General features: G+C 36.3%; 54 protein-coding genes and 1 tRNA gene (2 of these 55 only partly in view). 36 read left to right on the top strand and 19 right to left on the bottom strand.

Annotated features, from left to right (window positions below; genetic code table 11):
* Together AYC65_RS15890 and AYC65_RS15885 are read left to right on the top strand one after the other, a co-directional pair.
* Positions 1 to 1,333, top strand: partial view of a sensor histidine kinase gene (locus tag AYC65_RS15890; RefSeq protein ID WP_034867996.1) — the 3' portion only. 125 nt of this gene lie to the left of the window's left edge; the window shows 1,333 of its 1,458 coding nt (coding positions 126-1,458); its start codon lies beyond the left edge, outside the window; the stop codon is at positions 1,331 to 1,333.
* Positions 1,333 to 2,022: a tRNA1(Val) (adenine(37)-N6)-methyltransferase gene (locus tag AYC65_RS15885; RefSeq protein WP_034867993.1), complete on the top strand. Its 690-nt coding sequence runs from the start codon at positions 1,333 to 1,335 to the stop codon at positions 2,020 to 2,022. The genes AYC65_RS15890 and AYC65_RS15885 overlap by 1 nt, the downstream gene beginning before the upstream one ends.
* Positions 2,023 to 2,078: 56 nt before the next feature.
* Here AYC65_RS15885 and AYC65_RS15880 read toward each other — a convergent pair whose 3' ends face one another.
* Both AYC65_RS15880 and rpmH read right to left on the bottom strand, forming a co-directional pair.
* Positions 2,079 to 2,789 (bottom strand): cell division ATP-binding protein FtsE, encoded by a 711-nt coding sequence (locus AYC65_RS15880; RefSeq protein ID WP_009094372.1) that lies wholly within the window; start codon positions 2,787 to 2,789, stop codon positions 2,079 to 2,081.
* 171 nt (positions 2,790 to 2,960) lie between these two features.
* Positions 2,961 to 3,116, bottom strand: a complete 156-nt coding sequence (gene rpmH / locus AYC65_RS15875) for a 50S ribosomal protein L34 (RefSeq protein ID WP_009085498.1) — start codon at positions 3,114 to 3,116, stop codon at positions 2,961 to 2,963.
* A gap of 150 nt (positions 3,117 to 3,266) precedes the next feature.
* Here rpmH and AYC65_RS15870 point away from each other — a divergent pair, with 150 nt between their 5' ends.
* A complete protein-coding gene (locus tag AYC65_RS15870) occupies positions 3,267 to 4,271 on the top strand; it encodes a DHH family phosphoesterase (protein ID WP_034867991.1) in 1,005 nt (334 codons plus the stop codon).
* 116 nt (positions 4,272 to 4,387) lie between these two features.
* A complete protein-coding gene (locus tag AYC65_RS15865) occupies positions 4,388 to 7,492 on the top strand; it encodes a TonB-dependent receptor (RefSeq protein ID WP_034867988.1) in 3,105 nt (1,034 codons plus the stop codon).
* A 68-nt stretch (positions 7,493 to 7,560) separates the two neighbouring features.
* Here AYC65_RS15865 and AYC65_RS15860 read toward each other — a convergent pair whose 3' ends face one another.
* The 4 genes from AYC65_RS15860 to tilS all read right to left on the bottom strand — a co-directional run bounded on the left by AYC65_RS15860 (position 7,561) and on the right by tilS (position 12,578).
* Complete coding sequence (locus AYC65_RS15860) at positions 7,561 to 8,328, bottom strand: hypothetical protein (RefSeq protein ID WP_034867985.1); 768 nt, start codon at positions 8,326 to 8,328, stop codon at positions 7,561 to 7,563.
* A 10-nt stretch (positions 8,329 to 8,338) separates the two neighbouring features.
* On the bottom strand, positions 8,339 to 9,094 hold the full coding sequence (locus tag AYC65_RS15855; protein WP_034867982.1) for an alpha/beta fold hydrolase: 756 nt from the start codon (positions 9,092 to 9,094) through the stop codon (positions 8,339 to 8,341).
* 134 nt (positions 9,095 to 9,228) lie between these two features.
* The gene (locus AYC65_RS15850) at positions 9,229 to 11,280 is read right to left on the bottom strand and encodes a protein-disulfide reductase DsbD family protein (RefSeq protein WP_034867980.1); all 2,052 of its coding nucleotides are present in this window, start codon (positions 11,278 to 11,280) and stop codon (positions 9,229 to 9,231) included.
* The gene (gene tilS / locus AYC65_RS15845) at positions 11,277 to 12,578 is read right to left on the bottom strand and encodes a tRNA lysidine(34) synthetase TilS (protein WP_034867977.1); all 1,302 of its coding nucleotides are present in this window, start codon (positions 12,576 to 12,578) and stop codon (positions 11,277 to 11,279) included. The genes AYC65_RS15850 and tilS overlap by 4 nt, the downstream gene beginning before the upstream one ends.
* Before the next feature lie 134 nt (positions 12,579 to 12,712).
* Here tilS and AYC65_RS15840 point away from each other — a divergent pair, with 134 nt between their 5' ends.
* From AYC65_RS15840 to AYC65_RS15750, 19 genes are all read left to right on the top strand, one after another.
* Positions 12,713 to 13,360, top strand: coding sequence for an O-methyltransferase (locus AYC65_RS15840; RefSeq protein ID WP_034868107.1), 648 nt, complete (start codon positions 12,713 to 12,715; stop codon positions 13,358 to 13,360).
* A complete protein-coding gene (locus AYC65_RS15835; RefSeq protein ID WP_034867974.1) occupies positions 13,360 to 14,079 on the top strand; it encodes a C40 family peptidase in 720 nt (239 codons plus the stop codon). The genes AYC65_RS15840 and AYC65_RS15835 overlap by 1 nt, the downstream gene beginning before the upstream one ends.
* Before the next feature lie 17 nt (positions 14,080 to 14,096).
* Positions 14,097 to 14,447: a nuclear transport factor 2 family protein gene (locus AYC65_RS15830; RefSeq protein ID WP_034867971.1), complete on the top strand. Its 351-nt coding sequence runs from the start codon at positions 14,097 to 14,099 to the stop codon at positions 14,445 to 14,447.
* A gap of 25 nt (positions 14,448 to 14,472) precedes the next feature.
* Positions 14,473 to 15,711 carry a 3-deoxy-D-manno-octulosonic acid transferase gene (locus AYC65_RS15825; RefSeq protein WP_034867968.1) on the top strand — a complete coding sequence of 413 codons (1,239 nt, stop codon included), beginning with the start codon at positions 14,473 to 14,475 and terminating at the stop codon, positions 15,709 to 15,711.
* A gap of 89 nt (positions 15,712 to 15,800) precedes the next feature.
* On the top strand, positions 15,801 to 16,253 hold the full coding sequence (locus AYC65_RS15820; protein ID WP_234300357.1) for a lipocalin-like domain-containing protein: 453 nt from the start codon (positions 15,801 to 15,803) through the stop codon (positions 16,251 to 16,253).
* 117 nt (positions 16,254 to 16,370) lie between these two features.
* Positions 16,371 to 19,190, top strand: coding sequence for a leucine--tRNA ligase (leuS, locus tag AYC65_RS15815; RefSeq protein WP_034867963.1), 2,820 nt, complete (start codon positions 16,371 to 16,373; stop codon positions 19,188 to 19,190).
* Positions 19,191 to 19,510: 320 nt separating this feature from the next.
* Entirely contained in the window at positions 19,511 to 20,383 is an 873-nt protein-coding gene (locus AYC65_RS15810; RefSeq protein ID WP_009085523.1) for a MotA/TolQ/ExbB proton channel family protein, read from the top strand.
* Between the two features lie 56 nt (positions 20,384 to 20,439).
* On the top strand, positions 20,440 to 21,036 hold the full coding sequence (locus AYC65_RS15805; RefSeq protein WP_034867960.1) for an ExbD/TolR family protein: 597 nt from the start codon (positions 20,440 to 20,442) through the stop codon (positions 21,034 to 21,036).
* A 12-nt stretch (positions 21,037 to 21,048) separates the two neighbouring features.
* Positions 21,049 to 21,591, top strand: a complete 543-nt coding sequence (locus tag AYC65_RS15800) for an ExbD/TolR family protein (protein WP_034867958.1) — start codon at positions 21,049 to 21,051, stop codon at positions 21,589 to 21,591.
* Between the two features lie 29 nt (positions 21,592 to 21,620).
* The gene (locus AYC65_RS15795; RefSeq protein ID WP_034867954.1) at positions 21,621 to 22,457 is read left to right on the top strand and encodes an energy transducer TonB; all 837 of its coding nucleotides are present in this window, start codon (positions 21,621 to 21,623) and stop codon (positions 22,455 to 22,457) included.
* A gap of 64 nt (positions 22,458 to 22,521) precedes the next feature.
* Entirely contained in the window at positions 22,522 to 22,716 is a 195-nt protein-coding gene (locus tag AYC65_RS15790) for a hypothetical protein (protein WP_034867952.1), read from the top strand.
* Positions 22,706 to 23,566, top strand: coding sequence for a PstS family phosphate ABC transporter substrate-binding protein (locus tag AYC65_RS15785; RefSeq protein ID WP_034867949.1), 861 nt, complete (start codon positions 22,706 to 22,708; stop codon positions 23,564 to 23,566). Before AYC65_RS15790 ends, AYC65_RS15785 begins: the two co-directional genes overlap by 11 nt.
* Positions 23,567 to 23,658: 92 nt before the next feature.
* On the top strand, positions 23,659 to 25,308 hold the full coding sequence (locus tag AYC65_RS15780; protein ID WP_034867946.1) for a tetratricopeptide repeat protein: 1,650 nt from the start codon (positions 23,659 to 23,661) through the stop codon (positions 25,306 to 25,308).
* A gap of 73 nt (positions 25,309 to 25,381) precedes the next feature.
* On the top strand, positions 25,382 to 26,110 hold the full coding sequence (gene bshB1 / locus AYC65_RS15775) for a bacillithiol biosynthesis deacetylase BshB1 (protein WP_034867943.1): 729 nt from the start codon (positions 25,382 to 25,384) through the stop codon (positions 26,108 to 26,110).
* Positions 26,111 to 26,149: 39 nt separating this feature from the next.
* A tRNA-His gene (locus AYC65_RS15770) sits at positions 26,150 to 26,223 on the top strand.
* A gap of 138 nt (positions 26,224 to 26,361) precedes the next feature.
* Positions 26,362 to 27,036 carry a response regulator transcription factor gene (locus tag AYC65_RS15765; protein ID WP_034867940.1) on the top strand — a complete coding sequence of 225 codons (675 nt, stop codon included), beginning with the start codon at positions 26,362 to 26,364 and terminating at the stop codon, positions 27,034 to 27,036.
* A gap of 1 nt (position 27,037) precedes the next feature.
* Positions 27,038 to 28,393, top strand: a complete 1,356-nt coding sequence (locus AYC65_RS15760; RefSeq protein WP_034867938.1) for a sensor histidine kinase — start codon at positions 27,038 to 27,040, stop codon at positions 28,391 to 28,393.
* 112 nt (positions 28,394 to 28,505) lie between these two features.
* The gene (locus AYC65_RS15755) at positions 28,506 to 31,553 is read left to right on the top strand and encodes a SusC/RagA family TonB-linked outer membrane protein (RefSeq protein ID WP_034867937.1); all 3,048 of its coding nucleotides are present in this window, start codon (positions 28,506 to 28,508) and stop codon (positions 31,551 to 31,553) included.
* Positions 31,554 to 31,563: 10 nt separating this feature from the next.
* On the top strand, positions 31,564 to 32,928 hold the full coding sequence (locus AYC65_RS15750; protein ID WP_034867934.1) for a RagB/SusD family nutrient uptake outer membrane protein: 1,365 nt from the start codon (positions 31,564 to 31,566) through the stop codon (positions 32,926 to 32,928).
* 84 nt (positions 32,929 to 33,012) lie between these two features.
* On the opposite strand, the gene AYC65_RS15745 is transcribed toward AYC65_RS15750, so the two are convergent.
* Together AYC65_RS15745 and AYC65_RS15740 are read right to left on the bottom strand one after the other, a co-directional pair.
* Positions 33,013 to 33,354, bottom strand: coding sequence for a DUF3276 family protein (locus AYC65_RS15745; protein ID WP_009085547.1), 342 nt, complete (start codon positions 33,352 to 33,354; stop codon positions 33,013 to 33,015).
* Positions 33,355 to 33,462: 108 nt separating this feature from the next.
* Positions 33,463 to 35,151 (bottom strand): ABC transporter ATP-binding protein, encoded by a 1,689-nt coding sequence (locus AYC65_RS15740; protein ID WP_034867932.1) that lies wholly within the window; start codon positions 35,149 to 35,151, stop codon positions 33,463 to 33,465.
* Between the two features lie 108 nt (positions 35,152 to 35,259).
* On the opposite strand from AYC65_RS15740, the gene AYC65_RS15735 reads away from it, so the two are divergent.
* Genes AYC65_RS15735 through yajC form a run of 3 tightly spaced genes read left to right on the top strand, consistent with a single transcriptional unit; the run spans position 35,260 to position 37,122 of the window.
* Positions 35,260 to 36,165: a transcription antitermination factor NusB gene (locus AYC65_RS15735; protein ID WP_034867929.1), complete on the top strand. Its 906-nt coding sequence runs from the start codon at positions 35,260 to 35,262 to the stop codon at positions 36,163 to 36,165.
* 20 nt (positions 36,166 to 36,185) lie between these two features.
* On the top strand, positions 36,186 to 36,683 hold the full coding sequence (locus tag AYC65_RS15730) for a DUF1573 domain-containing protein (protein WP_034867926.1): 498 nt from the start codon (positions 36,186 to 36,188) through the stop codon (positions 36,681 to 36,683).
* Positions 36,684 to 36,711: 28 nt separating this feature from the next.
* Positions 36,712 to 37,122 carry a preprotein translocase subunit YajC gene (yajC, locus tag AYC65_RS15725; RefSeq protein WP_034867925.1) on the top strand — a complete coding sequence of 137 codons (411 nt, stop codon included), beginning with the start codon at positions 36,712 to 36,714 and terminating at the stop codon, positions 37,120 to 37,122.
* A gap of 60 nt (positions 37,123 to 37,182) precedes the next feature.
* Here the strand turns inward: yajC and AYC65_RS15720 are convergent, their stop codons facing one another.
* From AYC65_RS15720 to AYC65_RS15685, 8 genes are all read right to left on the bottom strand, one after another.
* Positions 37,183 to 38,118, bottom strand: a complete 936-nt coding sequence (locus AYC65_RS15720; RefSeq protein WP_034867922.1) for a dihydroorotate oxidase — start codon at positions 38,116 to 38,118, stop codon at positions 37,183 to 37,185.
* A gap of 63 nt (positions 38,119 to 38,181) precedes the next feature.
* On the bottom strand, positions 38,182 to 39,936 hold the full coding sequence (gene aspS, locus AYC65_RS15715; protein ID WP_034867920.1) for an aspartate--tRNA ligase: 1,755 nt from the start codon (positions 39,934 to 39,936) through the stop codon (positions 38,182 to 38,184).
* Positions 39,937 to 40,065: 129 nt separating this feature from the next.
* Positions 40,066 to 41,592, bottom strand: a complete 1,527-nt coding sequence (locus tag AYC65_RS15710) for a S41 family peptidase (protein ID WP_034867919.1) — start codon at positions 41,590 to 41,592, stop codon at positions 40,066 to 40,068.
* A gap of 17 nt (positions 41,593 to 41,609) precedes the next feature.
* A complete protein-coding gene (locus tag AYC65_RS15705) occupies positions 41,610 to 41,816 on the bottom strand; it encodes a helix-turn-helix domain-containing protein (RefSeq protein ID WP_034867917.1) in 207 nt (68 codons plus the stop codon).
* Positions 41,817 to 41,819: 3 nt separating this feature from the next.
* A complete protein-coding gene (locus AYC65_RS15700) occupies positions 41,820 to 42,395 on the bottom strand; it encodes a DUF2975 domain-containing protein (RefSeq protein WP_034867916.1) in 576 nt (191 codons plus the stop codon).
* Between the two features lie 20 nt (positions 42,396 to 42,415).
* Complete coding sequence (locus AYC65_RS15695) at positions 42,416 to 43,012, bottom strand: DUF2975 domain-containing protein (protein WP_034867915.1); 597 nt, start codon at positions 43,010 to 43,012, stop codon at positions 42,416 to 42,418.
* A gap of 136 nt (positions 43,013 to 43,148) precedes the next feature.
* Complete coding sequence (locus AYC65_RS15690; RefSeq protein WP_257788227.1) at positions 43,149 to 43,769, bottom strand: DUF937 domain-containing protein; 621 nt, start codon at positions 43,767 to 43,769, stop codon at positions 43,149 to 43,151.
* A gap of 32 nt (positions 43,770 to 43,801) precedes the next feature.
* On the bottom strand, positions 43,802 to 44,314 hold the full coding sequence (locus AYC65_RS15685; RefSeq protein WP_034867910.1) for a DUF2480 family protein: 513 nt from the start codon (positions 44,312 to 44,314) through the stop codon (positions 43,802 to 43,804).
* Between the two features lie 140 nt (positions 44,315 to 44,454).
* Between AYC65_RS15685 and lpxB the strand changes: the two genes are divergently transcribed.
* From lpxB to AYC65_RS15635, 10 genes are all read left to right on the top strand, one after another.
* Complete coding sequence (lpxB, locus tag AYC65_RS15680) at positions 44,455 to 45,555, top strand: lipid-A-disaccharide synthase (protein ID WP_034867908.1); 1,101 nt, start codon at positions 44,455 to 44,457, stop codon at positions 45,553 to 45,555.
* Between the two features lie 95 nt (positions 45,556 to 45,650).
* Positions 45,651 to 47,423, top strand: a complete 1,773-nt coding sequence (locus AYC65_RS15675; RefSeq protein WP_034867906.1) for a ComEC/Rec2 family competence protein — start codon at positions 45,651 to 45,653, stop codon at positions 47,421 to 47,423.
* A gap of 109 nt (positions 47,424 to 47,532) precedes the next feature.
* A complete protein-coding gene (locus AYC65_RS15670; RefSeq protein WP_034867904.1) occupies positions 47,533 to 48,195 on the top strand; it encodes a succinate dehydrogenase cytochrome b subunit in 663 nt (220 codons plus the stop codon).
* Positions 48,196 to 48,210: 15 nt separating this feature from the next.
* Positions 48,211 to 50,220, top strand: coding sequence for a fumarate reductase/succinate dehydrogenase flavoprotein subunit (locus tag AYC65_RS15665; RefSeq protein ID WP_034867902.1), 2,010 nt, complete (start codon positions 48,211 to 48,213; stop codon positions 50,218 to 50,220).
* Positions 50,221 to 50,243: 23 nt separating this feature from the next.
* Positions 50,244 to 51,017, top strand: a complete 774-nt coding sequence (locus tag AYC65_RS15660) for a succinate dehydrogenase/fumarate reductase iron-sulfur subunit (RefSeq protein ID WP_034867900.1) — start codon at positions 50,244 to 50,246, stop codon at positions 51,015 to 51,017.
* A 174-nt stretch (positions 51,018 to 51,191) separates the two neighbouring features.
* Positions 51,192 to 51,410 (top strand): hypothetical protein, encoded by a 219-nt coding sequence (locus AYC65_RS15655; protein ID WP_034867898.1) that lies wholly within the window; start codon positions 51,192 to 51,194, stop codon positions 51,408 to 51,410.
* Positions 51,411 to 51,741: 331 nt separating this feature from the next.
* Positions 51,742 to 53,253: a TlpA family protein disulfide reductase gene (locus AYC65_RS15650; RefSeq protein ID WP_034867896.1), complete on the top strand. Its 1,512-nt coding sequence runs from the start codon at positions 51,742 to 51,744 to the stop codon at positions 53,251 to 53,253.
* Between the two features lie 6 nt (positions 53,254 to 53,259).
* On the top strand, positions 53,260 to 54,672 hold the full coding sequence (rlmD, locus tag AYC65_RS15645) for a 23S rRNA (uracil(1939)-C(5))-methyltransferase RlmD (RefSeq protein WP_034867894.1): 1,413 nt from the start codon (positions 53,260 to 53,262) through the stop codon (positions 54,670 to 54,672).
* Entirely contained in the window at positions 54,669 to 55,157 is a 489-nt protein-coding gene (locus AYC65_RS15640; RefSeq protein ID WP_034867891.1) for a DUF6452 family protein, read from the top strand. Before rlmD ends, AYC65_RS15640 begins: the two co-directional genes overlap by 4 nt.
* Positions 55,123 to 55,797 carry a DUF6048 family protein gene (locus tag AYC65_RS15635; protein ID WP_034867888.1) on the top strand — a complete coding sequence of 225 codons (675 nt, stop codon included), beginning with the start codon at positions 55,123 to 55,125 and terminating at the stop codon, positions 55,795 to 55,797. The genes AYC65_RS15640 and AYC65_RS15635 overlap by 35 nt, the downstream gene beginning before the upstream one ends.
* Before the next feature lie 199 nt (positions 55,798 to 55,996).
* Here the strand turns inward: AYC65_RS15635 and coaE are convergent, their stop codons facing one another.
* The 3 genes from coaE to AYC65_RS15620 form a co-directional block, all read right to left on the bottom strand.
* On the bottom strand, positions 55,997 to 56,599 hold the full coding sequence (gene coaE / locus AYC65_RS15630) for a dephospho-CoA kinase (RefSeq protein ID WP_034867885.1): 603 nt from the start codon (positions 56,597 to 56,599) through the stop codon (positions 55,997 to 55,999).
* 5 nt (positions 56,600 to 56,604) lie between these two features.
* Positions 56,605 to 57,471, bottom strand: coding sequence for an MBL fold metallo-hydrolase (locus AYC65_RS15625; protein WP_034867882.1), 867 nt, complete (start codon positions 57,469 to 57,471; stop codon positions 56,605 to 56,607).
* A gap of 61 nt (positions 57,472 to 57,532) precedes the next feature.
* Positions 57,533 to 57,671 carry the end of an FMN-binding negative transcriptional regulator gene (locus AYC65_RS15620; protein WP_034867880.1) on the bottom strand. The gene runs 491 nt beyond the window's last position, so only the last 139 of its 630 coding nucleotides appear in the window; its start codon lies off the right edge, out of view — the gene reads right to left on this strand; it ends in the stop codon at positions 57,533 to 57,535.

Below are 57,671 nucleotides of genomic sequence, written 5' to 3'. Positions count from 1 at the left end.
GGTTCAGAATGAAACCTCGCTTCAGAATAAATCTTTGGCACTTACTACAGCATTAGATTATGCAATTGTCCATTCACATGTTACTAAAGAAAATATTGCAGCCGAACTTCGTTACAAGCTGATGGAGATTTCAGATATCAATGGACTATTAGATATTATATTATACGACAGTAAAGGAAATTTTCTGGTTTCTAACAGGGATGCGGCACTCATAAAACAGAAAAGGATTCCTGCGGAAGTGCTTAGTAAAATTTTGCATAGTGAAGGCGGAGCGCTGGATTTCAGGTTTTATGACGATAAAAGTAATGCTACAATTACATCTTCATACAGAATCCTTAGAGATGATCCGAGTCTGGAGTCCGAGCCTTTGGCAATTGCTTATTTTCCATCCTATTATTTTAACAATCAATATGTAGATATATTCAATAAGCACCTTCAGTTTATTGTTTTAGTTAATGTGTTTGCGGTGTTGCTGAGTATATTTATCAGTTGGAGAATTTCAAAAAATATTACCAAGACCATTACATCTATTTCGTCTAAGATAAGTGATGAAGGAAGAGATCTTAAGCCTATAAAGTATTCCAGTCGGGATGAGCTAAGTGTATTGGTTAGAGCTTATAACAGAATGATTTATCAGCTTCGGGAGCAGACACAGCTCAAAGCTCAGGTTGAAAGAGAAAAGGCATGGCGGGAAATGGCCAAGCAGGTTGCACATGAGGTGAAGAATCCTTTGACTCCTATGAAGTTAACTATTCAGAATTTCGAGAGAAAATTTGATCCTCAGGATCCTGAAATAGAAAATAAGGTACATAAGATGAGCAAGGTTGTGGTAGAGCAGATTGATCTGATTGCAGAAGTTGCAAGTGCGTTTTCTGAATTTGCCAAGCTGCCTGAAAAAGAAGATACTATTCTTAATATTAACGAGGAGATAAAGAAGATCGTAGATATATTCGACAAGAACGATATTTTTATACACTCAAATAAAGATAATATCATGCTGAAATTTGATAAAATCTATATCAGCCGTATTATGACTAACCTTATTACCAATGCACAACAGGCAGGGGTTTACGGAAGAAGACCTATTATTAATATCGATCTGGAGCAATTTAATAAGAAAGTAACCATTAAGGTAGAAGATAACGGAAGCGGAATTGAAAAAGAAAAACTTGAACAGATTTTTGAACCTAATTTTACAACTAAAAGTAGTGGGATGGGGCTTGGGCTTACAATGGTCCGTAAGATGATTGATGAATACAGGGGGACTATATCTGTGAAATCTGAATTCGGAAAAGGAACACAGTTTACCATTAGCTTACCTGTCGGGATTTAATGAAGCCATTCGTTTTTAAACAATTTGAAATTCTTCAGGATAAAGAAGTTTTTCGTGTGGGTACTGATGGGGTTGTACTTGGAGCCCTGTGTAATGGTGAAGGAACTGTCCGTGCTTTAGAGGTTGGCTGCGGAACCGGACTCATTTCTCTTATGCTGGCGCAGCGATTTCCTTCAGTTGTATTTGATGCTTTAGATATCAATGCTAAAGCGGTAGAAATTGCAGGACAGAATTTTAGCCATTCTCCTTTTGCTGACAGGCTAAATGTTATTGAAATCAATTATAATGACTTTGTATCTGCTGATAAATATGATCTTATTGTAAGTAATCCGCCTTATTTTGAATCGGATTCTTCTAAAGATCTTATTGCGAGACACCAGGTGTTGTTGTCCTTTCAACAGCTCATATGTAAAAGTGCTGTGCTTATTTCAGATTCTGGAATTTTATCTGTTATTATTCCGGGTGATGATGCTGAAAGTTTTATAACTATTGCTGAAGATAACGACTTATATCTTATTCGTAAAATTGATATTTATGGAATAAAAGGTGGAAAGTTGAAAAGAAATATTCTGGAGTTTTCCAGAAAACCATTAGAATTGGTTTTGGAAGAACTTGTTCTGGAAAAAGAAAAAAGAATTTATTCGGATGAGTACAGAGAGTTGACGAAAGACTTTCATCCGATGTTTTAAAAAAAATCCCGCTTAATATTACTAAGCGGGATTTTACATTATTTATATCATTTATCTTATTCGAAAAGTTCTGCAGTATTCATTACTGTTACCTTACCGTCTTCACAACGGATTGCTTCGGCCGGATAGTTCTGAATCATGTGATAATCATGTGTAGCCATTAGTACAGCGCAGTTACGCTCTTTTGAGATATTGGTTAATAAAAGCATAATCTCATTAGATGTTTCCGGGTCAAGATTTCCGGTAGGCTCATCTGCAAGGATTAGTTCCGGATGGTTAAGCAATGCTCTGGCAATTGCGATACGCTGTTGTTCTCCTCCTGACAGCTCATGTGGCATTTTGTGCTTCTTGGTCTTCATGCCTACACTATTTAGTACTTCGTCTATACGGTCAGTGATTAATCTTTTATCTTTCCAGCCGGTTGCCTGAAGTACGAAAATCAAGTTTTTCTCAATAGTTCTGTCAGTAAGTAACTGGAAATCCTGGAATACAATACCCAGTTTTCTTCTTAAAGGCGGGATATCAGAAGTTCTTAATTTAGATAAATCGAAACCTACAACCTCACCAATACCTTGTCTTAGTGGAAGATCTCCGTAAAGAACCTTTAAAAGTGAACTTTTACCGGAACCTGTTTTTCCAATAAGGTAGCAGAATCTTCCTTTCTTAATGTTAAGGTTAACATCTGAAAGTACAGTGAAGTTTTTCTGAATTATTTTGGCGTTTTGAAGAATGATGACATCATCACCATGCTCGTGTTTATGTGGCATATCTTTACTTTTAACAATTGAAATCAGCAACTGGTACTGATTTTAAAGGCTAAAAATACAAAAAACTTTTTTAGAATAAATGAGTTTTTGTATAAATCAGAGTATAAACAAATAAAAATGCCTGAAGTACAGAATACCTCAAGCATTTTAAAATCTATAATAATACAGAAATTATCTCTTAGCTCTAGACGCGCTAACAGTCAATCTCTTTCTGCCTTTAGCTCTTCTTGCAGCCAAAACTCTTCTACCATTTGGCGTTGACATTCTTTCTCTGAAACCGTGTTTGTTTCTTTTCTTTCTTTCTGATGGCTGGAATGTTCTTTTCATTACCTAAGTATATTTATAGTTAGTAATATTTCTATTGTATATTTTCAGACTGCAAATTTATGTATTTTTTATTAACCTGCAAAAATATTTTTATTTTTTATTAGAGAATGCAGTTAATATCTTTGCAGGATTATATTTTAAAGACCGTCTATGTTTTCAAACCAGGAACTTTCCGAAATAAAAAAACTACTTCAACCTGATAAAGAGATTGTTATTGTCACTCATTATAACCCGGATGGAGATGCTATTGGTTCTAGTCTTGGGCTGAAACATGCACTGAAAAATCTTGGGATTGACGCTACAGTAGTCGTTCCAAATGACTTTCCAAAGTTTTTAAAATGGATGCCGGAAGCCAAGCAGGTTATGGTGTCAGAATTCAAAAGAAAAAAAGTTGCAGAGATATTTCATAATGCCGACGTAATTTTTTGTTTAGACTTCAATACGCTTTCCAGAATCGGATTTATTGGTGAATGGATTGCCAGATCATCTGCTGCAAAAATTCTTATTGACCACCATCAGATGCCCGAGGAATTCGATTATGTATATTCGGATACTTCAATTCCGGCGACCTGTCAGATGGTTTATCATTTTTTAGAAGCTTTAGGGTTAGAAGAGTGTATTTCTGAAGACAGTGCAAGATGCCTTTATACAGGTATAATGACAGATACAGGAGGTTTCCGTTTCCGTTCCACAAGCGCAACAACTCACAGAATTGTTGCCAATCTTATAGAGAAGGGTGCGGATCCTGCTCAGATTACTTCGGATACCTGGGATACCAACACCGTAAGCCGTTTGCACTTGCTCTCTTTAGTTTTGAGCAGAATAGAAGTTGTAAAAGACGGAACGGTTGCAATTTTGTGGCTAAAGCGTGAAGAAATGGAACGTTTTGGTTTTGAAAAAGGAGCAACAGAAGGTTTTGTAAATTATGGACTAAGTGTATTAGGAGTAAAGATGTCTGCTTTCTTTATGGAAGATATTCAGGATGACTTTATTAAAATATCTTTCCGCTCCAAAGACGATTTGGATGTAAACCTGTTTTCCAGAAGTTATTTTAGCGGTGGAGGCCATATTAATGCCGCCGGAGGACGCTCCGAATTATCTATAGAAGATACTTTGGAACGTTTTAGAAATATCATCGAAAAAGAAGATTTCTAAATCTTGTTAAAGATACGTTAAAGAGCAACTGTGATAAGTTAATGATTCCTTAAAATTAGCTTATCATTCCCGCAAAATATGTGAGGTACTTTTGTCCGGATTATATACAAGTACCTATGAAACGTATTAACGTAGCTCTTGCATTTATGCTGCTAAGTTTTGGAAGCATGAGTGTCTATGCGCAAACAACACAAGCTTCAATTCTGGGGCGGGTAACGAGTCAGAGTAATGCACCGCAGACAAAAGCAACAGTAAAGATTCTTAATGAGTCTACTGGCTTTACCACAGAGACAGTAACTAACTCCAACGGCGAATATATATTTAAAGAAATTCCTTTAGGAGGTCCTTACAGGGTTTTTGTAAACGGACATGAAAAAAAAGAAGGTTACAACGTTAATTTCGGTGATCAGCTTACTGTAAATATTAATCTTGCAGATTCCGATGAAAAAAATATCAGAGAAGTTGTCATTACCGGGAACCTGAAAAATAAAGTGGGTAATCTTGGTTCAGCTACTGCAATTACTGCCAAAAATATAAGTGTACTACCTGTTAACGGTAGAAATTTTACTAACCTTACAGAACTTTCTCCATTAAGTGGTAAAAATGGAAACCTATCGGGGCAGTTAGGTTCTTCAACAAATTATACAATTGACGGAATGACAGCTAAAAACCCTACTTCAGCAGGAGCAACAACCAGCAGAAGTGGTGCGCCATATTCTATTTCTATTGAGGCTGTCCGTGAATTTAAAATTACAACAAACCAATACGATGTTACACTAGGTAGAAGCGGAGGAGGAACGATAAGCGCTGTTACCAAATCGGGTACCAATACATTTACCGGAAGCGTATTCGAATATCAGAGAGCAGGATGGCTTACCAGTGGTTATGATATCAGAGGAAACAGAGTGAAAAATGATTACTCAACTTATCAGTTTGGTTTTTCATTAGGAGGTCCGATTATTAAAAATAAATTGCATTTCTTCATGGCTTGGGACCATCAGTTAGACAGCAGGCCCCTTATTATTGCCGATGTGCAAACCAGAGAAGATGCACTTCGTTTCAATGTGACAAATGAGACGTTAAATAAAGTTCTGGAAATTGGAAGAAATAAATACGGTGTAGGGAATACACCTCAGTTTGGAACGTTTGACAGAACAAGGAATTCAGATGCCGGTTTTCTTCGTTTAGACTGGCAAATTAGTCCAAAACATTTATTAACGTTAAGAAATAACTTTACGTACGACTTTAATAAGAATGGACTTGCAGATAATACCAACATTAACTTCTATGAATCCTATGGTAATGACAAGAACTGGGATAATAGTTTATTGTTGACGCTAAGGTCTAATTTTAGTCCTTCAATAACCAATGAACTAAAGTTCCAGCATTTATATACATTCCAGAATAGTTACCAGAATGATGAACTTGGGCGTACAGTTCCCCGCGGTATTGTAGAGCGTGTAAACTCTGTAATAGAAGGACAGAAAAATCCTCTTCAGACCAATATTCAGTTTGGAGGGCATAGATTTGGACAGGAATCTTTTAAAAATAATGTATTCCAGTTGGTCAACAACCTTTATTATAATACGGACAAAGTAAAGTATACGTTTGGTGTGGACTTGATGTATACACGTGCTAAATCTGTGTATGGAAGTGAGGTGAATGGTAGATTCCATTTCGATGGGATAGACAATTTCCAGAATATGACCCCTTATAGATTCTACAGGGAAGTACCGTTGTTGGATGATCCGTCTGTAAAGTCCAGTATCTGGAATTTAGGATTCTATGGTCAGATGATGGCGAAGATTGCGACAGGGCTTAATTTCACAGCCGGGTTAAGATTTGATTATGGAGGTTATCCTAAAACTGAACTTAATCAGAAGTTGTATGATGAAATGGGTATCAGAACAGATAACAAAATTAAATCTTTCGTTATTCAGCCAAGAGTTCAATTTGACTGGGATATCAATGAAAATCATAAAGATTTCATCAAGCTTGGTGGTGGTGTGTTCTCATCAGATATCAACAATTATATGTTGATTAATAACCTGTACTTCGATGGAAGACATTCTGCAACAGTAGATGTTGACCCAAGAACTATCTCAGGTTTTACACCAGACTTTATAAACTATAGAAAGGATTATTCAACAGTTCCTTCATTAGCACAATATCAGTTACCAACAATTAATTATACAGGGAAAGATGCTAAAATCCCTATTGTATACAAAGCCAATATTTCCTATAGCCACTTCTTTACCGAAAGATTCCGTGTAGGACTTGCCGCTTATGCTGCATTCGGAAGAAATAACTATTTCTACTATGACAGAAATATGGTAGATAAGCCATTCTTTACATTGTCAAATGAAGATAACAGAGGTGTTTTTGTACCTGTTAGTAGTATTAACACATCGAACGGGAACTCTAACTGGTTGGACGGACGTATTAATAAAAACTTTGGAAGGGTAATGGAGCTTGTTAGTGATGGTAAAGTAAACCAGTATTCCGTGGTTTTTGATACCAGCTTCAAATATTTCAAAGATGGAGAAATTACAGCAAGTTACACATGGGCGGATATTAAAGACAATACCTCTTATAATGGTAACGTAGCAAACTCTGCAATTCTTTCTACAATGGTAAGCAGTGATCCGAGAGACCTTAGAATGGGCTATTCGGACAACCAGTTCAGACATAAAGTTGTAGTGTATGGTAACTCTCCTACTTTTGAAGGATTTGTTATAGGGATTAGATATGCCGGAATTGGGGGAACCAGATTTTCGATGACTGCAGGAGGAAATATCAACGGAGACTTTGTAAACAGCAATGATCTTGCTTATGTATTCCCTAACCTTACATCTTCTTTATTAAGTGATCCGGAAGTAGGGAAAGCACTTAAAAACTATATTAGCGAGTACAACGGTAAAATAGCTGAGAGAAATGGCGGGATAAATAGTTTCTATGGAGTCTGGGATCTTAGAATAGCGAAGAAACTTAAATTTGAAAAAGTAGGAAATCTTGAATTCTCTGTAGATATATTCAATGTTGCAAACTTACTAAACAAAGAGTGGGGCGTAAACAAATCTTATGGAAATACAAGTTTGTATAAGATTACAGGATTTGATCCAAATACAAAGCAATTCACATATGCTTTGAATACAAAAGGTCTTCCTCCGTTATCAGGGAATCCATACCAGATTCAGATTGGAGTGAGATATTCTTTCTAAAAGTTTTTTATAATTCATATTTATTAGTTCAGAAAAGAGACCGGAAAATTCCGGTCTCTTTTTGTTATTTAAGGTTCGTCGCAATCAGTTTTTAGTTTGGTAAATATTTTATCAAAACTGGTGAAAGTTTTTCCATCGTCGTCTATAGCCGGTCTAAAGCTATTGTTCGCACAATTATGGAATCCTATTCCAAGAAGATCAATCAACGCATAATCATCCTTCTGTGGCGTTTTTAATTTGTTGTTGAATTCTTCGATTACTCTTTTTGGATCATAATTGAGTTTGCTTTGTGCTTCAATATGAATTTTCCACGCGTCATACATCTTTTGCTTGTCAGGAGAGGTTATAGCATCAACATAACTTTTACAGGTCTCGTAAAACTTACTCTTTTTTAGTACAGAAGGATCTGAGTATGCCAGAAGAAGAGTTTTGTTCAGAAGATATTCACCTTCGAAGGCCCGAATTGTTTCTTCACGCAGCTTTTTCCATATAGGAGTATCTATTATCTTTAGACTATATAAGTCTTTTTTCTTTTCCTGATACTGCTGTTCCAGTTGCTCCAGATACTTTACTTTGTTTTTGCGAACGTCTTCCAGGTCCGAAAGTTTGAAAACGGTATGACTGTCGAAATGAACTCCGCTGTATTTATACAGGAGTTTATGAACACCGTCAATCTCTTCTTTTTTGTACTTGGCAGGGTCATAATAGCCTTTATTATCACAATTAAAAGTTTGATAAGAATAAAGAACCAGATTGCTTTTCTTCTGGGGGAGTTTTGTCTGTCCCCAGCTCATCGCAAATAATCCGAGACAAACACTAACAATAATTTTTTTCATTTATGTAATTTTATAATAATTCGGTTTTGATAATTTCGGTACAGATGGCAGGTTTCTCCCAGTGTCCGTTGTGTCCGCAATCCAATGTATAAGCTTTTATATTGCTTCTGTCCGGAAGGTTTTCCATAACCTGTACGCTATTCACGGCATTATCAAAACGTCCAGAAAGGATCAGGATTCTTGCATCCAATGTTTCCAGAATATGTCTTTTGTCTGTACGCTCAATCATTCCTTTTACCGAAGCAAGCGCACCTTCGCGTGGAGTAGCCAGAGCAACTTGTTTGGCATAGTCAATCTTATCACGAAGCTGTTCTTTTTCATATGGGTTAAATAAATTTGGAACACCTGCTGCTACATACTTATTATATTCTTCCATAATTATACGGAATGATTTTCTTCGGGTATTTTTCTTTTCTTCAGTGTCCGGGAAGTATGTGGAGAAGAAGAGTGTGATTGATTGTAAATCTTCAGGATACATTTCTGCGTATGCCAGAGAAACATAACCGCCCATGGAATGTCCTAATAAATGTATTTTACCATTAACAAGGTCTTTTAATGTGTTTTTAACCTCCGCAGCCATCAGTTTCATGGTTTGCACTTCAGCGGTGATTTCTGACTTTCCATGGCCTGGTAAATCTATTCGTACTACCCTAAAATGTTTTTCCAGTTCAGGAAGCATGTCATACCATACTTCGGTACTCTCCATAACACCATGAAGTAATACTAAAGTCTGATTGCTATCTCCGGATATTTCGTAATGAAGCATTATAAATTCTTTTTCACGAAAATACGACTTTAGTCCGGGAACAAAAAGCTGACATATGTTTTGGGAGTAAATATAGAGGTGAATAAAAAGGCGGCCGGAAAATTTCCGGCCGCCTTTAGCATTAGAATGCTATATTATTTATTCTTTTTGTAGTAGTTAATTCCACACTCCAGGAATTTCTTAAACTCTTCTTTAGGCATATATCCTGAAACAGGTGCGTTTATAACTTTCTGATCAGGTGTTACTAACACATAATGCGGTTGAGAATTATTGTTGAAGTTCACTTGCTGGAACATGGACCATTTGTCTCCGATTGTTTTAATCTTCTTTTTCTGACCATTCCCCATATCTATGGATGTTTGCTGGTCAGCAGGAAGTTCTTCTTTGTCATCTACATAGACAGATGCCAGGATAACTTCATTCTGAATAATTGGCAGAATGTCTGCTTCACTCCATACAAACTCTTCCATTTTACGACAGTTTTCACAGCCATATCCGGTAAAGTCAATTAGTACAGGTTTGCCTTCTTTCTTGGCCAATTCTATTGCTTTGAAGTAATCATGCTCTGGTTTTAGTCCCAGGATACCATCTTTTTCACTTTTGTAAAGACTCACATTCATCGGAGGCAAAATACCGCTTAATGTTGCCAGTCTTGGTTTTTCAGAAGGTAATAAGCCCGGAATTAAATAGATAATAAACCCTATTCCAAGTACGCCTAATATTTTTCTGGTAACAGATATTTTAGGATTTTTATCATCGTGCGGGAATCTTATTTTTCCGAATAAGTATAGTACTAATCCAATCGTAACAAGAATCCATAGTCCTATAAATATTTCTCTTTTCAGAAGGAATGTTTTGGAAACTAAGTCTGCTTTGGAAAGGAATTTTAATGCTAGTGCAACTTCTATAAAGCCTAATACAACTTTCACAGTATTCATCCAGCCACCAGATTTTGGTAATGACTGTAATGCTTGTGGGAATAGAGCTAGTAATCCGAAAACAATAGCCCATGCCAGTCCAAATCCACCTAAAGCAAAAGTTAATAATACCGGAATATTTTTAGCACTGGAAGCTACACCTCCCAGTAAGCTTCCCAGAATAGGACCTGTACATGAGAATGAAACAATAACCAATGTAAGGGCCATAAAGAAAATACCGATTATACCTCCGGCTTCTTCTGCCTTTGCAGATTTATTAGCAATCCAGTTTGGTAGTGTAATTTCGTAATATCCGAAGAAACTCAACGCAAAGAATAAGAAGATTGCAAAGAAGAACAGGTTTAGCCATATATTGGTAGAGATATCATTGAAAATATTTCCGCTGATACCGTCCAGAATATAAAATGGAATACTCAATGCCACGAAAATAAGCAGAATGAAAAGTCCATAAATAATTGCATTTCTTTTTCCTTTCGCCTTGTTAGCCGCTCCTTTTGTAAAGAAAGAAACAGTAAGCGGAATCATTGGGAATACACAAGGGGTAAGAAGTGCAATAAGCCCACCTAAGAAACCAAGAACAAATACTAATCCGTTGCCGGAATCTTCTTTCACTTGTTCAGTTCCACAATCTACCAAAGGTTTTCTGAAATCCAGGCTGTTTACTCTGATTCCGTCTGTACTTGCAGGCATTTTTACTTCTACATCGGCAGTAGTTCCGGTTTCGGTAATTGTTGTGGTTTCAGGCATTGTATCCTGTGCTTTAACCTCTTCTTTTTCTTCAGCTTTAGCTTCTCCGGTTGCGGCAACCTCTTTCTCGAATTCCAAAGTATTCGGAGCAAGGCAAACACGGTCATTACATGTTTGGAAAGTAATTTCTGCAACTACTTTAGCTGCCTTCTTAGGGTCTTTTAGTTTAAACTTCTGAATAAATTTAGCAGAATTGGAATAGTATACAATCTGGGCTCCGAAAGCCTCACTAAACTCTTCAATTTTTTTACCAGCTTCGCGGAAGCCTCCAATAGTTTGTATGTCCTTGGAGGTCACTTTCATTTCAGTAGGAATACCACTGTCCGGTGGTAAATCTTTGGAATAAATATGCCAGCCACTCTCCATGTTAGCAGTTAATACTGCTTCATACTCACTATCACTAACCTTGTTTAGTTGGTAGGTCCATTTTACTACATCTTTAATCTGGGCACTAAAGCCAGTATATACGAATAGTAAAAATAGCCAAAGCCATTTTTTCATAAATACAAATATATTTTTGGGTTATTGTTTTCTGGCAGAAATCTTCCGTCTTGTCGATAATTGATGATTCCAACGACATTTTCCTCCGAATCTGAAAGTAGCCAGACTTTTTGCCTTGCTAAAATAGAGATTTTTTCGTCTTTAAAGAATTTTGAGACTAACTTTTTGCCTTTCATTCCTTTAGGGTGAAAAAAATCTCCGCTTTTTGCTTTGCGTAATTTTAGTGGTAAAACGACTTTCTGAAGATCTATCTCCCAGTAAGGTTTCAGATTTAGTTTATTTTCAGAAAGTAACATTTTTTCAGGAATGCTAATTGGTTCGTCAGGAATCAAAATTATTTCCTGCTCTGTTTCTTCCTCGGAAATATTTCTAGGAGTTATAATAAGCTGGTCCCGGTGAATAAAGAGATTGAGCGTATTTCCTTTAAACCGACTTCCTGAGTCGGCCTCGAAAATCTTTTGTTGCTCAACGGGATTGGTAAACCCATATTTTTTCAGAATTTCATAACGGACAAAATCCGACTGAGAAGCCAACTTTTCTTTATCAAGGATAAGTTCATCATTTGTTTCAGAAATAATGATGTCATCCAGTATTTTTTGCAGCTGCTCCTCTATAAAGTTTTTTGCCTGATTGAGAAAAGAGATACTTTTATCGAAATTCTCCCAAAAATGAGGATTTGTTTTCTCCATTTCAGGGGAAATGTCATGCCGGATTTGATTCCGTAGGTAATCTTTACTTTGGTTTGTGTGATCCTCACGGAAGCTAACCCCGTTTTCCTCTGCAAATTTATAGATATCTACTTTTGTTATATGGAGAAATGGGCGCAGTATTTTGTTGTTGTTTTCCGGAATGCCACTGAGGCCTGTAATACCAGACGCTTTAGAAAGATTGATAATGAAGGTTTCCAACTGATCATTCAGATGGTGACCCATTACAATAAAATCTAGCTGTTGTTCCTCTAAAAGGCGGAAGAAAAAGTGATAACGTATTTCCCGGGCCCATAATTCTATTGAATTCTCAGGTTTGTTGTCTTTTTCAGATACATCATAGGTGTGAAGAATAATATTGTGCTCTTTACAAAAATCTTCAACGATCTGCTGATCCAGATTCGAGTCCTCTCCACGCAAATGATAATTGACATGGGCGGCTTCAAAAGAAATTCCTGCTTTCAAAAACAAATCCGCAAGAACCATGCTGTCTGCACCACCACTTAGAGCAAGCAGAAACGACTGATTCTCTATGGTATTATGAAGGCTTTGTAAGTGTTCTTTCAGGTATGTAGATGTTAGCTGGGGCATATACAGGTTTAAACAACAAAGGTAGGATTTTGCTAGTTGCAAAAATAATCTGAAATTTGTTAAATAGTTTTTACCCATCCGTCTTAATTGTATTGCGGGTAAAAGCTATTATTAACCTGTATATAAAAAGAAAAATGGCTTTATTTGAAGAAAAATTCCCGGAAATAGAAAGGTATCTGGAAGATAATGCTTCTGCAGAACCTGATATCCTGAAACGACTGAGAAAAGAAACTTTTCAGAAAACGACACAGCCGCATATGATTTCCGGCTATCTTCAGGGACGTTTTTTAAGTATCTTATCACATATTCTGAATCCTAAGAATGTTTTGGAAATCGGAACGTTTACAGGATATGCAACATTGAGTATGGCTGAAGGGCTGGCTGAAGACGGAAAGATTTACACGCTGGATAAAAATGAAGATCTGGCCTACCTGCCTCAAAAATATTTTGACGAAAGCGAATATAATGCTCAGATAGAATTTATTTTAGGAGATGCTAAAGAAGAAATTAAAAAATTAGATGTAACTTTTGATTTAGTATTTATAGATGCTGACAAAGAAAATTATGCAGCTTATATAGAACTTATAAAACCAAAACTCCGAAAGGGAGGGGTAGTGCTTATAGATAATGTGCTATGGTATGGAAAGGTAATAGAAGAAAATCCTAAAGATAAATCTACCCAACAGATTAAATTGGTTAATAAAATTGTAACAGAAGACCCGGATTTCGAAAATGTAATTCTACCTTTGCGGGACGGTGTACATTTAATTAGAAAAAAATAATGGATAAAGGAGTTTGTAACGTATCTGTAGCTCCGGTGCGAGCTGATAAAACAGATAAAGCGGAGATTGTTACAGAGATGCTGTATGGAGAGAGTGCGGATATACTGGAGGTAATAAATAACTGGACCAGAATCAAGATGCACTACGATGGCTATGAAGGCTGGATTGACACCAAGCAGATTACTTTAGTGACAGATGATTTTCTGGCAAAGAGAAAAACCCATCTCGTTACAGAGCCTTTTCAGTCCCGTGTGATGGAGAGCGGGAAAATGTTGTTGTCTATGGGTTCAGAAGTTTCTTTTGAAACTGTACACGCACAACGTGGCGCAACAATACGTCAGAGTATTATAGAAACGGCTAAGGAATTTCTGAATGTTCCATATCTGTGGGGTGGTAAGAGTTTCTTTGGAGTCGATTGTTCCGGATTTACACAACTGGTGCTAAAAGTACACGATATAAAATATCCCCGTGATGCTTATCAGCAGGGAGAAGTGGGAGAACCATTAAGCTTTATAGAAGAAGCGCAGCCAGGAGATTTGGCTTTCTTTGAAAACTCTGAAGGGCGTATCATTCACGTTGGTTTTATGCTGGAGAATAATCAGATTATTCATGCACATGGTAAGGTGCGTATTGATACACTAGACTCGTCAGGTATCTTTAATAAAGAACTGAATAAACATACTCACAAACTAAGATTTATCCGGAATATTCTTGGATAATCTATAAATTTTAAGCGATGTCTAAAGCTCAACAATTTGCCAAAACCTGGATTGAAGCATGGAATTCCCATGATCTGGATGTCATTTTAAGTCATTATTCAGAAGATATAGAAATTACAACACCTATGATTAAGATGGCGCTGGGAGAAGGTGATGGAAGTTTGAAAGGTAAAGATGCTGTTGCTGATTATTGGAAAAGAGCGCTGGATAAAATACCAGATTTGCATTTCGTGCTTTATGATGTAACAGAAGGAGTTAATTCTGTTGCGCTTTATTATAAATCAGTAATGGACAAAAAAGCTGTCGAAGTGATGTTTTTTAATGAAGAAGGTAAGGTGAACAAAATGTTTGCACACTATACCGTTTAGAATAAATTCAGTTTCCGGATAAAGAATGTTTTTTTTATACGATATATCTATCTCGCTAATGGCCCTCGGGATGAAGATTGCTTCGCTTTTTAATGAAAAAGTGAAAAAAGGTGTGGCCGGGAGAAGAGATTCCCTGAAAAATGTTCAACAGGCATTTGCTAAAGATGATAAAATTATCTGGATGCATGCTGCCAGCCTGGGCGAATACGAACAAGGACTTCCTGTTCTTGAGAGGTTAAAAATCCAGTATCCTGATTATAAAATTCTCGTTAGTTTTTTTTCTCCATCGGGTTATGAAAACGTAGTGAAGAAAAAGCATATTGCAGATGTAATCTGCTATCTTCCGTTTGACAAAAAAAATGCAATCAAGCAGTTTGTAAATTCATTTCAGACCGCTATTTTTTTTACGGTAAAGTATGATTTCTGGTATCGATTGCTGGAAGTATTACATCAAAAGAATATACCAATTTATGTTGTTTCAGCATTGTTTTATGAAAAACAAAAGTTCTTTACATCCGGAGGGCGTTTTTTTGTGGAGCAGCTTCGAAAAAATATCACCATATTTTTTCATCAAACAGAACACTCACTGAAACTTGCCGAGTCAATAGGGCTTACAAATTCTCTATATACCGGAGATACAAGGTATGACAGAGTAAAACAAAATGTAAAGAACTTTACAGAAGTTCCGTTTATTCAGGGTTTTATTCAGAACAAACCGGTCCTAGTTATCGGTAGTTCCTGGGAAACTGAAGAAAATTTGGTTGAAAAATTTATTAGTGAGAATTCGGACACAAAAATAATTCTAGCCCCTCATGATCTGAAACGTGTTCCACAGATTAAGCATCGTTTCGCAGATAAGGCTGTTTTGTATAGCAGTTTAGAAAGTACCCAATTATCAGCTTCAGGTCATCAGCTATTAATTATTGACAATATAGGAATGCTGTCCCGTCTTTATCATTATGCGGATGTTGCTGTGGTAGGAGGGGGTTTTCATACTTCGGGTTTGCATAATATATTGGAAGCCGCGGCTTATGCTGTACCTGTGGTTTTTGGCAATCGATATAAGAAGAATCCTGAAGCCGACGCTTTGATTGATGCTGGTGCTGCAAAAAGCTTTTCCGACGAAAATAATGCCGTTAAGTTTCTTTCTCAATTGTTCCGGGACGAAAATCAAAGAAGAAATATGGCTTCTGTAGCAGGTAAATTTATAAATGATCAGCCCGATGCAGCTGCCATTATTCTTGATAATATTCACTGTAACTAATACTTACTATACTATTTGTGAAAAAGTTGGAAGGAGTGTATCTTTTTATTTAATTTCACGCCATAGAGAAATATTAACATCAGATGAATATGAAACTAAAACTATTCTTTTTATTTATTGTAGCTTTTTTAGCAATCGGATCATGCAGCTCCCGGGATAATGATAATAATTACCTTGTGGTTGAACCTGCAGAAATTTATGGAAACTGGAAACTTGAATCTCTTACTATTGAAGGTAATGGGCAGAAAAAAGTTTTTAATGACGAATGCTTCCGCAGATCTACAATTTTATTTAATGGTGCAGATGGTAAAGGAGTAGAGCGTGGTTATGAAAGTATTTCAACACCCGGGACCTGTAAAGATTCTGGAAATCTTAACTTTACATTTAGTGTTGAAAGAGGTACAATTTACCAGACTTATACAAACGGACAGAAAGATGAAGCAAGAGTAGAAGGGGTGACAAATACAACGCTTGTAATTTCACAAAATAAGACCATTGATAACGTCAAGGTAAAGGCTACGATGAAGTATATCAAGGCATAACAAAAAAACAAAACGCAGTATAATTTAATAGATCTCCACAAGCTTTTGTGGAGATTATTGTTTTTTATATTGTACTTTTGTGAAAATCTAATTTTAATAAAAAAATAATTTTATAAAGTGTATTACGATCATAACCAGATTGAAAGCAAATGGCAGCAGTATTGGGCCAAAAATGAAACTTATAAGACCGATGCGAAATCTACAAAGCCTAAATATTATGTACTCGACATGTTCCCTTATCCATCAGGGGCAGGACTGCATGTGGGACACCCGCTGGGCTATATCGCTTCGGATATTGTAAGCCGCTACAAAAGACATCAGGGATTTAGTGTCCTGCATCCTATTGGTTATGACAGCTTCGGATTACCTGCAGAACAATATGCAATTCAGACAGGACAGCATCCGGCTATTACAACAGAAGAAAATATCAATCGTTACGAGAAGCAATTGAAAAGAATTGGTTTCTCATTCGATTGGTCCAGACAATTCCGTACTTCAGATGCCAGTTATTACAAATTTACACAATGGATCTTTATAGAATTATTCCATTCATGGTATAATAATGATACTGATAAAGCTGAAGCTATTGATACTTTGATAAAGCATCTTTCTGAAAAAGGAACAGAAGGTTTAAATGCAGTTCAGACTGAAAAAATAGAATTTACGGCTGCTGAATGGAATGCAAAATCTGAGAAAGAACAACAAGAGATTTTATTAAACTATCGTTTGGCTTTCCGTGCCGAGACTACCGTAAACTGGTGTCCGGGACTGGGAACTGTATTAGCAAATGATGAGGTTATTAATGGTAAGTCTGAGCGTGGAGGTTTCCCGGTGTATCAGAAAAAAATGATGCAGTGGAGTATGAGGATTACCGCATACTCAGAAAGACTATTACAAGGACTAAAAACATTAGACTGGCCACAACCATTGAAAGACGCTCAGGAATACTGGATTGGTAAATCTCAGGGAGCGGAAGTTAACTTTGGTCTTGAAAATTCTGATGTACAGATAAAAGTATTTACGACGCGTCCTGATACTATTTTCGGTTCGACTTTTATGGTATTGGCACCAGAAAGTCCATTGGTACAAGAAATTGTAACGACTGAGCAAAAAGACGAAGTGCAAGATTATATTGAGCAGACTTCTCTAAAATCAGAAAGAGATCGTATGGCAGATGTGAAAACTGTTTCGGGAGCCTTTACAGGAGTTTATGCAATTAATCCGTTTACCGGGAAGAAAATGCCGGTTTATATTTCCGACTATGTATTAATGGGTTACGGAACAGGAGCTGTAATGGCTGTTCCTGCGCATGATGAGAGAGATCATCGTTTTGCAAAGAAATTCGGGTTAGAAATTACCGAAGTGGTTGAAGGAGGTGAGAATGTTCAGGAAGACCCATTCATTGCTAAAGATGGTATCTGTATCAATTCAGATTTTCTGAATGGCCTGAAATATGAAGAGGCAAAAGCAAAAGCTATTGCTGAAGTTGTTAGCCGTGGTTTAGGAAATGCTACAACCAATTACCGTCAGAGAGATGCTATCTTCTCCCGTCAGAGATATTGGGGTGAACCAGTACCTGTATATTATAAGGATGATGTTCCTTATACTTTGCCTGCTTCTGCATTACCATTGGAATTACCAGAAGTAGAAAAATATTTGCCAACTGAAGACGGAGATCCGCCATTAGGAAATGCTAAAGATTATGGATGGGACGAAGCTAATCAGAAAATTGTAGCGACTGACCTTATCGATAATAAAACTATCTTCCCATTAGAACTGAGCACAATGCCAGGTTGGGCTGGTAGCTCATGGTATTTCCTGCGCTATATGGATGCTCACAATGACTCCTACTTTGCAGATAAAGAAATGACAGATTACTGGGGGCAGGTAGATTTATATATAGGTGGTAGTGAGCATGCTACTGGACACCTATTATATTCCCGTTTCTGGAATAAATTTTTAAAAGACCGTAACTATATAGAACAAGAAGAGCCTTTCCAAAAGCTTATTAATCAGGGGATGATCTTAGGAATGAGTGCTTTTGTATTCAGAATTGATGGAACAAATCAGTTTGTTTCAAAGAACCTTGCTAAAGATTATGCTACTCAGAAAATTCATGTTGATGTATCCTTATTAAAAGGAGCGACAGATGAACTGGATACGGAGGCTTTCAAAAGTTGGAGACCCGAGTTTAAAGATGCTGAGTTTATTTTAGAAGACGGAGATAAGTACGTTACTGAACGTGAAGTAGAAAAGATGTCCAAGTCTAAATTCAATGTTGTGAATCCTGATGATATTTGTGATGAATATGGTGCAGACTGTCTTCGTTTATACGAAATGTTTTTAGGTCCGTTAGAGCAATCCAAGCCATGGAATACACAAGGACTTAGTGGTGTTTATGGTTTCTTAAAGCGTCTATGGAATCTATACTTCAATGCCAATGATGAGCTTGAAGTTACAGATGAAGAACCGACAAAAGAAGAGTACAGAGTTCTGCATACTCTTATCCAGAAAGTTCTTTTTGATATTGAGAACTTCTCATTTAATACATCTGTAAGTTCATTTATGATTGCAGTGAATGAACTGACTAAATTAAAGACTAACAAAAGACAAATATTAGAGCCTTTGGCTGTTATTATTTCTCCTTATGCTCCGCATATTACGGAAGAGATATGGTCTCTTTTAGGGAATAAAGAAAGTATAGAATATGCTCCTTTCCCGGTATTTAATTCACAATATTTAGAGTTGGATGAGATAGAATATCCGGTAAGTTTTAATGGTAAAATGCGTTTTAAGGCAGCATTATCGGCAAACCTTACACCGAAAGAAGTGGAAGAAGCAGTGCTGAAACTTGACAAAACAATTGAAATTCTAAATGGAGCAATACCTAAGAAAATCATCGTTGTACCTAAAAAAATTGTTAATTTCGTTATTTAGTTCATTAAATTTTGGTATATTTATCATTTATACGATAAAATATGTTGTATAAAAAATAACACAAAAGTGAATAAAAATTAACATTGGCTAATTGACAAAAAATAAGGAGGTTTATTTTTGATTTTTAAACAATTCTTTGTTATTTAACAAATTTAGTCCCGATTTTGGATCGATGGATTATCTGAGAAAAACAAAAATAGTTTTCAAAAAATGACAAAAATCATCATTATTGAAATTGCGTCTTGCATTTTCCAATAAAATGACTTTAATTTACAACCTCAAAAATTTGAAGAAATAAACAATAAATAATTTAGATTAATATGGAAATGAATGTTTCAAACACAGAACACGAAGTTGTTGCTAAAAAGAAGGGAGGTTTAAATCCTGCAATTGTAATCCCTATTTTATTTGTAATTGGTATTGCAATTTATTTATTCGTATTCGGTAACCCGAGTAACTTTAAGAAAAACCCTGCTTTAGATGGAGTAGCATCTGTAGCCCTTGCGGATATTAAGTCCACAGAACTTCACCCGGCTGAAGGAAAGCCAATGGGTATCGTTTATATGGGAGGTCCAATTGTACCTATTCTTCTTACGTTTATGATTACAGTAGTTGTTTTCTCTTTCGAAAGATATTTCGTTCTTAAGAAAGCTTCTGGTAGTGGTAACCTAGATAACTTTGTTAACACAGTTAGAGGATACCTTAACAGAAACGAAATCAACGCTGCATTAGAAGAATGCGACAGACAACAAGGTTCTGTAGGTAACGTTGTAAAAGAAGGTCTTACAACTTACAAAGCTCTTGAGCATGATAATACAATGAACAAAGAGCAAAAGTTAGTAGCTTTAGGGAAATCTCTAGAAGAAGCTACAACTCTTGAAATGCCAATGCTTGAAAAGAACATGATGATTCTTTCTACATTAGGTACAGTTGCAACGTTAGTAGCACTTTTAGGTACGGTAATCGGGATGATTAAAGCGTTCTCTGCTTTAGGTTCTGGTGGTGGTACTCCTGACTCTGCTGCACTATCAGTAGGTATCTCTGAAGCACTTATCAACACGGCTTTAGGTATTGGTACTTCTGCTGTTGCAATTATTCTTTATAATTTCTTTACTTCTAAGATCGATGGATTAACTTATAAGATTGACGAAATCGGAATGAGCATCCAACAATCTTTTGCTGAGCATAACTAATCAGTGCAGAATATAATATTCTGTTTAACAATAAATAAATTATAAAGAATTAAGAAATGGCGAGAGTTAAACCAAAACGACATGGTGTAGTTACCGATATGACGGCAATGACGGATGTTGCTTTCCTACTTCTTACGTTCTTCATTCTGACAGCGCAGTTCAAGAAGCCAGATGCTGAGGCTATTACAACGCCTTCATCTATCTCTACAACTTCGTTAGACGATACTAATTTAATGACGATTAGTATTACTCCGGATGGAAGGTATTTCTTTACACCTATTGAAAATAATTCTGAGAAAGCTCAGGTATTAGATAAAATGGCAGGGCAGTACAGAGTTGGATTCTCTGCTGCTGAGAAAAATGAATTTCTTAAGTTGCCAATGGTAGGAGCCTCTATGGCGCAGATGAAAAGTTATCTTAACTTGCCAGATGCTCAGAGAGCGAATGTAAAGGGTGCTACAATTCCAATGGATAGTGTGAATAAAGAACTAGTAGATTGGGTAAAATATAGTTTGGAAGTAAATCCTGATGCCAGACTTGCAATTAAAGGTGATGCAAAAGCGCAGTACCCTAAATTCAAGGCTCTATTTGAAGGATTGAAAGATATTAAGTTTTATAAATTCGTTCTGATTACTTCTTCTGAAAATCAGTAAAAAATATTCAACATGGCAGAAGTACAAGTACAGGATAAAGGAGGCAAGGACGGCAAAGTCCGCTCCAAGAAAGTAAATGTAAGGGTCGACATGACCCCGATGGTAGACTTAGGTTTTCTTCTGATTACATTCTTCATGTTAGCAACTACTTTAAGTAAGCCTAACACGATGGATATGAAGTTGCCTGCGAAGCCTGATCCTACACAAAAGGTAGACATTCCTGAGATTGACCTTACAAACTCAATCACATTTTTATTAGGGAAAGATGATAAAGTATATTATCATCAGTTAGACCAAACAGGTTTAACAGATCCAGGTAAACTTCAGGAAACTACATTCGATAAGAATGGTATTGAAAAGGTGATTGATGATGCTAAGAGAAGAGCTCGTAAACCAGATATCTTTACTGTAATTATTAAGCCAACAGATGACTCTAACTACAAGAACTTTGTAGACTTGTTAGATGAAATGGCAATTACAAAAAGTGAAAGATACGGTATTGGTGAAGTGAAGCCTTGGGAGCAAAAAATCTATGATCAGAAAATAGGTAAGTAATTACCTTTTTTAACAAAAATAATTTAATTATGTCAGTAGATAATATTAATGCAACTTACGGTAAACCAGCAGAGCTGGATGAAATCGTATTTGAGCATAGAAATAAAGAGTACGGGGCGTATGATCTGAGAAAAAGTTACAGACCTATACTGACAAGATCTTTACTAGTAGGTTCAGCATTATTTCTTTTTGCTGTACTTGCACCCTTAGTTTATCTAAAGATAAAAGAGGGGCAACAAAAAGAAGAGACTAAAGTGTCAGTGGACTTAACAGATATTAAAGATATCCCACCTCCGGTAGAAGAAAAAGAACTTCCACCGCCGCCACCACCGCCACCAGTTGAGCCTCCTAAGCAAGAAATTGTAAGGGATATGATTCCGGAGCCGAAACCAAATCCTAAAGTGGAAGAACCACCTAAGAAAATTGAAGAGGTAAAAGAAACTACAATTGGTACAACGAACCAGGAAGGTGAAAAAATTGCTAAATACACTCCACCACCACCACCGGCTAATACAGGTGCAGGTAAGAATGTTGAAGCTCCTAAGCCAGTAGGTAACGAAATCGTTGACCGAGTTGACCAGGAAGCAGCATTTGCAGGAGGTATTGAGAAATTTAGAAATTTATTTACAAGTAATTTCGACAATTCTTCTGTAGAAGGTGAAGGTACATTGAAAACTACAGTTACTTTCGTTGTAGAAAGAGATGGTTCTCTTTCTGATGTTAAAGCTTCAGGACCTAATTCCGACTTTAACAGAGAGGCTGAAAGAACAATTAGATCAATCAAAGGGAAATGGAGCCCTGGTAAGCTTAACGGTGATCCGGTAAGATCCAGATTCAGATTCCCGGTTACAATGAACTTCGAATAAGTTTATATCCAAATAAAAAAAGAGAAGCTATTGCAGCTTCTCTTTTTTTTGTATTTTTGTTTCCATGACGTTTAATTTGTTATCAATTGTTGCAGGAATTTGTTATATCACATTAGGTATTTTTGTGATTATGTATAAATTTTTCATTGTAGAATTAGGAGAAGCTGCTGCGTATCCGCTGGGAGGGCTACTTATCATATATGGTGTTTTCAGACTGATAAGAGTAGTAAATAAATTCAGAAAGAGAAATGAAGAATAGCCTTTTTTTATTAGTATTATTAATCATATTAGGGTCATGTAATAATGATAAAAAAAATGATTATGCTACTGGCAGTGTAATTATGGCGACAGACCCTTCTTTCTATAATGTTACCGATGCACTTTCTTACCGTTATATGAAAGTATATCCGGATGCAAAGATAGAACTGAAACAAATGAAAGAGAAGGAAGCTCTGAAAGCTTTAATTGATAATAAAGTTTCTACTATTGTAATGTCACGTGAACTAACGGAGACAGAAAAGCAAAGTTTTCTTAGCAATATCAAATTAAAAGCTGTTCCGGCATATTTTGCTGCGGATGCTTTGGTTTTTGTTGTTCCAAAGGAATCTTCAATAGAAAAAATTTCGGTAGATGATGTTGCGAAAATGTTGACTGACGAAAAAAGAACTTTAATCTTTGACGGGGCAAATACCAGTAATACAGATTATATTGCTGAAAAGCTAAAAATAGATCCTGCTAAAATGCAGTATTCATCGTTAAAGTCCAATGAAGAAATCATTGAAAATCTGACTAAATTCCCTGGTCATATTGGGGTAATTAGTCTTAATACAATTAGCAGACCTTATGATGAGAAAGCTAAAGAATTAAGATCAAAAATTAAAATACTTAATATTACAGATGCAAAAGGAGAATTTGCTCCTAGCAGAGAGAATCTGAGATATCAGAAATATCCGTTTACACGTATTTTATATTTCCTTACCAACGAAGGTAACTTCGGAGTTGGGAATGGCTTTATAAGATACTCTTGCAGTCAGGTAGGTCAGCTTATTGTGGACAAGAATGGATTGCAACCCTATCTACTGTACAAGAGAATGGTAGAAATAAAGTAAATATTAGTATTTTTTTAACATTAGTTCCGCAATATATGGAATAGTAATTGTGTTTATATTTAAGAAGAATAATTAATAAAAATAGAATAATTATGAAAGAGAGATTTGGATTATCAAAGAAAATAGTGTTAGGTGCAGCTGCTTTTTTTGCCATGAATATGGTAGGAGCACAAACGGTTGCAGAAGGGATTAATGATATTGACGGCTATAAATTTGGTAAAGCTAAAGAAGTCTACACAGCACTAGTAAACAAAGAACCTTCAGACGCTAACTATTTCTATTTAGGAAATGCTTATTTAGTACAGTCTGAACCAGATTTTGAAAAAGCAGCAGAATACTTTAACAAAGGAGTTGCTTTAGATGCAAAGAAATCATATTTCAGCAGAATTGGATTGGCTTCAATTAAATTAGGAAAAGGAGATAAAACTGGGGCAATAGCAGATCTTAATCAGGTTGCTAAAGATTCCAGAGAAAAAGATCCTGAAGTATTATACAGAATTGGTGAGGCATTAGCGCTTTATCCTAACCAAAACGACCCTAAATTATCAATTGATTATTTGAATAAGGCAACAACCCTTGCTGAAAAGAAAGGTGTGCCTGAATATTACTATTACACTCTGGGAGACGCTAACCGTCTTAACAAAAACTGGGGTGAAGCAATGAATGCTTATGACAGAGCGTTAGAAGTAGCAAAAAATAAAGCTGCAGTATATACAAGAATTGGTACACTCTGGACCTCTGCTAAACAGTGGGAAAGAGCAAAAGATAATATTGATAAAGCAATTCAGGCAGACGCAAGTTATGCACCTGCTTATAAAGCGAGAGGAGGATTTAACATCGTATACCAGAAGTATGATCAGGCAGCATTAGATTACAAGAAATATTTGGATCTTGCAGATTCAGATCCTAATACAGTCTTAGATTATGCTAAATTAGCTTTCCTTGCAAAAGACTACACTAATGCAGGTTCTGCTTTAGATTCTGTTTTCGATAAAATCAATGATCCTATTAAATACAGAATTAAGGCTTACTTACAATATCAGGCGAAAGATTACGCAGGAGCAAAAACAAGTTTAGAGACTTTCCTAAGCAAAGCTGAAAAATCCAGAATCCTTCCAAGTGATTCAGGTTTAGAAGGTTTAATCTTAGCGGCTATCGGTAAAGAGAAGAAAGATGCAGCAATGCTACAACAAGCACAACAAAAAGTTGCTGTTGCTAAAGCTGCAAAAGACGAAACTTTCGACTGGGATGCTGAACTAGCTTCTGCTAGTGGTACAGCACCAAAAGTAGCTTCTGGTGAAGGTGGTCCTACAAATGCTGCAATTGATGCATTGAAAAAGCAAGTAGCAGCTGATCCTAAAAACACGGATCTACTTTATAAATTAGCTAACGAATATCAGGGAGCTCAAAACTGGGGTGGAGCAGCTTCTGCATGGTCTCAGATGGCAAACGTATTGCAAACTTGGGAGCCTGCTTATTACAGTTTAGGTTACGCATTACAGAAAAGTGGTGATGCAAACGGAGCAATTGCTGCATACCAGAAATATATTGATGTGTTAGCAGCTAAACCAGCAGCAGATCAGGCTAAAGGAAAAGAATTATTAGCTAACTCATACTACAATATGGCAAGCTTAACAGCAAATGCTGACAAAGCAAAAGCATTAGAGTATGTAACTAAAGCTCTTGAAGCTAATCCAGCTGATGCTGATGCAGCAAAACTAAAAGAAAAGTTGAGCAAATAATTTCTATTAAAAGAAATGAAAATATCAAAAACTTCTGGTCCTATGGATCAGAAGTTTTTTTTAATTTTAGCCCATGGTAAAGAAAGTAGATATATTAGCTATAGGAGCTCATCCCGATGATATAGAACTAAGCTGTGGCGGAACTTTGGCCAAACTTATTTCTGAAGGTAAAAGAGTAGCGATTGTAGATCTGACACAGGGAGAGCTTGGAACAAGAGGAACTCCGGAAATCAGACATCAGGAAGCGACAGAAGCTGCAAGAATCTTAGGTGTTGAATACCGCGATAATCTGAAACTGAAAGATGGCTTTTTGGTGAACTCAGAAGAGTATCAACTCCGCATTGTGGAAGCTATTCGTAAATATCAACCGGAAATAGTGCTTTGTAATGCACTGGACGATCGACATCCAGATCATGCAAAAGGAGCCAAACTAGTATCAGATGCATGTTTCCTATCCGGATTAAGGAGAATTGAAACATCTATAGAAGGACAAGAGCAGGAAGCATGGAGACCCAAACATGTATTCCATTATATTCAATGGAAAGATCTTCAGCCGGACTTTGTTGTAGATATTACAGGATTTATAGACAAGAAAATAGAGTGTTGTGCAGCGTATTCATCGCAATTTTATGATCCAAACTCTAAAGAACCAGTTACACCTATCGCTACAAAGGATTTTTATGAGAGTATTACATATAGAGCTCAAAATCTGGGTAGACAGAGCGGTGTAGAGTTTGCAGAAGGTTTTAACACAGCAAAATTAATTGCATTGAAAAATTTTGACGGAATTATTTGCCAGTAACGAATAATAGTGTATCTTTGCACACACAAAACCAAAACGGTGGTTGTAGCTCAGTTGGTTAGAGCGTCGGATTGTGGTTCCGAAGGTCGGGGGTTCGAGACCCCTCATCCACCCAAAATAAAAGCTGTCATTTATGACGGCTTTTTTTATGCCTAAAAGTATCCGTTTTCATTTATAAAATTGATTAGAATTTTCTAATAACCATTTATTCTCAGCACATTTCTGCTAAATTTGGAGAAAATTGTCATATTATGAATATTCTGCTGATAGAAGACGAAGCTGGTGTTTCCAACTTTATTAAAAAAGGATTGGAAGAAAGTCAGCACCATGTAACCCTGGCATATGAAGGTGCAATGGGGCTTCAGCTAGCTATGGAGCAGGATTTTGATTTGATTATTTTAGATGTAATCCTTCCACAGGTGAATGGCTTTGAAATATGTTCGGAAATAAAGCGTTTTAAGCCGGAAATTCCGGTTTTAATGCTGACAGCACTCTCTACCATACAAGATAAGCTAAAAGGCTTTGATAAAGGCGCAGATGACTATCTTACCAAACCGTTTCATTTCGAAGAGTTACTGGCAAGGATTAATGCGCTAAGCCGGAGAAATCAGAATAGCCTTCCGGTACTAACGTATACTGCAGATGATCTTGTAATGGATTGCTATAAGAAAGTTGTAAAAAGGGCAGGGCAGGAGATTGCACTAACGGTAAAAGAATATGCTTTGTTAGAATATCTTCTGGTAAATAAAAACAGAGTTATTAACCGCGCAAAAATTGCAGAAGCAGTTTGGGGGATTGGCTTTAACAGAGGGACTAATCTTATAGATGTCTATATTAACTATGTAAGGACAAAAATAGATAAAGGCTTTTCAAAGCAACTGATACATACTGTCGTCGGAATGGGATATATACTGAAAGACGAATAGTATGAAACTGCAAAGACGCTTATCATTAATTTTCACAGGCTTATTTGCCGTACTGCTAATAGCAGTGCTTACTTCTGTTTATTTTATTGTAGCACAGGACTGGCAGAATAACTTCCGGAAGCAGTTAGAAGATCGTGCTTATACAGTGGGACATAACTATCTGGCCCAGGATAATTTTTCTAAAGTAGAATTTGATGAAGTACTTCGTAAGCTGCCCAGAACACTACCCAAAGAAAAAATAAGAATTTATGATACCAGTTTTAATCCGGTTTTCATAAAGGAAAATACGACAACCTGGAATGGGAAAATTCTGCAGCAGGTGGCTCAGAAGAAAAATATTTTTTATAAAAATGATCATAAATACGTTGTAGGAATCTATTACGTAGATAATTCCGGAGATTATATTGTAATGGCGGAAGCAGAAAATGCTTCCGGAGAAAAGTCTCTACAGGAGCTTCGGAATGTAATGATTATAAGCCTTGTGATAGCCTTGGGTATCTGCGTGGTGCTTGGAGAATGGTTCTCATATCTTTGTCTGAAGCCTATTAAGAGGATTAACCATAGAATGGAAAAGATTCAGGCGAGCAGCCTCGGTTATAGAATTCCTGTAGAAAAAGGAAGTAAGAATGAAATTACAGTTCTTAGTTCTACAATTAATGATCTATTACTGCGGTTACAAAATTCATTTGAAAGCCAGCAGTCATTTGTTTCCAATGCTTCTCACGAATTAAAAACTCCTATTGCTTCCTTATTGGGAAATGCCGAAATAGCATTGCGAAAAGACCGGGAGACTGAAGAGTATAAAGAAATACTGGAAGGTGTCCATCGTGATGCTTCCCGTATGGATAGCATTGTAAGCGATTTACTCATGTTGTCACAGCTGGAACATTCTTCATATCCGCTATATAAAATGGCTCTGGAAGAATTTATATGGAAGGTTACAGATCGGTACATGGAAGATACTTCCGGTTCGCGCCTGAATATTGAAATCGAAAATCCGGATAAATTCCAAACGACATTTATAAATATTAATTCGGGTCTAATGGAAATAGCCATTAGCAATCTTATTTCTAATGCATATAAATTTTCACAGAAAGAAGTAGAAATGAGAATTCATATTAACAAAGATGCTGTTATAATATCAGTTATTGATCAGGGAATAGGGATTGCACCGCAGGATATAGAAAAAATTACCCGCCCGTTTTACCGCAGCCAGAATGCCTATGGTATTAAGGGCTTTGGCCTGGGGTTGTCATTATCATCTAAAATCATAGAACAAAACAAAAGCAAACTATCATTTCAGTCTGTATTAGGACTTGGAACTACTTCTGTAGTTGAAATACCTGTTGTCTCATGATAAATAAGTTATTAGAAATTTTTAATGACTTTCTAATTGGTCTTTAATATTGTTTTAAAATCTTCCTAATCCCCCATATTTACTTTTGCTCTGTAAAAAAAAGTAATTAAATATGTTCGGGAACAGGAAAATGATTCTGGCCGCGGTTTTCTTTCTCGGGATAACCGCAACACTAAAGGCTCAGGAATCTGTACATGATATTATTGTGAGGGATAAAACCACTCAGCAGCCTTTATCCAATGTAAGCATTAAAGATACTGCAACAGGAAAGGAAATAGTGACGGACGGAAATGGAAAAGTAGCTATTGAAGTTAAAGCAGTCCCTCAGACCTATGTTATTTCATTAGAAGGTTATATTGCTCAGGATATTGCTTTAAGCGCAGGGAAATTACCAGACAGTGTCTATTTGCTGCCGGAGACCAAACAACTGGAAGGCGTTGTACTAACCGGGTATACAAGGCAGTCTAAAGCCAAAACGACAGGTGCAGTGTCTAGTATAAAAGCCGAAGTTATTGCAAAGACTCCGGTTGCCTCATTAGATCAGGCATTGCAGGGACAAGTTCCGGGATTGTATGTGGCTTCTCCCTCCGGGCAACCGGGAGCAATGGGGAGGGTAACGATCCGTGGGATTGGTTCTGTGCAGGATGATAAAACGAATCCATTATATATACTGGATGGAATGCCTATCAGTCCGGAAGTTTTTGCAGTACTTAATCCTCTGGATTATGAGGATATAGTCGTACTAAAAGATGCGTCTGCTACTGCGCAATATGGTTCCAGAGGAGCAAATGGTGTAATACAGATTACTTCTAAAAAAGGGAAAAATAATGATAAAGGACATTCTCAGTTTTTTTATCAGAATCAATTCGGAATATCTTCTGTAAATAATCAGAAATGGGATATGATGAACAGCTCCCAAAGATTAGAATTTGAGGAAATTCTGCAGGATCCTAATTTCCCCGGCTGGGCGTATTCCAGAAAGAACCCGTATAAAATTGTCAACGGGCAGAAAATTGCAAAAACGGATGCAGATTATACAGAGGGCGATCAGAAGTTAGCAGATTTGCGGGCAACAAATACAAACTGGAGAAAGCTGCTTTTAAGAAACGGAGTTACCAATTCTCATTATCTAAGTATGGGTGGTGGTGATCAAAAGACCAATCATTATTCATCGCTTTCCTATTTTAAACAAGAAGGGGTTTTACCGAATTCCGGAGTTGAAAGATTTAACATTAATAGCGGGGTGAATCATAAGAGCGGACGTTTTACTTCTTCTTTTAATCTTAATTTAACTGGAGGACAAACACAGCTTTCTGAATCTGATTTTGATGTAAGCGAAACCAATCCTGTAGCATCTCTTTATTTTGCAATGCCATATGAAAAACCATATGATAAGGATGGAAATCTTACACCAGGTGTAAACCGGTTTGGCGCAAATGCTTTAACCATGTATCAGGACATCAGCCGTAAAGAGAAGCAGCTTCAGGGAGTCTTGTCATCTAATCTTTCGTTTGAAATTACCAAAAATCTGAAACTGACCAGTACATTGGGGGTAAACCATCAGCAAACAAGGTTTACCAGAATTATAAAACCAGATACATACTTTGGAAGTATGGTAGATCCTGGTGAACAGGGGCTTTATGAAAGAATTAATACACAGAAAACTTCCTACATGGCCAATTTTGGGTTCAATTATAAAAAAAGATGGGGTTCCAATGAAGTCGAGGCAATTGCTCTTGCCGAGTTCAATAAATACAGTACCAACTACGATGGCTTTACTGGTTATGGACTTATACCCGGACTGGAAAATACGCCGGGGGGAATTACACCCGGAACACCGGAAAATAATTTTATTCCAAAAATAAGTGGTGGTGCTTCCGAAAATATATTGGTATCACAATTAGGAATGCTTAGATACTCTTATGCAAACAGATTTACTTTATCCGCTAGTATCAGACGTGACGGATCCTCCAGAGTTCCTTCAGAAAACAGATACAAATATTTTTATGCTTTCGGGGCAACCTGGAATATGAAGAATGAAGAATTCCTGAAGAACTGGGATGCTTTAAGTACACTTAGACTGCGATTAAGCCATGGACTAACAGGAAATGCGGGTGGTTTTGCAAGTGATTTTGGTTATCGTCAGCTATACAAACCTCAGCACTATAATGGCTATACAGCTTTTGTTCCAATATCTCCGGGTAATCCCAATTATAACTGGGAGATGAACAAGATATCGGATGTAGGATTAGAATTTGGATTATTTAAGAACAGAATTATCGGAGAAGTTGACCTGTATAACAGAGTAACAAGCGACTTGTTTATTAACCGCAGTCTGTCTATGACATCTGGTTTCGAATCCATTGCTGATAATATGGGTAAGATCAGGAACAGAGGTGTGGAGTTTCGTTTGTCCGGAGACGTCTTCAGAAACGATAATTTTAGCTGGAACCTGGGGCTTAATCTGGCTTACAATCAGAACAGAATCCTGAGTCTGGGTTCCGAAGATGAGATTGTTACAGAAAATTACTCTATTCACAAAGTTGGTTCTGCTCTGGGGCACTTTTATATGGTTAGGTGGGCAGGGGTAGATCCTGCTACCGGAGCGCCATTGTATTATGATAAAAGTGGTGCAGTCACAAAAGAATATAATCCTGAAAATGCTGTAATGGTTAAAGGGTCCTATGATCCGCCAGTTAAGGGAGGGATAACAACATCATTTACTTATAAAAATCTTCAGGTTAATGCCTTGTTTACTTTTGTGAAGGGAATGTACAGACTCAACACTGCTGAGTTGTACAGAACTTCAGCCGATCCTAACTATAGAATCTATAATCAGTCAGCCGATATGCTGAATATGTGGCAGAAGCCAGGAGACATAAGCCAGAATCCGGGAGCTCAGTATGCGAGATATATGACAGATCGGGAATTGCAATCTGCAGATTATATAAAGCTTAGAAATGTTAGTATCAATTATAAACTGAAAGATCTAGGCAGTCTGAATAAAGTCTTTAAAGAGGTTAACATTTTTGCTCAGGGACAAAATTTGTTGACTTGGACAAAATGGAAAGGGCAGGATCCAGAAGATGATAACAACTGGTATCAGTATGAATATCCTTTGCCAAGGACAATTACATTAGGCTTCAATGTTTTATTTTAAATGATAAGAAATGCGTAAAAATATATTAAAAGTAATGCTGTTTGCCTGTCTGGGTATAAGTATGGTAAGTTGTAATAATATGCTGGATGTAGATCCACAGGATGCTTTGGACACAGAGAGAGTTTATTCCTCTGTGAGTAACTTCGAAAAAGGAGTACTGGGTAGCTACAGCCTTTATTCTCCGGAGTATAGTGTCCTTATAGGATCTATAATGGCTGATGAAAGCCGTCTGAATCCCCAAAATAATGGAGTAAATGGTTTCGGAAATTTACTGAACCGCTGGGAGTACACTTCTGAAGATGATATTCTGCTAAAAGCATGGAAAAACTACTATGCGGATATTTACAGTATTAATCTGCTTTTGGAAAATGCGGCTAAAGTACCGGTCCGGAATGAACAAGAGAGAAGTAAGCAAAAATCTTTGATTGCAGAATTATACGGATTACGGGCAATGGTGCATTTTGAGTTGCACCGAAATTTTGGTACGCCTGATGCTGACGGTAATGAGGCTTTAACCATTCCTTATATTACAGATACTGATGTTAATAAGAAACCCGGTAAAATAAGTCTGTCAAAATTTTATGAATATGTTTGGCTGGATTTGGAACGGGCAAAAGATATAGATGAAACTGTAGATTTCCGTATGAATAAGAATGCGGTTACAGCTTTAGAAGCGAGGGTAGCATTGTACCAGAAAAATTATATTGTTGCCCTGGCAAAATCAACACAGCTTATTAACCAGTTTCAGCTATCAGATATAAACCAGTATGAAAACCTTTGGAAAGATAAATCTCCTTCGGAAGTCATCTTCCGTTTGAAGAGAAGTAATGACAATAAGCTGAGACCAAATACGCTATGGCAGGATTATGCAGCTGGGCGTAAATTCTTTCAGCCTTCTTATAAATTAATGAATAGTTATACAGAATCCGATATCCGCCTGAGTAATTTTAGTAAAGATGGGGATATGGAAGAAGAGTTTATTAATAAATATCCCGGAAATGACTTTAGTGATAAGGTAAATGATATTAAAGTTTTCCGTGTATCAGAGATGTACTTAATTCGTGCTGAAGCCAATTATTTCCTGAACAGAAAGGATGCTTCTCTACAAGATATTAATGAGTTAAGAAAACACAGAATTAGCAATGGCGGACAACTGAACGCTATTGATCTGAATACTATACTAAACGAAAGATACCTAGAACTATCTTATGAAGGACATCGCTACTATGATCTGAAAAGATTGAAGCTCCCGGTTCAGAGGCTGGAAAAAGATCTGGCAGCTGAGGGAGATCAGAAAGAGTTAAATAGTAATGATAAAGCTTATATTCTTCCTATACCGCTTAAGGAAACTATTGTCAACCCTAACCTGAAATAAGAAGCTTTGTCTTCATATTTTTCAATTATACTTTTAAACAAGAAGAGACAGCCTACAGGCTGTCTCTTTGTTTTGAAATTCTTTCTATAATTCTTCGTCAGTATCGATTGTGAAAGAATTAGTAGTTGTTTTGTAGTCTTTGTTATGTCTTTCAGAAATAACTTCTTCTCCTTTTTCATCCAGGATGAAGTTTGTTGATTCATTGAATAATTCTGAAAAACTTTTGAAATCTTCTTTGTAAAGGTAAATTTTGTGTTTCTCGAAGCTTGCTTCTCCATTTTCTGAGAAATTCTTTTTACTCTCTGTGATTGTCAGGTAATAATCTCCTGCTTTTGTTTCTCTCACATCGAAGAAATAAGTCCTTCTACCTGCCTTTAACACTTTTGTGAAAATCTCATTCTCCTGGCGTTCCTTGTAATCGCTCATTGTTCTAACATTTTAAGATTCGTGCGTTAACAAATATAGAAGAATATTCTGAATATCAAAGAATTTTTATTAAATATTGTTAATTACCTTGTTATCAGCAATGAAAAATTATTGAACACGTACGAAATCAGTAATTACACCATCATTTAAATGAAGAATTGCGTGCGCATTTTTGGCGCTGGATTCACGGTGGGTGATGATAATAGATGTTGTTTGTTTAATTTCCTTTTCAATATTTCGTAAGATATTTTCCTCTGTTTCGGTATCTAATGCAGAAAGACTGTCGTCAAAAATCAGAATTTTTGGTTTTTTAATCAATGCTCTGGCAATGCTTATCCTTTGTTTTTGTCCACCAGACAGCATTACACCTCTTTCCCCAACCATTGTATTATACTGATCTTTAAAGCCAACGATGTTTTTGTGTACATCAGCTACTTTAGCAAATTCTTCAACTAAAGCCTTTGTAGGATTGTCTATCGCAAATCCAATATTATTCTCAATAGTATCGGAAAACAGATAACTTTCCTGTGGGATGAAGCCTATATTCTCGCGATAAACACTTAGATTGTGCTCTTTTAGATTTTTGCCATCTATCAGAATTTCTCCACTGTCCGGATCTAGTAAACGGCATAAAAGTAATGCAATAGTAGATTTGCCACTCCCGGTTTTACCCATAATGGCTAAAGATTCTCCGGCCTTAACTTTAAAACTTACATTCTTTAAAGCCTGAATGCCAGTGTTAGGATAAGTATAGCTTACATTACGGAATTCTATATCTCCGGTTATGTTGTATATATCGTTGTTGCTATTTTTAATTTCGGATTTCATATCCATAAATTCATTTACCCTTTGCATGGAAGCTTCTGCACGCTGATTAACAGATGTTACCCAGCCTACCATGCTGAAAGGCCAGATCAGGATATTAATGTACATGAAGAAATCGGCAATAGTTCCGACAGAAGTTTTACCATTAATATATTGTTCGCCGCCAATATAAAGGATGGCTACATTCAGAAGTCCGATAACAAAAAGAATAATGGTAAAAAAGTAGGCCTCAGTCTTTGCCAGATCCAAAGCTTTTACCATGTAGTCTCCAACTTTGTTGTTGTAATTCTTTTCAATATACTTTTCCTTGTTAAAGAACTTTACAACACGGATTCCCGAGAAACTATCCTGTACAAAAGTCGAAATTGCAGATTGACTTTTCTGCATTACTTTGGACTTTTTGTTGATGATAGAACTTACCTTATATATAACAAAAGATAATATAGGAAGTGGGATTAGCGTCCATATTGTCATGCGTACATCAGTAAGCAACATATAAGTGGTTGTAATAATTAGTAATACCGATAGGTTTACTACATACATTACACCCGGACCAAGATACATACGTATAGCTACAACATCCTCACTCAGTCGGTTCATTAAATCTCCGATGGTCGTATTTTTGAAAATAGTCAGAGAAAGATTCTGATAATGAGTGTAAATTTTATTCTTCAGCTCGTATTCGATTCTGCGGGATGCTACAATAATAGTCTGCCTCATCATGAATGTAAAGAAGCCGGATAATACAGAGCTGCCGACAATAATAGCTGCATTAATAAGCAAAGCCTTGAACAAAGAATCTTTCGATATATGTTTATTGGTCAGTACTTCTTGAATGACATTGACAGATTTCCCGATAAATTGTACTTTATAAATAGCAAAAAAATTGCTGAGTATAATGAAAAGTAATCCCCAAGCCAGTAATACACGATGTTTGTAGAAATAGGGATTAAGTGTTTTTAGTGCTTTCAACTTCTGAATTTTGTTTATTTAAAAACGTTCCGTTACGAATGACAAAATTAAGGTTTTTTATGCAAAGAGAAATGCGTAAATTTGTGCCTTAAATTTAAGTTCTTTGAAATGGTAGGAAGAAGACAGCTCCGCGAAAAAGTAGTGCAAACGCTTTATGCATATCAGCAAAACCCTAAAAGTGTCGATGTAGTTCTGAAAAATATGATGAAAGAAATAAGCAAAATCTATGACTTATATGTCTATGAGCTTAACTTTTTGGTCGCAATTCATCAATTAGCTGAAGAGCAAATTGAAATCGGAAAAAGAAAATACATCAAATCTGAAGAGGAAGCTAATCCCAATCTGAAGTTTGTTGAAAATAAAATATTGCTTCAAATCATTGACAACGATGAAAGAGGAGAATATACTGCAAACAACAAACAATTGATGTGGGACACTAATGACGATCTTGTTGTAAAAACCTACCAGAGAATAAAAGCCGGAAAACGATATAAAGATTATATGGAATCGTCTGATAGTAGCTTTGAAGATGATCAGAAGTTCATAGGAAAACTTTTTCTTCGTTATGTTGCTGAAAATGAAGATCTTCATGATTTCTTAGAAGGAAAAGAAATGGCATGGGCAGATGACATTCATATTGCAAATTCATTGATCCAGAAAACAATTGGGTTTATGAAGCCAGAGCAGGAGACTCATACTCTTATCAAGATTATTAAAAATTATGATGATGAGAGCTTTGCTAAAACATTATTAGCTCAGACTGCGCTTAACTGGGACAATACAGAGAAGAAGCTAGAAGAAAGACTTCAGAACTGGGATCTGGAAAGAGTTTCTTTGATGGACAAAGTAATCCTTATTACAGCGCTTAGCGAAATGGATGAATTTAAATTGACTCCTTCTTCAATTATTATAAACGAATATATAGAGATTGCAAAAGTATACTCTTCTGACAAATCTAATGTATTCATTAACGGTATCCTGGATAAGTATGCCAAAGACAATTCGAGAATATAGAATAAAATAATACCTTTCACATGAAAAGACTTACCTACCTACTAATGATTTCTTTTTCTGCCATGGCTGTGGTAGCATGTAAAAAAGAAGAAAAAAAACTGGTTGTTTCAGAAGATCAGTCTGCTTTGAGTACATCGGGATTACAACCCCTTGCTGCTGAACAAACACAGGCGGATATAGTTGCAGAAGCTAAGAAGCTTCCGTTAACGACTCTGGCAATTTCAGAAAATAATTTCAACTTTGGAGATGTTAAAAAAGGGGATCATGTAGAGCATACTTATACTGTGACTAATACAGGAGATAAGCCTTTGGTAATTTCTACAGTAAAGCCTGGATGTGGTTGTACTGCTCCGGAGTATACTAAAGATCCTATTCTTCCGGGACAAAAAGGAAAAGTAACGCTTAAGTTCGATTCAAGTTCTTTCGACGGATTACAAAACAAATATGCTGAGGTATATACCAACACGGAAAAGTCTCCGGTAGTACTTACTTTTTCAGCTAATGTTTTAAACAAATAATTTTTTATTAATCTATTAAACCCATAATATGCTAACAATTTTTTTACAGGCGCAACAGCAAGGTGGTGGTTCTATGATGTTCATCATGATGGCTGTAATGCTGGTTGGATTCTATTTCCTAATGCTGCGTCCGCAAATGAAAAAACAAAAACAGGAAAAGAACTTCCAGGAAACTATAAAACCAGGAGCCAGAGTTGTTACAACTTCAGGAATGCACGGTAAGATTGTAAATGTAATGGAAGACGGGGTGATCATTGAAACAATGTCTGGTAAATTAAAGTTTGAAAGAGCTGCAATTTCCAGAGAATTTACTGAAGCTCGTTTTGGAGATAAAAAAGCACCTGCTGCTAAAGAAACTCCAAAAGAAAATAAAGTAAAAGAAGTAGCGAAGGAGGAAAAAGAAAATGTTACAGTTACTGACGAAACAGAAACTAAATAATTTTCTTTACAGATATAAAAAACGCCGCAGACTCTGTCTGCGGCGTTTTTTGTTTATTATTTATAAGCTTTTCAGCTTACCTCTGAAGTCTTCTATGCTGGTATAACCTTTCTCCTGCATAATGGCTTTTAGCTCTTCCAATATTCTGTCGAAAGCGCCAGTACCTTCTTTCATCAGCTGGGTACCAACTTGTACCATCTGTGCACCACAAAGGAAATGTTCAAAAGCATCTTTTCCGTTTTCTACTCCTCCGCATCCGATTACAGCGATATCACTGTTTAGTCTTGTATAGAACGCTCTTACGTTCGCCAGTGCTGTTGGTTTTACATAAGCGCCTCCAATTCCTCCGAATCCGTCTTTTGGCTTAATTACAACTTCTTCGTGATCAACATCTATATAAAGTCCGTTTCCGATAGAGTTGATACAGTTAACATACTGAAGTGGGAATTTATTTAGGATTTCTGCCATTTGATCGAAATGTGCAATATCGAAATATGGTGGAAGTTTTACACCGATTGGTTTCTGGAAAAATTCGAAAGCTTTGGTTAGAACCTCTTCTGTTCTTTCGAAATCATAACCTACCTGTGGTTTCCCGGGTACATTAGGACAAGAAAGATTTAATTCAGTAATTCCTTTAAAATCGGAATCATTTATCTTCTGTAACATCTCCAGATTGTCTTCCATAGACATTCCCGCAATTGAGATGAAATTGATTTTTCCCGGATTTTCATTCTGAAAGTTAAGAGAGAAATCCAGATAAAAGTCAAAACCTTTATTAGGTAATCCCATGGAGTTGATGCTTCCTAAAGGCACATCTACATATCTTGGGCTAGGATTCCCTTCTCTGAAATCTGGTGTAGCACTTTTAGTGACAAAAGCACCTGCAGAAGATCTTAGTAACTGATCCAGTTCCATTTCATCATAACACATTACGCCGGAAGCGTTCATGAATGGATTTTCAAATTCGTAATTGGCAATTCGGGAGGTAAGATTCATTTTTTACTTTTTTATTCGTATTTCAAATTTAACAAAAAGCGGGAGAGTATCCCGCTTCTATTTTTATTCGTTAATGTTAATTGTAAGTGCTAACTCATCGAGTTGCTCATTGGCAATGGATGCCGGAGCGTCGATCATTACATCTCGACCACTGTTATTTTTAGGGAAGGCGATATAATCTCTGATGACTTCATTTCCGTCTAATACAGCTACAAGTCTGTCAAACCCGAAAGCTAAACCACCGTGTGGAGGTGCTCCGTATTTGAAGGCATTCATTAAGAAACCAAACTGTGCTTCTGCTTCTTCCGGTGTAAACCCAAGAAGGCTGAACATCTGAGCCTGAAGATCTTTATCAAAGATTCTGATAGATCCACCGCCGATTTCGTTACCATTGATAACTAAGTCGTAAGCATTTGCTCTTGCTTTTCCTGCCTCATTTTCCAGTAAATGGATATCTTCCGGCTTAGGAGAGGTAAAAGGATGGTGCATTGCGTGGTATCTCTGTGTATCTTCATCCCATTCTAAAAGCGGGAAGTCAATAACCCAAAGCGGAGCGAATTCATTTCCTTTTCTTAGTCCAAGGCGGTTACCCAACTCCATTCTCAATGCAGATAACTGAGCTCTTACTTTGTTCTCGTTTCCGGAAAGTACAAGCATTAAGTCACCTGGCTTAGCACCAAATTCTTCTGCAATTTTCTTTAAATCTTCTTCGTTATAGAACTTGTTAACAGAAGAAGTTACAACACCATCGGCCTGGTATTTTATCCATACCATACCTGTAGCACCTATCTGTGGACGTTTTATCCAGTCGGTTAATTCGTCGATTTGTTTTCTTGTGTACTCTGCACAACCTTCTACATTGATACCAACAACCAGTTCTGCATCGTCAAAGATTTTGAAATCTTTACCTTTTACAAGGTTATTTAGTTCATGGAATTCCATCCCGAAACGAATATCTGGTTTGTCATTACCATATTTTTTCATAGCGTCTGCAAAAGTCATTCTCGGGAATTTCCCAAATTCCTGACCTGCTATATCCTTTAATAAATTCTGAGTAAGACCTTCGAAAATATTCATAACGTCTTCCTGTTCTACGAAAGCCATTTCACAGTCTATCTGAGTAAACTCCGGCTGTCTGTCAGCTCTTAGATCCTCGTCACGGAAACATTTTACAATTTGGAAGTATTTATCCATTCCGCCAACCATCAGTAGTTGTTTGAAAGTCTGCGGAGACTGTGGCAGTGCATAAAACTGGCCCGGATTCATTCTGCTTGGTACAACAAAGTCTCTTGCACCTTCAGGTGTAGACTTGATAAGAACCGGTGTTTCTACTTCAATAAATCCTTGGTCGGAAAGATAATTTCTTACCTTCTGAGCCATTTTGTGACGGAAGATTAACTTTTCTTTCACCGGATTTCTTCTGATGTCCAGGTAACGGTACTTCATTCTAAGTTCTTCACCGCCATCGGTTTCATCTTCAATAGTGAAAGGAGGCAGTTCGGAATTGTTCAGAATAGTTAATTTTTCAACCAGAATTTCAATTTCTCCGGTCGGTATCTTAGGATTTTTACTAGCTCTTTCAATTACTTTTCCGCTCACTTGAATTACAAACTCACGGCCTAGCTTTTTTGCTTCTTCCAGTAATGCTGCGGAAGAGCGATCCTGATCAAAAACAAGCTGTGTTATTCCGTAACGATCTCGTAAATCTATCCAAATCATAAAACCTTTATCACGGATAGTTTGTACCCATCCTGAAAGTGTTACTTCTTCGTTTAGATTCTTCAGAGATAATTCTCCGTTGGTGTGCGTTCGGAACATTTTATTGTATTTAAAATTTGATTTTGTGGTTTCACTCAGGTATTAACCTGACAGAATTTTTCAGGTGCAAAGATACGGAATTTAAAGAAAAAAGCCTTTTAGAATTTTATTTCCAAAAGGCTTTATTTATTATTGCTTAATCCATTGAATAGCACTAAGGATTTTCTTGTCTTTTAAAAGGTCTTTGAAATTATCACCACCTGTTATTTCTACATCCGGTGGAATGCTTTCTTTATATTCCTTATTGTTTCTGTCTGCTTCATAAGAACTGGATAATAAATAATAAAGATCTTCTGAGATTTTAATGCTGTTATTTGCAGAAACCAGTCCTGTTGTTTTTTCTCCGATTAGCTTTACATTCTTTTTGCCAATGAAGGATATTGTAGTTGCTTCTCCGGAGCTGGCAGTTGCAGGACCGATTAGTAAGGCTATTTTAATATTTTTGCCAGGATTACAATTGTTTTGTAGTGTAATGTACGGATTGTCATTTATTAGTAAGCTACCGTCTTTAACAGACCATGAGTTGAGTATTTTTCCATTGTCTACAAAAGAGCCGGCTTTCCCATTTCCTAATAAAGGTGCAATCCCCGAAATCATTGGGTGCATATTGCCACCTGTATTTAACCGCAGATCGACAATAATTCCTTTTAAATCTTTTAGATTCAGTTTGCAGAGAGAATCCCTTAAAGCTTGGCCTAGTTTCTTAACCTGCTCTTCTCGTTCTCCGTCTTTCTGAGAAGTGCTCATTCCCGGAATAGAGATATAGCCAATCTTTTTTTCTAATTTTTGAATATTAATAGTGCCTTTAGATGTATTGAGGGCTTCCATTGTTTCCTGATTAACTCTACTGTACAGATTTACCGGATTTAGACGACCAACCGACGCATTTTTAGATTTTAGAAAAGAGTGGTTGTCATTTAATTTGTCCAGCATTAGCGCGACGGCAGGCTTTACAGCATTAAATATATTATTAGCATTCGGGTTTAGTGCTTTTTGAACTTCTGGTGTAAGCTCGATCCAATTAACTTTGTCCTTATATATACTATTATTTTTAGTAGCTTCTATAATATTATTAAGAGTACTTAATGCTTCTTTCTGGTCAACTATTTTAACAATAAATTTTGCCTCTTTGATATCTGTTCCGTCAATTGTTACTTTAAAATTATCAATCCACATTTTACCGCTTCCTGATAGCATTGCACCAATGAGAATCTGATCTGTTGCATCTGGATTTAGAGGGAGCGTGATTTCTGCTTTTTGCCAGTCGGTTGTTCCTTTTATACCCCTGTCCTGCATATTGTCAAAAGCTATTTTCGGATCTATACGCATCCAGAGAGCGGCTTGTCCATCTGAAATATTTTCAGTTTTGATATACCCGGAAAAAGTAATTTTTTTCCCGGTATAGTTATGTGGTAATCCTAAGGTTATGATTTTATATCCTCCGTTACCTTCAATGAGTAAAGAATTTTTGCCGTTCTGAACATTTTTGGTGTCTATATTGGCTTTATATGAAGGGCTTCCGGAAATATACCATCCCTTTGGAAGATTGTTTTCAGTCTCTTCAAAACTAAGATTTAATGGGGTGGTGGTTTGATTTTGGGCATAAGTATTCCAGCTCAGGAATAGGTAAGCCGCCAGAGCTAATAGTTTTTTCATAATAATATTTGTTGATTTTAGTCTTCTGTATATTCCAAAAGGTCTCCAGGCTGACAATCCAGAGCTTTGCATAAAGCTTCAAGAGTGGAAAGTTTTATAGCCTTGGCTTTTCCTGTTTTCAGGATAGAAAGATTGGCCTGTGTAATGCCTATTTTTTCGGCAAGTTCCTGCGACTGCATTTTACGCTTTGCAAGCATTACATCTACATTAATTATGATAGCCATAGTCTAAATAGTTAATTCATTTTCAGATTGTAAATCATATCCCTTTTTGAAAAATGCATAAGCAAATAAGGTGATGAAAAATACAAACAGGAAAGGTATTAGATGGGAGATTATTTTTGTAACTTCATTAAGCTTGACTTCTCCAAAGAAAAAAGTATAAATGAGTCCAAGAATAATGTTAAAGCCAAGAAATAATCTTGTCCATTTTAAAAGATTCAGGCTGAAAATATTCTCGCTGCTTAATGCTCCAAATATTTTTTTCAGACAGTAAAAATAAAATGCAAAACCAGCAAAACCAATTAAACCTTCAAAAAATAAACGGGAAGAAAAAACACCACTAAAGAAGTTTAAATCGATAAAAGGGTATTTTATGCTGAAAGTATTCTCCTGTATTCCGGTATATAACTTTATTCCGGTAGAAAAAGTACTAGCCATAAGCTTATTGTCACTAGTATTATTATAATAACAGATGGTATAGCCTAGTAAGAAATAAATAAGGTGTATAAAAAATAAAAAGAAGATAAATGTAATGCCCCAGTTGATATATCTGGCTAATGAATTTTTACCAATAATTTTCATGATTCTATGTTTTGGTGTATTTAGATTGTTAAATCGTTTTCAGATTGAAGTTTATATCCTTTTTTAAAGAATTCGGTAGTAAATGCTGCAATAATAGCAATGAATATGTAGGTGAAACTTGAAAAGAAAAGTGAGCCACTAAAGGGTATCTTAGATATAATTACCCAATTAATGATATATAGGGAGACGAAAACAAATATTGAGATGTAAAGTGTTTTTAGGAATCTGATAATTTCTTTACTGAATATATCTTCTTTACTTAGTGCCTTCGAAATCTTGTAACCATAGAAAAGAAATATGCTCCAGAAAATTCCGGCAATGGCATGATTGAAAAATGTGCCAAGAGTATAATTTCCTGTAAGCATTTGTTGATCTGAGAAAGGATATTTGAATCTGAAAAATAGATGATCGGGATTGGTTATTATTTTTTCAGCCCAATCAATAGAATGTCCGACATAAAAAGTTTCCGACAAAAAGCTGTTATTTGTCTTTAGATTGATATAAGTAATAGCAAATCCTATAAACTCATAAATGACATGGAAAGCAATAAATATAAAAAGTATCAGAAACAAATAACTTAAATATTTTGCCAGTGAATTCTTACCAATAATTTTCATGTTTAATATTTTGATTATATCGCAAATGTATAAATATTTATCGTAATACAATAAATATTTTTTCTTTAAAAATAAAAATTAGTGTAAATAAAAAAACCGGAACAAAGTCCCGGTTTGTATATGTGGTTAAGAATAATTACTTCCCGAATAAACCTCCTAAAAGACCTCCAAGGCCACCGCTTTGTCCTTGTTGTTGGTTTCCACCACCTAGAACACTTCCTAAAAGATCAGTGATTGGGTTTCCGGAAGAAGCTTTAGCATCATTTGTAGCATTTCCCATAATGCCTCCTAATAAGTCACCAAGACCGCCTGCTCCTGTATTGCTGGCTTGTTTTTGTTGCCCAATATATCCCATGATAATTGGTGCAAGCATTGCTAATGCCGGACCTATTTTATCCATAGAGATACCTGTACTTTGAGAAAGTTGGTTCTCAACGTTTTGTTTGTCACTTCCAAAAACGTGATTCAGGATAGAACTACCTTCATCTTGTCTGTTTAGAGCCTGACTTGGATCATTTAAAATGCTGCCATCATGATCTTTGTCTAGTGCATTATTTAGAGCCTCAGCGTCAGCTGTATTTTTAGATTTGTTTCTAAGATAAGATATTACTAAAGGAGCGGCTACTGCCAATAGTGCAATAATCTGACTTTTGCTGATTCCCATTTTGTTTTCAGCTTGTTCAGCAACCTGGTTGCCGGTGTTACCTGTAATAAGGTCTAATAAACTCATAGTGTTTTTATTTTGTTGTTTACTCAACGAATTTAAAAAAAATAATACGAGTTCGGCATTTATTTTTTGAAAATCGGAACATTACTGCAAGCCTCCCCAAACATTAAAGACTTTACAATAGGGCGAAGCTTTTCTACCAATTCTACATAGGCGTTTTCCGGAATGCTAAAATCAGAGCATCCTTTTACCAGAACTCTTTTGTCCTGCATTTCGGAAAAGTCATGTTGCTGAATTGCATCATGGAAAAGAAGTAATTCCAGTTCTTTTTGCGAGCCATAGACTACCTTTTTAGCAGAAGACATTAGTTTGTCTCCAAGAAGGAAATAAGCCCATAGCGGAACAATAGCATCTACAGAACAGTAGATGTATACATAACAGTCTTTATATGGCTCTGTATCCAGATCTGAAATCATTTGGCGAAAATCCTTTTCCTTCAAAATAAGCTCCTGAAAAAGGAAGTCTTTTATATCGATCCCTACTCTTTTTCCTTTGGGTTGCAGGCTTGCCAGGTCAAAATTAACTAGACTAGTGTTCTCAGCTACTTTATTGCGAATTTCAAATTCTTCTGACATTTTTTATTTTTATCTTTACACAAAATTAAGTCAAATTAATTTAGAAGAAAATAATACCAGATTTAGATACTGTCAATGAAGCATGAAGAATGCTTACGGAACAGGCATCTGAATGAATAACATCTAATAGCTGATTACCTTTGAAATATTACCTTATTGCCGGAGAGGCTTCCGGAGATTTACACGGTTCAAATCTTATGAAGTCCATTAAAAAGAAAGATACTGACGCAGAATTTAGGTTCTGGGGCGGGAATTTAATGGAAGCACAAGGCGGAACATTAGTGAAGCATTACCGTGATCTGGCATTTATGGGATTTGCTGAAGTTATTCAGAACCTTGGAACAATTCTGGGGAATATCAAGCTGTGTAAAAAAGATATTCAGGATTACAAACCCGATGTTTTGGTACTGATAGATTATCCGGGATTTAATTTACGTATTGCAAAATTTGCAAAATCACTAGGAATAAGAGTTGTTTATTATATCTCACCACAATTGTGGGCTTGGAAGGAAGGACGTGTAGAAATCATTAAGAAATATGTGGACGACATGCTGGTAATTCTGCCTTTCGAAAAAGATTTTTATAAAAAACATCAGGTAGATACTCATTTTGTTGGGCATCCACTACTAGATGCTATACATAATCTGCCAGATCTGGATACACAAAAATTCAGGACTGAAAATAACCTTACAGACAAAGAGATAATTGCTTTATTACCCGGTAGCCGAAAGCAGGAGGTGGAGAAGATGTTGGAAATTATGCTTTCTGTTCGGCCATTCTTTCCGGACTATCAGTTTGTAATTGCTGGAGCGCCTTCGTTGGAAAAAGAGTTTTATGAGCAGTATGTAGACGACCAGGTTCATTTCGTTTCTAATAAAACTTATGATCTCCTGAGATCTTCCAAAGCAGCTCTGGTAACTTCGGGAACTGCAACATTGGAAACAGCATTGTTAAATGTTCCGGAAGTTGTATGTTATCGTGGAAGCCAGATTTCTTATGAAATAGCTAAGCGACTTGTAAAGCACATAAAATATATTTGTTTGGTTAACCTTATTATGGATAAAGAAGTAGTAAAAGAGTTGATCCAGAAAGAGTTGACTACAGATAATCTTAAAAAAGAACTTTCTTTAATCCTTTCCGGATCGGACAGAGAACGGATTTTGGATGAATATTATATCCTTCGCGAGAGGCTTGGTGGTGCCGGAGCTTCAGATGAAGCAGCAAATATTATTGTTGAATAGTTTTATTTTCCTATATAACTTGCTTTTAATTTATTTTTTTAATTAAATTTAAGATTCGAATGTATTGAAACTAAGTTTAATTAAATTGATTGTTAATGAAAAAGCAGCCTGTTTTCTGTCTTTTCATTTCTTTCTCAATTGGAATTTTAGCCGGAGATGAATTTTCTGCAGACAAAAACGCTGCAGGATTCGTTATGCTTGTTGTTGTTTGTTCCTTGATTTCTTTTTGTTTTAAAAAGGGAAAAGCTATAGCATTTATGCTGTTCTTTATTTTTCTGGGGCAGCTTTCACATTCATTTAATTCACCGGATAAAAGCCTTCCTGACTTTAAAGGAAAGCTGGCTATTAATTTTCAGATTGTAAAAAAGCTTAACAGCACGGAAGAAAACAGACGTTATATTATATATGTATCTGCAATCGGCGGAGAAGAAAAGCTGGTGCGACCTTTTTATGCTGTTTATAGTTTGAAAAAGGATAGAAACGGATTAGATTTTACACATACTTATTCAGGAATTTACTATATCAATAAGATTAAACCTCCGCAGAACGATTACCAGTTCAATTATCAGAAATACATGTTGCGGAATAATGTGGCTTATCAGATCTATTCAAAAGAAGAACCTGTAGCTAGTCTAAAAAATACATTGTTGGCAGATAAAGTGAAGCAGATTCGTCTTGATGTTTTACAGCGTATTGATAATTCATCACTTTCCTCAGAGTCCAGAGATTTTCTGAAAGGTATCATCCTTGCGGATAGAACTGATATGGATGCAGGTGTATCATCAGATTTCACTAAAACGGGTCTTGTTCATTTTTTAGCAATTTCCGGAACGCATATGGTGATTATTTTCTGGTTATTAATGTTTGTTCTGAAAAGAAGCACTCCGTTAAAATTCAAAAATATCGCTGTCATAATAAGTTTAATATTAATATGGGTTTTCGCGGTATTCATAGATTATGGAAGTTCAGTTGTGAGATCCTGTCTTATGCTCACATTTTACTATGTTATGGTGCTTTTACAGCGAAAATCGGATTTATTACATTCCATGGCATTGTCTGGACTGATAATTTTGATAGCAGATACTCAGCAGTTGTTTGATATAGGTTTTCAATTAAGCTTTCTGGCGGTATTCGGAATTTATTGGTTAAACCGGCCTATATTAAACTGTCTGCCTAAAGCCCGAAATAATATTCATGATTTTTTTCTTCAGATAGTCAGTATTACACTTTCAGCACAATTGATAACCTTACCGCTTATTTTGTATTATTTCCATCAATTCTCTTTAGTTTCTGTTATTGCGAATCTGGTTGTAGTTCCGCTCTCAGAAATTATTATTGTCTTTTCCCTGTTAATGGTTTTCGTGTTGAACTTTTTTGGAGATGTTTTTGTGATTAATTTTCTTTATGACCAGCTAATTATTCATTTATTAAAAATCATCCATTTTTTTGCTCAGGCAGATTTTTTATTTTTTGAAGATATACCAATGTCTTTATCTGAAGTTATATTGCTTTTTGTGTTTCTGTATTTGCTGAGGTTTCTGATAAAAGAAAGAAGGAATAAGAGAGTGCTTCAGTTCTGTTTTGTAGTCTGTTTTTTCTTTTTGCTAAGACTAGGGTTAAATATTCATGCTTTTCATAAAGAAGAATTCTTGAGTCATCAGTATTTTAATCAGAAGATTTTTTCTGTCAGAAAAAATGACAAAGTTGTCTTCTTTTTTGCTGATAATCTGAATAAAAATAAGATTGAAAATTACTTAGTTAAGCCTTATGTCGTTTCCCGAAGAATTAAGAATTATGAAATTATTTATTTTAACACTAAGGAATTTGATCAGTTGAAATATAGAAATGAGATAAAATCTGTTAAATAATGTTAATTATTTAGATTCAATATAAACTAAGGTTTAATGATGAATCTCATTTACTACACGCACAAGAATTGTTAATTTTGTGAAATTAGAAAAATAATATAATTAGACTATGGCAGGATTGACATCTTCATCAATCGGGAGAAAATTCCTTATGGCTTTATCAGCGATGTTTTTGCTGATATTCCTTATTATGCACCTTTCTGTAAACCTTATTTCGGTTTTTAGTCAGGATGCCTTTAATGAGGCGTCTCATTTTATGGGATATAACCCGCTTGTACAGTTTTTAATGCAACCTATTTTAGGGTTTGCAGTAGTGTTTCACTTTGTAATGGGCTTTATTCTTGAGGCGAAGAATAACAAAGCACGTCCGGTAAAATACGGTTACAGCAACAATGGAGCTAATGCTACATGGGTATCCAGAAATATGATTATTTCAGGAGCAGTAATTTTAGCTTTCTTGGCATTACACCTTTACGATTTTTGGATTCATGAAATGGATTTCAAATATGTAAAGCATTTGTCACCAGAGCCTACGCGTTACTGGGAAGAGCTTCATCACAAATTTGCAGATCTGTGGAGAGTAGCGCTTTATGTAGTTTCATTTGTATTACTAGGTCTTCACTTATCTCATGGATTTCAGTCTTCTTTCCAATCGGTTGGGGCTAATCATCCAAAGTATTTACCAGCAATTAAAACTATCGGAAATGTTTACGCAGTAATCATTCCTTTAGGATTTATTTTTATTGCTATCTTTCATTATGTAACTCAATAACCAATAAATATTATTATGGGTTTAGATTCTAAAATTCCAGCGGGGCCATTGGCTGACAAATGGAAAAATCATAAAGATCACATGGAACTTGTTGCGCCAAACAACAGGGACAAAATTGATATTATTGTTGTAGGAACAGGTCTTGCGGGCGGTTCAGCAGCAGCAACTTTGGCAGAACAAGGCTATAACGTAAAAGCTTTTTGTTATCAGGATTCTCCAAGAAGAGCTCACTCTATTGCAGCTCAGGGAGGTATTAACGCAGCAAAAAATTATCAGAACGATGGTGACTCTGTCTATCGTTTGTTTTATGATACTATTAAAGGTGGTGACTACCGTGCAAGAGAAGCTAACGTATACCGTTTGGCTGAGGTTTCTGGTAACATCATAGACCAGTGTGTGTCCCAAGGGGTGCCATTTGGTAGAGAATATGGTGGTATGTTGGATAACCGTTCTTTTGGTGGGGTTCAGGTAAAAAGAACTTTCTATGCAAAAGGGCAAACAGGTCAGCAGCTTCTTTTAGGTGCTTACGCAGCAATGAGCCGTCAGATTGGTAAAGGTCGTATTAAAATGTACAACCGTCACGAGATGATGGAGCTGGTTATTGTAGACGGAAAAGCAAGAGGGATTATTGCAAGAAACTTGGTAACAGGAGAAATCGAAAGACATTCTGCTCACGCTGTAGTTGTTGCTTCCGGTGGTTATGGTAACGTTTACTTCCTTTCTACAAATGCAATGGGATCTAACGTTTCCGCTGCATGGAAAATTCACAAAAAAGGTGCTTACTTCGCAAACCCTTGCTACGTTCAGATTCACCCTACATGTATTCCGGTACATGGAACACAGCAGTCTAAACTAACGTTGATGTCTGAATCTCTAAGAAACTCAGGAAGAATCTGGGTGCCTAAAAAGATTGAAGATTCTATTGCTATCCGTGAAGGAAAGAAAAAGGCAAAAGATATTGCTGAAGAAGACAGAGATTACTATTTGGAGAGAAGATATCCTGCGTTTGGTAACTTAGTGCCGCGTGACGTTGCTTCACGTGCTGCTAAAGAAAGATGCGACGCTGGTTTCGGTATAGAAAATAATGATACTAAAGAAGGTGTATACTTAGATTTCTCTACGGAGATTATGAAGAAAGGTAAGGAGTCTGCTACTGAGCAGAATATCCACAATCCTTCTTCTGCACAAATCTATTCTTTAGGTAAAGCTTGGGTTGAAGAGAAATATGGTAACCTTTTCCAGATGTATGAAAAAATTACTGCGGATAATCCATATGAAACTCCAATGAAGATATATCCTGCTGTACACTATACAATGGGTGGTGTATGGGTAGATTATAACCTGATGTCTACTATTCCGGGATGTTTCGTTGTAGGTGAAGCTAACTTCTCCGATCACGGTGCAAACAGACTAGGGGCTTCTGCACTTATGCAAGGTCTTGCAGATGGTTATTTTGTATTGCCATATACAATTGCTAATTATCTTTCTGCAGATATCAGAACCGGTGCTATACCAACGAATACACCTGAATTTGATCAGGCTGAAACAGAAATTAAAAATAAAGTTGAATTCTTCCTTACCAATAAAGGAACTCATTCTGTAGATCATTTCCATAAGCAATTAGGAAACATTATGTGGAATAAAGTTGGTATGGGACGTACAGCTCAGGGACTTGAGGAAGCGATTAAAGAAATTGAAGAGGTAAGAAAAGATTTCTGGCAGAACGTAAGAGTTCCGGGAGATGCAGATAACCTGAATCCGGAATTAGAAAAAGCTTTCAGAGTTGCAGACTTCCTGGAACTAGGTCAGCTAATGGCAATTGATGCATTAAACAGAAATGAATCTTGTGGTGGTCACTTCCGTGAAGAGTATTCTACGCCAGATGGTGAGGCTCAGCGTGATGATGTGAACTACAAATATGTTGCTGCCTGGGAATACAAAGGAGCAGATATCAACCACGAGGTAATGCACAAAGAAGATCTTGTTTACGACAACATCGAAGTTAAAACAAGAAGTTACAAATAATCTCCAACCTTAAAATAAAAGTTATGAGTGAAAAAAAAGGTCTCAATCTTACACTGAAAATTTGGAGACAAAAAAATAATAAGACAAAAGGTCAGTTCGAAACCTATAAGATTTCAGACGTATCTACAGACAGTTCATTCCTTGAAATGTTAGATATTCTGAATGAAAATTTAATTAACGAAGGAAAAGACCCTATCGCTTTCGATCACGACTGTCGTGAAGGTATCTGTGGTATGTGTTCTCTATACATTAATGGTAGAGCGCATGGTCCTGATACAGGTATTACTACTTGTCAGCTGCATATGCGTCATTTTAAAGATGGCGAAACTATTCATATCGAGCCATGGAGAAGTGCTGCTTTTCCAGTAATCAAAGACTTGGTAGTAGACCGTTCTGCATTTGACAGAGTAATGGCTGCCGGTGGTTTTATTTCTGTAAATACTTCAGGTAGAACAACCGATGCTAACAATATCCCTGTACCAAAAGAAGATGCTGATAAGGCAATGGATGCTGCAGCATGTATCGGATGTGGAGCTTGTGTAGCAACTTGTAAAAATGGTTCTGCAATGTTATTTGTAGGTGCTAAAGTTTCTCAGTTTGCATTGTTACCACAAGGTAGAGTTGAAGCAAAACGTAGAGTACTTCACATGGTAAAACAAATGGACGAAGAAGGATTCGGTAACTGTTCTAATACAGGAGCTTGTGAGGTTGAATGTCCAAAAGGTATCTCTTTGGAGAACATTGCAAGAATGAACAGAGAATATCTAAGTGCTAACTTTACAACAGCTAATCACTAAGATTATAATCTCTTTATAAATAAAAGCCGCTTATTAGCGGCTTTTTTTATTTGTAAACCTTATCTGTATGGTAATGTTGGTTATTATTGATATGTTAAATTTTATATATTTTAATTATTTAATATTTAATAATAAATAATTATTTATAAATTAGTATTACCAAATCTAAACGTAATGGAAAATAAAAATTTAGAGACCAAATTGAATTTTGGCGGAAAAAAATTATCCTCTAAAGAACTGAACAGTATTGTTGGAGGCGGACTTCTAGGTAATATCATTGGAGGTCTTGACAAAGAGTTGAGTAAAATCGAACAGGAGCTGAAAAAAGTTCGTGACGGTATTATTGGTGGTATAGACAAAGTCATAGACGGCGTTATACCTCGTAAGCCTTAATTTCATTTTTTTTACCCATTTTTATTCAGTTCCAAGACTGAAGTTACTAAATTAGAACAGCCTTTAGCTGTTGGAGGAAATGAACAACTATCATCCTCGTATAAATATAACCGCTGAATTCAGCGGTTTTTTCTTTGATAACAAAACATAATAATGTCATTTTAAACCCGGAGCTGATTTTTTTTAGAGAATGATGCTGGAGAGAAAAATTTAATTTCAGTCTTAAAGCACACTGTGAAAACAGAAGTAAGCGTTAAATAATATTAAAAGATGACAAAATCAGGGATATATATGGAAAAAAGGTTATTTTTGCTTCTATTAAAATTTTGAGATGAAAAAACTATTATTAATAGTATTATGCACTTTATTTATAGTGTCTTGTTCAAACAAAAAGACTGTTGTTATCTCTGGTAAAGTTATCGGAGGCTCACCATTGGAAAGAATAGAAATTGTTGACATGTCAGGTGTCGCAACACTGCCTATCGCTAACTTTGGTGTAGATGCACAAGGAAATTTCTCTGATACAATCCAGATTCCTAAAAATGGTGTATATACACTTTCTTATGGAGGTAACTATGGTACCGTTTATTTAAAAGGTGGTGAGAATGTAAGGCTTTCTGGTAACAGCGCAGCTGGTTTCCCAAAAGTATTTACTGTTGAAGGAGATTCAAAAAACAATGTCTTTTTACAAAAGACACAAACTTATTTAGATAATTATTTTTCTAAAATTCAACAAGATATCATCACTCAGGATGAAACTAAATTCATAGATCAGCTGAAGAAATTCAGATCAGACTTGAATAAAGAAATGGATAACCTGGCGAAATCTACAGGTGCTGACAGTGATTTAGTAAAATGGAAAAAAGATGAACTAGATGTTAATCTTCTTTCTTTCTCCGGGAAATATATAGAGCTTCACGGACAGGTTACAGGAAAGCCTGATTATAAAGCAACTCAGAAGTTAAAAGATTATCAGAAAGAACTAAAAGGAGATGAAGATGCTAAAATCAAAATGTATCCTTCATACAGAGGTTATATGCTAAGTACTCTTGGTCAGGATTTCCAGGCTTATGCTATGAAAAACCAAAAGCCAGATGGTACTACAACTGAAATGTTCATTAACTATATCAAGGATAAAAAAGATTATTCTCAATTGGTTAAAGACTACCTGATTTCTTTTGTTGCAGGAATGGATATGCATCCACAACAAGCTAACTCAGAAAAATTAATGAAGTTATTAAATGATAACATTAAAGACTCTGAAGTTAAAACAGGATTGGAGAAAGTAGAAAAAGCTGTTTACGGTCTTAAAGTTGGTACAGCTGCACCATCAGTAGACTTTATTGATGTGAGTGGTAAAAAAGTACCTTCTTCTTCATTCAACGGAAAACCTACATTGATTATGTTCTATGCTTCTTGGAATCCATATATTGCAGAATCTGTAGTACCAATGCTTAAAGAAGTTACTAATGCTTATAAGAGTAAAGTAAACTTTGTATTCATTGATGTGGATGACAATGCAGCTCAATTTAAGAAAACAGCTGTAGCAATGCTAAGCGGAACTGAAGGACAGAAACTATATGCAAAAGGAGGTCTTAAATCTGAAATGGCACAAAAATATGCACTATACGGATTTAAATTGCCAAGCTTTGTAATCTTAGATAAAGATGGTAAAATAGCAAGCAAGAGTTTCATGAGTATGATGGAGCCTGACTTCAAAACTGCTTTAGATAAGGTATCCGGAATTACCGGACCAGCTATTGCGCCGCCACAAATGCAAATGCAGCCTGCACCAGCGCCTGTGGATTCAGCAAAAGTAAAGACAGAAGCGAAAGCTAAATAATATAAGATGCAGAAAAAAAAGAAGAATGTAATTCTTGAAAATATCAAACTCCTTTCAGCCGGTGCGAAAGGAGTTTCTGTTGGTAAAACAGAGGATGGTAAAACCATTTTGGTGAGTGGGGCTGTACCCGGAGATCTGGTAAACGCCCGTATGAAAAAGTCGAAAAAGAACTATATTGAAGCTGAAGCAATAGAGATTCTGGAGGAATCTCCTGACAGAGTAGATGCCAGATGTATGCATTTCAGTGTATGTGGAGGATGTAAATGGCAGAATCTTAGTTACGAAAAGCAATTAGAGTTTAAAGAGGATGAAGTACTGAACAACATCCGCAGAATTGGTGGTATTGATGGCTTTGAAGCTGTGCCTATTCTGGGATCTGCAGAACAGTATTTTTACAGAAATAAAATGGAATTTTCTTTTTCTAATGCACGTTGGCTTACATTAGAAGAAGTGAATTCTACCGAAGAAATAGCTGACAGAAATGCGTTAGGATTTCATATTCCGGGACAGTGGAGCAAGATTCTGGACCTGAAGGAGTGTTTCCTGCAAGAAGATCCATCCAACAATATTCGTCTTGCTGTAAAAGAATATGCCGAGGAAAATAACCTTGAATTCTTTGATGTAAGAAATCAGGAAGGCTTTCTTCGTACGTTAATGATGCGTCAGAACTCTAAAGGAGAATGGATGGTTTTATTCCAGCTTTTTGAAGAGAACGAAACAGAGCGTGTAAAGCTTCTTGATTACTTATTACAGAAGTTTCCACAAATCCATACATTGCTTTATGCTATTAATCCAAAAGGAAATGATAGTATCTATGACCTGGATATTCAGACTTACTACGGAGAAGGATTTTTGTATGAAGAAATGGATGGGCTTAGATTTAAAATAGGACCAAAATCATTTTTCCAGACCAACTATAAGCAAGCTTTGGAATTGTACCGTAAGACCCTTGAATTTGCTGATCTGAAAGGAGATGAAGTTGTATACGATCTTTATACAGGTACAGGTACTATTGCACAATATGTTGCCCGTAATGCAAAGCAAGTAATCGGTATAGAAGCGGTACAGGAGGCGATAGATGCAGCTAAAGAGCATGCGGAACTGAATGGCCTTACCAATTGTACATTCTACTGTGGAGATATGAAAGATATCTTCAATCAGGAATTTTTAGAATCTCACCCTAAGGCAGATGTTTTAATTACTGACCCGCCAAGAGATGGTATGCATGCTAAGGTTGTAGAGCAGATACTTAATCTGTCACCAGAGAAAATTGTATATGTAAGCTGTAATTCTGCAACGCAGGCCAGAGATTTGGCTATGTTAAAAGAACATTATAACTTAGTGAAGGTTTTGCCGGTAGACATGTTCCCGCAGACCCATCACGTAGAGAATATAGCACTGCTTATTAAAAAATCATGAAGTATATAAAGTTTATATTTTGCTTTGTTCCATTGTTGCTGGCTGTAGTAGCCTGTAATCAGGAAGATGATATATGTACTGAGGGAGGTTCTCCTAAGATGAAAGTAAAGTTTAAAAGAGCTGCAGATGGTAAGCTTGCCAAGATGGACAGCCTTACAGTCCGTATCCTATGGGGTACAGATACCCTAATGGTAGCGAATAACTCCAAAGCGGTAGATTCGGTAATGATACCGCTGAAAGTTACCGGAGACGGCTTTACGGATATTCTGGTTCAAACCAACCCAAAATCAAAAACAGAAATCTCTAAAATCAAGGTAAAGTATACTGAATCTTCAGAATATGTTTCACCAGGATGCGGAATCAGAAAATTGTATGATAATCTTACAGTATCACCAGTTGAAGGACTAAATCCGGTGAAAAGTGTCGACATTAACTCTAATCAAATTCATAATGAAGTTAAGACTGTTCTATACTTTAATTTTTAGTCTTTTTATTTCCTTAAGCTTTGCGCAGGAGAAGAAAAAGATAAGCAGTGATACCCTTGCTGCTAAGAAATGGAAATATAAGCCGAATGTAATGATTGGAGTAGATGTGCTTCACTTAGGGCTAATGGCTTTTACCGATCAGAAATTATTCCAGGCTTTTGCTACATCACGTATACAACCAAGGCTTCACTTGGTAGCTGATGTAGGTTATGAAAAGAATAAGTATGACAAAAACGGATACGATGTATCAGCAAAAGGATTGTTCGTTAAAGCCGGAACATTATACATGCTAAGTCCGGACCCTGAAAATAAACAAAACGGATTTTATGCCGGCGGAAAGGTAGCAGCATCTTTTTATCAGCAGGAAATGAGATCGATCCCAACCAGAGGATATCAGGGACACGATTCTTATGCGTCATTTCCGACATCATCTCAATCTGCTTATTGGCTGGAAGGAGCTATTGGAGGAAGGGTAGAGCTTTTCCATTCTAATTTCTATATAGATGCACAAGTACAGCCAAAATACATGATTTATACAACGAAACAAGAAAATATAACTCCAATGGTAATTCCGGGATTCGGAACCGATGCCAATAAGTTCAAACTTGGCTTTATGTGGAGTGTAGCTTACCTGTTTTAACATAAAAAGCCTCCTTTTCAGGAGGCTTCCAATCACTTATTACTTAAACATTTTAATCTACTCATCAATTGTGAGCTAAAACAAAATGCTTCCAAAAATAATAAAAAAAATAATATGAATTTTTTAATATTCAATATTATTTTACCAAAGTTTTTTATATGTATGAAAATTAGAAAACCCTTGTAGAAAGGGTTTAGTTCTAAATTTTATGCAAATCGTTAATAAGAGATGTCATAATTTTTTCGGTACTCAAACGAAGGTGTTGCATATCCGAATTATTTTCAATGACATAATCTGCAAGCCGTATTTTCTTTCTTTCCGGCATTTGATTATCTATTACTTTTTCTACTTCACGATAGGTTTTTGAATCCCTGTCCATCACCCTTTTTATTCTTATACTTTCATCAGCTGTTACCAGCAAACTTTTGTCACACTGCAAGTTTAATTTCAGCTCAAAAAGTAGTGCTGTTTCTTTAAAGATAATTTCACGGGATTGTCTCTTTACCCAGTCATGAAAATCTTTATTAACGGCAGGATGAATAATTGCATTCAGCTGTTTTAGCAATTCATCATTACTAAAAACTATAGACCCGACATATTTTCGGTCATAGAGCCCATTTTCGTCATAAGCTTGTGATCCTAATAGCTGAATAATAGCTGCTTTTAGATCATGACTTTCATTCACCAGATCTTTTGCTCTTGTATCCGAATTATAAACAGGATATCCCATCTCTTCTATGAAACGAGCTACAGTTGTTTTTCCGGAACCGATACCGCCTGTAAGGCCAATGATTTTATGCATATTTATTAATATCCGAATATATCATTGAACTTATGAATTTCATCTAAGCGAGGCCCTTTTTCTGTCATTTTTAGTGTTGCCAGCTCGTTATGAGCATCGTGTTCGAAGAATAGAATATACTCATTATCCACAGCCTGCTTCAGGAATTTTTCTTTTTCAGATACTGTTAAAAGAGGACGTGTATCATAACCCATTACATATACTAACGGAATATGACCTACAGTTGGAATAAGGTCTGCTGCGAAAACAATTGTTTTTTCCTGATATTTGATCACCGGTAACATTTGTTTTTCAGTATGACCGTCCACAAAAATAATATCCATTTTAAGGTCAGGCGCAAATCCGTAGTTACCCGTTGTAGGTAAAGGCACAAAATTAAGCTGGCCGCTTTCTTGGATAGGAAGTATGTTTTCCTTCAAAAAGCTTGCTTTCTCTCTTGGGTTGGGTTCTGTAGCCCATTCCCAGTGGCTTTCATTACTCCAGTATCTGGCATTTTTAAATGCAGTACGGTAGCCGCTTCTGTCATCATTCCATTCTATAGAGCCTCCACAATGATCGAAGTGCAAATGGGTAAGAAATACATCGGTAATATCGTCTTTAACAAAGCCATATTTTGCCAAAGATTTGTCTAAAGTAGCATCTCCCCACAGGTCGTAATGCCCAAAGAATTTGTCGTCCTGCTTATTACCAAGACCATTATCGATAAGAATAAGGTTTTTTCCGTCTTCAATCAGCAAACAACGCATACCAAGATCGATAAGATTTTTGCTGTCCGCAGGATTTGTTTTTTGCCAGATAGATTTCGGAACAACACCAAACATAGCACCGCCGTCCAATTTGAAATTTCCGGTTTCTATAGGATATAGTTTCATAAAGAATCTTTTGGGTTAAGATAGTAATTTTTCCGGAGATGACCGGTACTTATTGATCTTTTTATACTTCCTGATCTTTGTCAGCCGCTACTTTTAGCATTTTATCTGCAATAATCTTAGCATTGTTATCACCGGAATCCTGTAGGTTTTCGATGATCATATCAAGGTTCTTTTTATTGCGATTCTGAGAGAGTTTGCTT

It is taken from the genome of Elizabethkingia bruuniana (assembly GCF_002024805.1).
In the GTDB taxonomy this organism is placed as follows: Bacteria; Bacteroidota; Bacteroidia; order Flavobacteriales; family Weeksellaceae; genus Elizabethkingia; species Elizabethkingia bruuniana.
The sequence above is the reverse complement of the archived record's forward strand: the minus strand, read 5'-3'. Positions and strand labels throughout refer to the sequence as shown.

What these genes read in the sequence shown, in the direction of transcription:
- AYC65_RS15885 (WP_034867993.1), top strand. Translation starts at nt 1,333, where the DNA reads ATGAAGCCATTCGTTTTTAAACAATTTGAAATTCTTCAGGATAAAGAA.
- AYC65_RS15880 (WP_009094372.1), bottom strand. Translation starts at nt 2,789, where the DNA reads ATGCCACATAAACACGAGCATGGTGATGATGTCATCATTCTTCAAAAC.
- rpmH (WP_009085498.1), bottom strand. Translation starts at nt 3,116, where the DNA reads ATGAAAAGAACATTCCAGCCATCAGAAAGAAAGAAAAGAAACAAACAC.
- AYC65_RS15870 (WP_034867991.1), top strand. Translation starts at nt 3,267, where the DNA reads ATGTTTTCAAACCAGGAACTTTCCGAAATAAAAAAACTACTTCAACCT.
- AYC65_RS15865 (WP_034867988.1), top strand. Translation starts at nt 4,388, where the DNA reads ATGAAACGTATTAACGTAGCTCTTGCATTTATGCTGCTAAGTTTTGGA.
- AYC65_RS15860 (WP_034867985.1), bottom strand. Translation starts at nt 8,328, where the DNA reads ATGAAAAAAATTATTGTTAGTGTTTGTCTCGGATTATTTGCGATGAGC.
- AYC65_RS15855 (WP_034867982.1), bottom strand. Translation starts at nt 9,094, where the DNA reads ATGCTTCATTACGAAATATCCGGAGATAGCAATCAGACTTTAGTATTA.
- AYC65_RS15850 (WP_034867980.1), bottom strand. Translation starts at nt 11,280, where the DNA reads ATGAAAAAATGGCTTTGGCTATTTTTACTATTCGTATATACTGGCTTT.
- tilS (WP_034867977.1), bottom strand. Translation starts at nt 12,578, where the DNA reads ATGCCCCAGCTAACATCTACATACCTGAAAGAACACTTACAAAGCCTT.
- AYC65_RS15840 (WP_034868107.1), top strand. Translation starts at nt 12,713, where the DNA reads ATGGCTTTATTTGAAGAAAAATTCCCGGAAATAGAAAGGTATCTGGAA.
- AYC65_RS15835 (WP_034867974.1), top strand. Translation starts at nt 13,360, where the DNA reads ATGGATAAAGGAGTTTGTAACGTATCTGTAGCTCCGGTGCGAGCTGAT.
- AYC65_RS15830 (WP_034867971.1), top strand. Translation starts at nt 14,097, where the DNA reads ATGTCTAAAGCTCAACAATTTGCCAAAACCTGGATTGAAGCATGGAAT.
- AYC65_RS15825 (WP_034867968.1), top strand. Translation starts at nt 14,473, where the DNA reads ATGTTTTTTTTATACGATATATCTATCTCGCTAATGGCCCTCGGGATG.
- AYC65_RS15820 (WP_234300357.1), top strand. Translation starts at nt 15,801, where the DNA reads ATGAAACTAAAACTATTCTTTTTATTTATTGTAGCTTTTTTAGCAATC.
- AYC65_RS15810 (WP_009085523.1), top strand. Translation starts at nt 19,511, where the DNA reads ATGGAAATGAATGTTTCAAACACAGAACACGAAGTTGTTGCTAAAAAG.
- AYC65_RS15805 (WP_034867960.1), top strand. Translation starts at nt 20,440, where the DNA reads ATGGCGAGAGTTAAACCAAAACGACATGGTGTAGTTACCGATATGACG.
- AYC65_RS15800 (WP_034867958.1), top strand. Translation starts at nt 21,049, where the DNA reads ATGGCAGAAGTACAAGTACAGGATAAAGGAGGCAAGGACGGCAAAGTC.
- AYC65_RS15795 (WP_034867954.1), top strand. Translation starts at nt 21,621, where the DNA reads ATGTCAGTAGATAATATTAATGCAACTTACGGTAAACCAGCAGAGCTG.
- AYC65_RS15790 (WP_034867952.1), top strand. Translation starts at nt 22,522, where the DNA reads ATGACGTTTAATTTGTTATCAATTGTTGCAGGAATTTGTTATATCACA.
- AYC65_RS15785 (WP_034867949.1), top strand. Translation starts at nt 22,706, where the DNA reads ATGAAGAATAGCCTTTTTTTATTAGTATTATTAATCATATTAGGGTCA.
- AYC65_RS15780 (WP_034867946.1), top strand. Translation starts at nt 23,659, where the DNA reads ATGAAAGAGAGATTTGGATTATCAAAGAAAATAGTGTTAGGTGCAGCT.
- bshB1 (WP_034867943.1), top strand. Translation starts at nt 25,382, where the DNA reads ATGGTAAAGAAAGTAGATATATTAGCTATAGGAGCTCATCCCGATGAT.
- AYC65_RS15765 (WP_034867940.1), top strand. Translation starts at nt 26,362, where the DNA reads ATGAATATTCTGCTGATAGAAGACGAAGCTGGTGTTTCCAACTTTATT.
- AYC65_RS15760 (WP_034867938.1), top strand. Translation starts at nt 27,038, where the DNA reads ATGAAACTGCAAAGACGCTTATCATTAATTTTCACAGGCTTATTTGCC.
- AYC65_RS15755 (WP_034867937.1), top strand. Translation starts at nt 28,506, where the DNA reads ATGTTCGGGAACAGGAAAATGATTCTGGCCGCGGTTTTCTTTCTCGGG.
- AYC65_RS15750 (WP_034867934.1), top strand. Translation starts at nt 31,564, where the DNA reads ATGCGTAAAAATATATTAAAAGTAATGCTGTTTGCCTGTCTGGGTATA.
- AYC65_RS15745 (WP_009085547.1), bottom strand. Translation starts at nt 33,354, where the DNA reads ATGAGCGATTACAAGGAACGCCAGGAGAATGAGATTTTCACAAAAGTG.
- AYC65_RS15735 (WP_034867929.1), top strand. Translation starts at nt 35,260, where the DNA reads ATGGTAGGAAGAAGACAGCTCCGCGAAAAAGTAGTGCAAACGCTTTAT.
- AYC65_RS15730 (WP_034867926.1), top strand. Translation starts at nt 36,186, where the DNA reads ATGAAAAGACTTACCTACCTACTAATGATTTCTTTTTCTGCCATGGCT.
- yajC (WP_034867925.1), top strand. Translation starts at nt 36,712, where the DNA reads ATGCTAACAATTTTTTTACAGGCGCAACAGCAAGGTGGTGGTTCTATG.
- AYC65_RS15720 (WP_034867922.1), bottom strand. Translation starts at nt 38,118, where the DNA reads ATGAATCTTACCTCCCGAATTGCCAATTACGAATTTGAAAATCCATTC.
- aspS (WP_034867920.1), bottom strand. Translation starts at nt 39,936, where the DNA reads ATGTTCCGAACGCACACCAACGGAGAATTATCTCTGAAGAATCTAAAC.
- AYC65_RS15710 (WP_034867919.1), bottom strand. Translation starts at nt 41,592, where the DNA reads ATGAAAAAACTATTAGCTCTGGCGGCTTACCTATTCCTGAGCTGGAAT.
- AYC65_RS15705 (WP_034867917.1), bottom strand. Translation starts at nt 41,816, where the DNA reads ATGGCTATCATAATTAATGTAGATGTAATGCTTGCAAAGCGTAAAATG.
- AYC65_RS15700 (WP_034867916.1), bottom strand. Translation starts at nt 42,395, where the DNA reads ATGAAAATTATTGGTAAAAATTCATTAGCCAGATATATCAACTGGGGC.
- AYC65_RS15695 (WP_034867915.1), bottom strand. Translation starts at nt 43,012, where the DNA reads ATGAAAATTATTGGTAAGAATTCACTGGCAAAATATTTAAGTTATTTG.
- AYC65_RS15685 (WP_034867910.1), bottom strand. Translation starts at nt 44,314, where the DNA reads ATGTCAGAAGAATTTGAAATTCGCAATAAAGTAGCTGAGAACACTAGT.
- AYC65_RS15675 (WP_034867906.1), top strand. Translation starts at nt 45,651, where the DNA reads ATGAAAAAGCAGCCTGTTTTCTGTCTTTTCATTTCTTTCTCAATTGGA.
- AYC65_RS15670 (WP_034867904.1), top strand. Translation starts at nt 47,533, where the DNA reads ATGGCAGGATTGACATCTTCATCAATCGGGAGAAAATTCCTTATGGCT.
- AYC65_RS15665 (WP_034867902.1), top strand. Translation starts at nt 48,211, where the DNA reads ATGGGTTTAGATTCTAAAATTCCAGCGGGGCCATTGGCTGACAAATGG.
- AYC65_RS15660 (WP_034867900.1), top strand. Translation starts at nt 50,244, where the DNA reads ATGAGTGAAAAAAAAGGTCTCAATCTTACACTGAAAATTTGGAGACAA.
- AYC65_RS15655 (WP_034867898.1), top strand. Translation starts at nt 51,192, where the DNA reads ATGGAAAATAAAAATTTAGAGACCAAATTGAATTTTGGCGGAAAAAAA.
- AYC65_RS15650 (WP_034867896.1), top strand. Translation starts at nt 51,742, where the DNA reads ATGAAAAAACTATTATTAATAGTATTATGCACTTTATTTATAGTGTCT.
- rlmD (WP_034867894.1), top strand. Translation starts at nt 53,260, where the DNA reads ATGCAGAAAAAAAAGAAGAATGTAATTCTTGAAAATATCAAACTCCTT.
- AYC65_RS15640 (WP_034867891.1), top strand. Translation starts at nt 54,669, where the DNA reads ATGAAGTATATAAAGTTTATATTTTGCTTTGTTCCATTGTTGCTGGCT.
- AYC65_RS15635 (WP_034867888.1), top strand. Translation starts at nt 55,123, where the DNA reads ATGAAGTTAAGACTGTTCTATACTTTAATTTTTAGTCTTTTTATTTCC.
- coaE (WP_034867885.1), bottom strand. Translation starts at nt 56,599, where the DNA reads ATGCATAAAATCATTGGCCTTACAGGCGGTATCGGTTCCGGAAAAACA.
- AYC65_RS15625 (WP_034867882.1), bottom strand. Translation starts at nt 57,471, where the DNA reads ATGAAACTATATCCTATAGAAACCGGAAATTTCAAATTGGACGGCGGT.